40 protein-coding genes (1 of these 40 running past the window's edge) are annotated in these 47638 nt (G+C 74.0%); 22 read left to right on the top strand and 18 right to left on the bottom strand.

The window, feature by feature from the left end; all coding sequences use genetic code 11:
• Positions 1 to 294 precede the first annotated feature (294 nt).
• The gene (locus ACO1BR_RS23265; RefSeq protein ID WP_426797014.1) at positions 295 to 1857 is read left to right on the top strand and encodes an AMP-binding protein; all 1563 of its coding nucleotides are present in this window, start codon (positions 295 to 297) and stop codon (positions 1855 to 1857) included.
• Positions 1858 to 1882: 25 nt separating this feature from the next.
• Here ACO1BR_RS23265 and ACO1BR_RS23260 read toward each other — a convergent pair whose 3' ends face one another.
• Positions 1883 to 2725 carry a nitroreductase/quinone reductase family protein gene (locus tag ACO1BR_RS23260; RefSeq protein ID WP_426797013.1) on the bottom strand — a complete coding sequence of 281 codons (843 nt, stop codon included), beginning with the start codon at positions 2723 to 2725 and terminating at the stop codon, positions 1883 to 1885.
• Between the two features lie 402 nt (positions 2726 to 3127).
• Here ACO1BR_RS23260 and ACO1BR_RS23255 point away from each other — a divergent pair, with 402 nt between their 5' ends.
• Together ACO1BR_RS23255 and ACO1BR_RS23250 are read left to right on the top strand one after the other, a co-directional pair.
• Positions 3128 to 4270, top strand: a complete 1143-nt coding sequence (locus ACO1BR_RS23255; protein ID WP_426797012.1) for a glycoside hydrolase family 88 protein — start codon at positions 3128 to 3130, stop codon at positions 4268 to 4270.
• A 352-nt stretch (positions 4271 to 4622) separates the two neighbouring features.
• Positions 4623 to 6761, top strand: coding sequence for a restriction endonuclease (locus tag ACO1BR_RS23250; protein WP_426797011.1), 2139 nt, complete (start codon positions 4623 to 4625; stop codon positions 6759 to 6761).
• 109 nt (positions 6762 to 6870) lie between these two features.
• Here ACO1BR_RS23250 and ACO1BR_RS23245 read toward each other — a convergent pair whose 3' ends face one another.
• A complete protein-coding gene (locus ACO1BR_RS23245) occupies positions 6871 to 7827 on the bottom strand; it encodes an aminoglycoside phosphotransferase family protein (protein WP_426797010.1) in 957 nt (318 codons plus the stop codon).
• Between the two features lie 157 nt (positions 7828 to 7984).
• Between ACO1BR_RS23245 and ACO1BR_RS23240 the strand changes: the two genes are divergently transcribed.
• From ACO1BR_RS23240 to ACO1BR_RS23210, 7 genes are all read left to right on the top strand, one after another.
• Positions 7985 to 9274, top strand: coding sequence for a CapA family protein (locus ACO1BR_RS23240; protein ID WP_426797009.1), 1290 nt, complete (start codon positions 7985 to 7987; stop codon positions 9272 to 9274).
• Positions 9275 to 9524: 250 nt separating this feature from the next.
• Entirely contained in the window at positions 9525 to 10145 is a 621-nt protein-coding gene (locus ACO1BR_RS23235; protein ID WP_426797008.1) for a TetR/AcrR family transcriptional regulator, read from the top strand.
• A 240-nt stretch (positions 10146 to 10385) separates the two neighbouring features.
• The gene (locus tag ACO1BR_RS23230; protein WP_426797020.1) at positions 10386 to 11615 is read left to right on the top strand and encodes a cytochrome P450; all 1230 of its coding nucleotides are present in this window, start codon (positions 10386 to 10388) and stop codon (positions 11613 to 11615) included.
• 65 nt (positions 11616 to 11680) lie between these two features.
• Entirely contained in the window at positions 11681 to 11875 is a 195-nt protein-coding gene (locus tag ACO1BR_RS23225; protein WP_426797007.1) for a ferredoxin, read from the top strand.
• Entirely contained in the window at positions 11872 to 13179 is a 1308-nt protein-coding gene (locus ACO1BR_RS23220) for an NAD(P)/FAD-dependent oxidoreductase (protein ID WP_426797006.1), read from the top strand. Before ACO1BR_RS23225 ends, ACO1BR_RS23220 begins: the two co-directional genes overlap by 4 nt.
• Positions 13180 to 13255: 76 nt before the next feature.
• Positions 13256 to 15715 carry an excinuclease ABC subunit UvrA gene (gene uvrA / locus ACO1BR_RS23215; protein WP_426797005.1) on the top strand — a complete coding sequence of 820 codons (2460 nt, stop codon included), beginning with the start codon at positions 13256 to 13258 and terminating at the stop codon, positions 15713 to 15715.
• Between the two features lie 80 nt (positions 15716 to 15795).
• Positions 15796 to 16008, top strand: a complete 213-nt coding sequence (locus ACO1BR_RS23210) for an EF-hand domain-containing protein (protein WP_426797004.1) — start codon at positions 15796 to 15798, stop codon at positions 16006 to 16008.
• 48 nt (positions 16009 to 16056) lie between these two features.
• Here the strand turns inward: ACO1BR_RS23210 and ACO1BR_RS23205 are convergent, their stop codons facing one another.
• From ACO1BR_RS23205 to ACO1BR_RS23185, 5 genes are all read right to left on the bottom strand, one after another.
• On the bottom strand, positions 16057 to 18435 hold the full coding sequence (locus tag ACO1BR_RS23205) for a GH92 family glycosyl hydrolase (protein ID WP_426797003.1): 2379 nt from the start codon (positions 18433 to 18435) through the stop codon (positions 16057 to 16059).
• 160 nt (positions 18436 to 18595) lie between these two features.
• The gene (locus tag ACO1BR_RS23200) at positions 18596 to 20035 is read right to left on the bottom strand and encodes an amino acid permease (protein WP_426797002.1); all 1440 of its coding nucleotides are present in this window, start codon (positions 20033 to 20035) and stop codon (positions 18596 to 18598) included.
• Between the two features lie 119 nt (positions 20036 to 20154).
• Complete coding sequence (locus tag ACO1BR_RS23195; RefSeq protein WP_426797001.1) at positions 20155 to 20370, bottom strand: dodecin; 216 nt, start codon at positions 20368 to 20370, stop codon at positions 20155 to 20157.
• A gap of 94 nt (positions 20371 to 20464) precedes the next feature.
• A complete protein-coding gene (locus ACO1BR_RS23190) occupies positions 20465 to 20926 on the bottom strand; it encodes a universal stress protein (RefSeq protein WP_426797000.1) in 462 nt (153 codons plus the stop codon).
• 73 nt (positions 20927 to 20999) lie between these two features.
• The gene (locus tag ACO1BR_RS23185; RefSeq protein WP_426796999.1) at positions 21000 to 21794 is read right to left on the bottom strand and encodes a PAS domain-containing protein; all 795 of its coding nucleotides are present in this window, start codon (positions 21792 to 21794) and stop codon (positions 21000 to 21002) included.
• A 147-nt stretch (positions 21795 to 21941) separates the two neighbouring features.
• Between ACO1BR_RS23185 and ACO1BR_RS23180 the strand changes: the two genes are divergently transcribed.
• Positions 21942 to 25127, top strand: a complete 3186-nt coding sequence (locus tag ACO1BR_RS23180) for a cytochrome P450 (RefSeq protein ID WP_426796998.1) — start codon at positions 21942 to 21944, stop codon at positions 25125 to 25127.
• Positions 25128 to 25207: 80 nt separating this feature from the next.
• Here the strand turns inward: ACO1BR_RS23180 and ACO1BR_RS23175 are convergent, their stop codons facing one another.
• The gene (locus ACO1BR_RS23175) at positions 25208 to 25759 is read right to left on the bottom strand and encodes a DUF2165 domain-containing protein (RefSeq protein WP_426796997.1); all 552 of its coding nucleotides are present in this window, start codon (positions 25757 to 25759) and stop codon (positions 25208 to 25210) included.
• A gap of 318 nt (positions 25760 to 26077) precedes the next feature.
• Between ACO1BR_RS23175 and ACO1BR_RS23170 the strand changes: the two genes are divergently transcribed.
• Positions 26078 to 27157, top strand: a complete 1080-nt coding sequence (locus ACO1BR_RS23170) for a phosphatidylinositol-specific phospholipase C domain-containing protein (protein WP_426796996.1) — start codon at positions 26078 to 26080, stop codon at positions 27155 to 27157.
• Here the strand turns inward: ACO1BR_RS23170 and ACO1BR_RS23165 are convergent.
• The 7 genes from ACO1BR_RS23165 to ACO1BR_RS23135 form a co-directional block, all read right to left on the bottom strand.
• Positions 27154 to 28206, bottom strand: a complete 1053-nt coding sequence (locus ACO1BR_RS23165) for a trypsin-like serine peptidase (protein ID WP_426796995.1) — start codon at positions 28204 to 28206, stop codon at positions 27154 to 27156. The two genes, ACO1BR_RS23170 and ACO1BR_RS23165, sit on opposite strands and share 4 nt — an antisense overlap.
• 229 nt (positions 28207 to 28435) lie before the next feature.
• Positions 28436 to 29368 carry a phosphatidylinositol-specific phospholipase C gene (locus ACO1BR_RS23160; protein ID WP_426796994.1) on the bottom strand — a complete coding sequence of 311 codons (933 nt, stop codon included), beginning with the start codon at positions 29366 to 29368 and terminating at the stop codon, positions 28436 to 28438.
• Between the two features lie 110 nt (positions 29369 to 29478).
• On the bottom strand, positions 29479 to 30441 hold the full coding sequence (gene egtD / locus ACO1BR_RS23155; RefSeq protein WP_426796993.1) for an L-histidine N(alpha)-methyltransferase: 963 nt from the start codon (positions 30439 to 30441) through the stop codon (positions 29479 to 29481).
• Positions 30438 to 31193, bottom strand: coding sequence for an ergothioneine biosynthesis protein EgtC (gene egtC / locus ACO1BR_RS23150; protein ID WP_426796992.1), 756 nt, complete (start codon positions 31191 to 31193; stop codon positions 30438 to 30440). The genes egtD and egtC overlap by 4 nt, the downstream gene beginning before the upstream one ends.
• The gene (gene egtB / locus ACO1BR_RS23145; RefSeq protein WP_426796991.1) at positions 31193 to 32518 is read right to left on the bottom strand and encodes an ergothioneine biosynthesis protein EgtB; all 1326 of its coding nucleotides are present in this window, start codon (positions 32516 to 32518) and stop codon (positions 31193 to 31195) included. The genes egtC and egtB overlap by 1 nt, the downstream gene beginning before the upstream one ends.
• Positions 32515 to 33855: an ergothioneine biosynthesis glutamate--cysteine ligase EgtA gene (egtA, locus tag ACO1BR_RS23140; protein ID WP_426796990.1), complete on the bottom strand. Its 1341-nt coding sequence runs from the start codon at positions 33853 to 33855 to the stop codon at positions 32515 to 32517. The genes egtB and egtA overlap by 4 nt, the downstream gene beginning before the upstream one ends.
• A 211-nt stretch (positions 33856 to 34066) precedes the next feature.
• On the bottom strand, positions 34067 to 35278 hold the full coding sequence (locus tag ACO1BR_RS23135; protein WP_426796989.1) for a pyridoxal phosphate-dependent aminotransferase: 1212 nt from the start codon (positions 35276 to 35278) through the stop codon (positions 34067 to 34069).
• A gap of 112 nt (positions 35279 to 35390) precedes the next feature.
• On the opposite strand from ACO1BR_RS23135, the gene ACO1BR_RS23130 reads away from it, so the two are divergent.
• The 3 genes from ACO1BR_RS23130 (at position 35391) to ACO1BR_RS23120 (ending at position 37025) form a co-directional block, all read left to right on the top strand.
• Positions 35391 to 36053: a winged helix-turn-helix transcriptional regulator gene (locus tag ACO1BR_RS23130; RefSeq protein ID WP_426796988.1), complete on the top strand. Its 663-nt coding sequence runs from the start codon at positions 35391 to 35393 to the stop codon at positions 36051 to 36053.
• Positions 36054 to 36090: 37 nt separating this feature from the next.
• Positions 36091 to 36573: an LNS2 domain-containing protein gene (locus tag ACO1BR_RS23125; RefSeq protein WP_426796987.1), complete on the top strand. Its 483-nt coding sequence runs from the start codon at positions 36091 to 36093 to the stop codon at positions 36571 to 36573.
• 119 nt (positions 36574 to 36692) lie between these two features.
• Entirely contained in the window at positions 36693 to 37025 is a 333-nt protein-coding gene (locus ACO1BR_RS23120; RefSeq protein WP_426796986.1) for a hypothetical protein, read from the top strand.
• Here ACO1BR_RS23120 and ACO1BR_RS23115 read toward each other — a convergent pair.
• Positions 36963 to 37856, bottom strand: a complete 894-nt coding sequence (locus tag ACO1BR_RS23115; protein ID WP_426796985.1) for a helix-turn-helix transcriptional regulator — start codon at positions 37854 to 37856, stop codon at positions 36963 to 36965. The two genes, ACO1BR_RS23120 and ACO1BR_RS23115, sit on opposite strands and share 63 nt — an antisense overlap.
• 199 nt (positions 37857 to 38055) lie before the next feature.
• Between ACO1BR_RS23115 and ACO1BR_RS23110 the strand changes: the two genes are divergently transcribed.
• Genes ACO1BR_RS23110 through ACO1BR_RS23100 form a run of 3 tightly spaced genes read left to right on the top strand, consistent with a single transcriptional unit; the run spans position 38056 to position 41440 of the window.
• On the top strand, positions 38056 to 39051 hold the full coding sequence (locus ACO1BR_RS23110) for an NADPH:quinone oxidoreductase family protein (RefSeq protein WP_426796984.1): 996 nt from the start codon (positions 38056 to 38058) through the stop codon (positions 39049 to 39051).
• Positions 39051 to 40298, top strand: a complete 1248-nt coding sequence (locus tag ACO1BR_RS23105; protein ID WP_426796983.1) for an acyl-CoA dehydrogenase family protein — start codon at positions 39051 to 39053, stop codon at positions 40296 to 40298. Before ACO1BR_RS23110 ends, ACO1BR_RS23105 begins: the two co-directional genes overlap by 1 nt.
• A complete protein-coding gene (locus ACO1BR_RS23100; protein WP_426796982.1) occupies positions 40295 to 41440 on the top strand; it encodes an acyl-CoA dehydrogenase family protein in 1146 nt (381 codons plus the stop codon). The genes ACO1BR_RS23105 and ACO1BR_RS23100 overlap by 4 nt, the downstream gene beginning before the upstream one ends.
• A gap of 115 nt (positions 41441 to 41555) precedes the next feature.
• On the opposite strand, the gene ACO1BR_RS23095 is transcribed toward ACO1BR_RS23100, so the two are convergent.
• Positions 41556 to 42116 carry a hypothetical protein gene (locus tag ACO1BR_RS23095; protein WP_426796981.1) on the bottom strand — a complete coding sequence of 187 codons (561 nt, stop codon included), beginning with the start codon at positions 42114 to 42116 and terminating at the stop codon, positions 41556 to 41558.
• Positions 42117 to 42333: 217 nt separating this feature from the next.
• On the opposite strand from ACO1BR_RS23095, the gene ACO1BR_RS23090 reads away from it, so the two are divergent.
• The gene (locus ACO1BR_RS23090) at positions 42334 to 43683 is read left to right on the top strand and encodes a hypothetical protein (protein WP_426796980.1); all 1350 of its coding nucleotides are present in this window, start codon (positions 42334 to 42336) and stop codon (positions 43681 to 43683) included.
• A 69-nt stretch (positions 43684 to 43752) separates the two neighbouring features.
• Here the strand turns inward: ACO1BR_RS23090 and ACO1BR_RS23085 are convergent, their stop codons facing one another.
• Positions 43753 to 44274: a cell wall hydrolase gene (locus ACO1BR_RS23085; RefSeq protein WP_426796979.1), complete on the bottom strand. Its 522-nt coding sequence runs from the start codon at positions 44272 to 44274 to the stop codon at positions 43753 to 43755.
• A 112-nt stretch (positions 44275 to 44386) separates the two neighbouring features.
• Between ACO1BR_RS23085 and ACO1BR_RS23080 the strand changes: the two genes are divergently transcribed.
• The 3 genes from ACO1BR_RS23080 to ACO1BR_RS23070 all read left to right on the top strand — a co-directional run.
• On the top strand, positions 44387 to 45613 hold the full coding sequence (locus ACO1BR_RS23080) for a S1 family peptidase (protein WP_426796978.1): 1227 nt from the start codon (positions 44387 to 44389) through the stop codon (positions 45611 to 45613).
• 131 nt (positions 45614 to 45744) lie between these two features.
• Complete coding sequence (locus ACO1BR_RS23075; RefSeq protein WP_426796977.1) at positions 45745 to 47331, top strand: ABC transporter substrate-binding protein; 1587 nt, start codon at positions 45745 to 45747, stop codon at positions 47329 to 47331.
• A gap of 29 nt (positions 47332 to 47360) precedes the next feature.
• Positions 47361 to 47638, top strand: the 5' portion of a protein-coding gene (locus ACO1BR_RS23070) for an ABC transporter permease (RefSeq protein ID WP_426797019.1). It continues 688 nt past the right edge of the window; only the first 278 of its 966 coding nucleotides appear in the window; it begins with the start codon at positions 47361 to 47363; its stop codon lies beyond the right edge, outside the window.

Genomic DNA, 47638 nt, shown 5'->3' with positions numbered 1-47638 from the left:
GACGTAAAGCGCAGCAGTCCACGACACCACCCCGGAGGCCCCGCACCCGGCACCCACCACCCACCCGGGGCCCACCCCGAACACCCCTCCGCCGAAGGCGGAAACGGGACCACCGTCCTGCTCCGCTCCCGCCGAAGGCGGGGAAAACCGCACCCGCTCCCCCGCGGCGGGACAGTCGGCTACGTGGGGGGCACAACGGATGGCGCAGCGCGCTCTGGTGGGCGGCCGGGGTTGGCTGTTCAATGGGCCGGACCGGTGAGTGCGCCGGTCCTGGCCGCACTCGATGGAGGCACCATGGAAGCCGCCGCCCACTCCGCCGCCGGCGCACCCGCCATCCGTTCCGCGGGACATGAACGCGGCTATCCGGAATTCCTCGACCGTGCCGGGCGGATGGCAACCGGTCTGCGCGCGTGGGGAGTTGCCCCCGGTGACCGGATCGCCGTCGTGCTGCGCAACGAGCCCGCGCATCTGGAGATCACGGCCGCCGCCGCCCAGCTCGGCGCCTCCGCGGTCCCCGTCAACTGGCACTTCAAGCAGGACGACCTGCGGCATGTGCTCACCGACAGCGGGAGCAAGGTGGTCTTCGTCCACACCGATCTGCTGCCGGCGGTGACCGCCGTGCTCCCCGACGGCGTACGGATCATCGAGGCCGCCGTGCCGCCCGGTGTCGCGACCGCCTGCGGTGTCGCCGCCCCGCCCGCGACCGGCCGGTACCCTCTCCTGGACGACTGGCTGATGGAGTATCAGCCGCTGGCGCGGCCCGCCGACGAGCGGCCGCCCACCGTCATCTACAGCTCGGGAACGACCGGCCGCCCCAAGGGAGTTCTCCGCGAACCGGTCGGCCCGGAACGGCTGGCCGAAGGGGTGGAGTCCTTCCTGGAGTACTTCGCCGTCGCGCCCGGCGGCCGTACGCTGATCCCCGCCCCGCTCTACCACGCGTCCCCCAGCCAGCACGCGGTGCTCGCGCTCGCCGCGGGGCTGGACATCACGCTGATGCCGCGCTTCGACGCCGAGGAGTTCCTGCGGCTGGTCGAACGGCACCGCATCCAGCAGGTGCAGATGGTGCCCACCATGTTCGTACGGCTGCTGCGGCTGCCCAAGGATGTCCGCGAGCGCTACGACGTGTCCTCGCTCACCTCCGTCGTGCACGCCGCCGCGCCCTGCCCGCCGCATGTCAAACACGCCATGATCGACTGGCTCGGGCCGGTGCTGCGGGAGTACTACGGCGGCAGCGAGACCGGCGCGGTGACCTGGTGCGACAGCGCCGAATGGCTCGCCCACCCGGGCACCGTGGGCCGCGCGGAGGGCACCTGCGGGGTGGTCGTCCTCGATCCCGCCGGGAAGCCGCTGCCGAACGGCTCCACCGGCGAGATCTACCTCAAACCCGCTGACAACTGGCCCCGGTTCACCTATCTCGGCGATCCGGACAAGCGCGCCACGATGGAGGCACCGGGGCTCCCCGGATACGTCACCATCGGAGACATCGGGCATCTCGACGAGGACGGCTACCTCTATCTCAGCGACCGGCGCAACGACATGGTGATCTCCGGCGGGGTCAACATCTATCCGGCGGAGATCGAGGGATGTCTGCTGTCGCTGGAGGGGGTGCGGGACGTGGCGGTGTTCGGCATACCCGACGAGGAGTTCGGCGAGGTGCTGGCCGCCCACCTCCAGACCGAGCCCGGCGTGCGGCTCAGCGCCGCGGCGGTACGCGCCCACGTCGCGGAGCGGCTCGCCGGGTACAAGGTGCCCAGGGCCGTGGTGTTCGAGGAGCTGCTGCCGCGCGACGAGTCCGGGAAACTCTTCAAGCGGCAGCTGCGGGAGCCCTATTGGGCCGGGCACGGCGGTCTGATCTGAGCGCGCGGTGCCCGTCGCCCGCCGTTCAGGGAGCCATGGCGTCCAGCACCGGTATCAACTGCTCCTCCTCGTACGCCAGATGCGCCTCCAACGCCTCGGTCAGCCGGTCGACCTCGGCGAGCAGCTGTCCCGGCTCGGCGCCGTCGCCGGATATCACCTGCCGGAGTTCGTCGAGGAGCGCCGCGATCTTCCGGTGCTCCTCGTCCAGTCGGTCGAGGACCGGGGCGAGTTCGGGCCACCGGTCGCGGAGGAACGGGAACATCGCGCGGTCCTCCCCGGCGTGGTGGTTGTGCAGTCCCTGGCAGATCGTCAGGCAGTTGACGCGCAGCTGGGCGGCCAGCACCGGGCCCGCGTCGGTCACCTCCTTGCGGATCAGGGCGAGTTCCCGGCGGAAGGCGTCGTGCAGGATCGTGATGGCCTCGCCGGGTGTCGCCCCGGCGAAGTTCGGCGGGCCCGCCTCGACCGAGGTCAGGGCCACCACGGGGAGGACGCGGGTGGTGTTGTCCTGGTACGCGGCCCACCCGGGGTTGGCCTCGGCGGCGCGGGCGAAGACCCGGTCGCGTTCCTCGCCTTCCAGGACGACGGCCTCGGCCTCGTAGGTCAGGACACCGTCCTCGACCGTGACACGGGGGTGGGCGACCAGGTTGCGGAACCAGTCGGGGTGGTGCGGTGCGCCGCCGGCCGAGGCGATGACGAGGATGCGCTCACCGCCGTCGGGGAGGTAGGCCACCGGGGTGGTGTGCCGGGCGCCGGAGCGGGCCCCGGTGGTGGTCAGCAGGATCAGTCGGCCGCCCTCGAAGGGGCCGCCGACCCGGCCGCGGTTGGCGCGGAACTCGTCGATGACCTGCTGGTTGAAGGGGTTGGGCATACGAGTGCTCGTCTCCAGGGGGAAATGTCTTTTGGGCAGGGTGGATTGCAGGGGGAATTGACCACGCGGCAGCGCGCTGCGAACGGCAGCGCAGGGCTGAGCCCGTGGTGGAGGAAGAAAGCCGCGCGCGATCCGCGCGGAATGCGGAGGCGAGGGGAAGGGGGGCGGGTCTCTCACCCGCCGCGCGGTCACGAAGTGACCGGGTGCCCCACTCGCTCGTGGCCCATGGCCGACCCGGTAGTCACGGCGACAAAGGTAATGGGCGCATTCGGTAAAGGCAACGGCGGGCCCGGATTCCCCCTTCCGCCGACGGGAGTTGGCTGCCACCATGTCCTCGCCGTTCATCATGTGGCAGAACGCTGTTCGTGGACATGAATCCAGGAGTCCCGGAGGGGTGTCTTCATGGAACGTCGGCAATTCCTCACCACCGGCGCGGCGCTCGCGGCCGGCACCGCGCTGCCCGCGCGACCGGCCGCCGCCGCGACCGGCCGGGTGCCCGACCACCGGCCGCCGGCCCGCGCCGCGACCGTCGCCGTACTGCGCCGGGTCGCCGACCACTGGATCGGCGCGCACCCCGACCCCGGCGACAACCAGTGGGCCCGCGCCACGTTCTTCGGCGGGCTGATGGCACTGCACGCCCTCACCCGCGAGCCCCGCTACCTCGCCTATGCGCGCGGTTGGGCCGAGAAGCACGGGTACGGCCTGCACAACGGCGTCGCCACCCGGCACGCCGACGACCACTGCGCGGGCCAGGTCTACCTCGACCTGTACGCCCTGGACCCCGCTCCCGACCAGACGAAGATCGCCGCCATCGAGGAGTCGGTGCGGCGGATGGTCGAGACCGCGGCGCAGCGGCACGACGACTGGTGGTGGGACGACGCGCTGCACATGGCGATGCCGCCGTTCGCCCGGCTCGGCGTGCTGCGCGACGACCGCTCCTACTGGGACGCGATGCACGCCCTGTACACCCACACCAAGAGCGCCGAGGGCGGGCCCGGCCTCTACGACCGCGCCACCGGCCTCTGGTACCGCGACAAGCGGTTCCTGCCGGGCGGGATCGCGTCCCCGAACGGCAAGCCGGTGCTGTGGTCGCGTGGGAACGGCTGGGTGGCGGGCGCGCACGCCAAGGTGCTCGCGGTGCTGCCGGACACCTTCGCGCCGGTGGCCGGGTACCGCCGTACGTTCGCCGGCCAGTTGGCCGCGCTGCGGACCGCGCAGAGACCGGACGGGTTCTGGAATGTGAACCTGGCCGACCCCGGGCAGCTGCCGGGACCGGAGACCAGCGGTACCGCCTTCTTCACGTTCGGGATGGCGTACGCGGTCCGCACCGGCGTCGTCCCCGCCGGCCTTTACCGGTCCGTGGCGGCCCGCGCGTGGAATGCGATGGTGTCCACCGCGGTCCATCCCGACGGCTTTCTGGGATATGTCCAAAACGCCGGTGACCGGCCGGAGTCGGGCCAGCCGGTCACCTATGACTCCACCGCCGATTTCGGCGTCGGGGGTTTTCTGCTGGCGGGCACGGAAATGGCCGCACTGGGCGGCTGACCCACCGGACCGACCCCCGGCCGGATGCTCCCGGGCCCCGGACGTCAGGGCGGTTTCGGCGTCGCCGAGCGGACAGCGATGGGTGACGAGCCGGTCTGGGTCGACCGCGCCGGAGGCGACTGGTGCCCGGCGTACCCGAGGGCCACGACCCCGCCGAGACCGCCGCCCCGATGCGCGCCGCGATGGCCGGCTGACGCCCCCCGCCGCCGCCCGCCGTGCCCGCCCCCTGACGGGCGCGCCGCGCCCCCCGATAAAGTCGGACCGACCACCAAAGACACGGCAAACGCGGCAGACGCGACCGCTGCCGCAGAGTTCCGGGGGCGGGCGCCCCGGGGGGAGGACGTACCGCGAGATGAGCCGCCGTTCCCAAGGCCTGGTCGGCATCTGGGCCGAGGCGCAGCGCCAGCAGCAGCGCCGGCAGGAGGCCGAGCACCGCGCGCAGGTACAGCGGCAGCGGGAACAGGAGCGGCAGGCGCGGGCCGCGGAGCGCGCCATGGCGCGGATGCACCGGGAGCGGCAGGCCGCCTACCGTCGGCAGCGCGAGGCCGACGCCCGGCGGCGTACCGAGGAACTGGACGCCCGGGTCGCCGTACTGACCGGCCTGCTAGCGGACGGCTGCCGGGCGCCCGCCTTCACGGCCGCGGCCCTGCGGCGGCCGGAGCGGGTCGAGCCGTTCGCGCCCGGTGCGCTGGCCGAGCCGGTGGCGATGCCCGACCCGGCCCGCTATCAGACGCCGGCCGGCGGGCGGCAGTTCGGGATCCGCCGCGACCGCGCCCAGGAGGAGGCGCGCGCCCGCTTCGAGCGGGACTGGTATGCGGCGCAGGCCGCCGAATCCCGGCGCCAGGCCCAACTGGCCGCGTACCGGCGGCAGTACGACCAGTGGGCGGCCGGCGCACTGGAGGGCATCCGGCGGCACAACGCGGGCATCGAGGAGCTGACCGCCGGTCTGCGAAGCGGGGACCCGGACGCGGTGGTCGAGTACTTCTGCGCCGCGCTGTACTCCGGCGCCGCCTGGCCGGAGGGCTTCCCGCGGCAGGTCGGCGCCGCGTACGACAGTGCGGCCCGGCAACTCGTCCTGGACTGGGAACTGCCGGGCTTCGCCATCGTCCCCGAGGCCAGGGCAGTCCGCTACCTGCCCACCGCGGACGAGGAGCGGGAGACCGCCCGCCCGGCCGCCCAGCGCCGGGCGCTCTACCGCGATGTGCTCGCCCAGAGCGTCCTGCTGGTCCTGCGCGACCTCTTCGCCGCCGACACCCACGGGGCGCTGGACTCGGTGGCGCTCAACGGCTTCGTCGACGACGTGGACCCGGTCACCGGCCGCCCCGCGAAGATCTTCCTCGCCACCGTCATGGCGCCCCGCGACGCCTTCGCCGCCTACCACCTGGCGCAGGTCAGCGCCGTGGACTGCCTGACCGACGGACTCCGCGGCCGGCTCTCGGCCCGCCCCGACCAGCGCACCGCGGTACGCCCCGGACGGCAGCCGGGCGACGTCGGCGGCGGTGGCGCGGTCGTCCGGCACGGCGACGAGGGGGAGCCGGACCTCCACGAGATGGACCCGATCGCGTTCGAGAACCTGATCGCCGAGCTGTTCCGGGCCATGGGGATGCAGGCGGTGACCACCCAGCGGTCCGGTGACGGCGGCGTCGACGTGGACGCGCTGGACCCCGACCCGATCCGCGGCGGCAAGATCGTCGTGCAGGTCAAGCGCTACCGGCACACCGTCCCGCCCACCGCCGTACGCGACCTCTACGGCACCGTGCAGTCCGAAGGCGCCAACAAGGGCGTGCTGGTGACGACGTCCCGGTTCGGTCCCGGCGCGCACACCTTCGCCAACGGCAAGCCGCTCACCCTCATCGCCGGCCCCGAACTCGTCGACCTCCTGGGGCGGTTCGGGCTGCGCGGGCGCCTCGGCCCCGGCACCAGCCCGGCCGGCCCCACCGCCGGTGACGACCGGGCCGCCCCCGAGGCCGCCGACCGGGCCGCCGGCGATTCCGCCGACGGCACCGCGGAGCACAACGTCCTCGGCATGAACTGGTCCGGCGACGTCGCCCTCGACGTCTGTGCGCTGGTCTGCAAGGGGACCACCGTGCTCGGCGACGACCACTTCGTCTTCTTCAACAACCCGCGCACCCCGGACGGCGCGGTGCGGATGCTGCCCGGCTTCGCCCCGGACCGGGCCGCGATGCAGGTACGGTTCGAGGACCTGCCGGCGGACGCCGACCGGCTCGTCCTGGTCGCGGCGATCGACCCGGAGGCCGACCCGGACGCGGATCTCGCCGGATTCACCGACGCCCGGATCCGACTGCTGGACGCCGCCGGGACGGAACTGGGGCGGCTGGAGGTCTCGGACGGGCGGCGCGGCGAGCGGGCGCTGGTCCTCGGCTCGTTCCGCCAACGGTCAGACGGCGACTGGGACTTCGTCCTCGGCGGCAAGGGCTACGAGGGCGGTCTGGAGGCGCTGGTCCAGGACTTCGGCATCGAGGCGGCGTGAGCGCCGCGCCCGCTCCCGGTGCGGCGGCTCGGCTCCGCCGCGGCCGGGCCTGCTCTCGCACCTCAGGGGCGGACGGTCCCCGATGGCGGGCCGCCGTGCCCCGGGAAGGTCACATTCCGGCCAGCTCCGCCAGCACCCGCACCTCGGCCAACTCCTCCTCCCCGCCCGGCACATCGTCATGGTCCGCGCTCCACAGCGCGCTCTCCACGCCGCGCGCCACCGACCAGGCGAGCAGCCGCGCCGGATCCTCGCCCAGCACCTCGCCGGCCAGCGCGTACCGCTCGCGCAGCACCGGCCGCGGGTCGGGGTGCTCGAAGGGGTCGTCGATCTGGAGGAGGAGCGGCGTGGGATCGTACGCCGGGTCGCCGACCATCGGCTTGGGGTCGATGGCCAGCCAGGGCAGGCGGGTTGCGGCCAGCACGTTGCCCGGGTTGGCGTCGCCGTGCACCACGACCTCGCGGGCGGCGGTGGCCGGCAGGGTGCGCAGCAGCTCGGCGCCGAGCGCGACCAGCCCCGGGTCGTAGCCCGGCCGCAGCCGCCGCATCCGCTCCTGGAGCAGGTCCGCCCACTCGGCGCAGACCGCGTCCATCCGCTCCAGCGTCCCCCACCGGGCTTCTTCCGGCACGTGTGGGGACCATATGTCGCGCAGGACGCGTGCGCCCGCGGCGAGTTGCTCGTCCGGCGGCAGTGGGGCGTCGCCGAGCAGGGTGCCCGGGGTGCAACGCTCGATCAGCAGCGCGCCCCGCTCGCGGTCCCAGCGGTGCAGCCGCACCGCGCCCCGGCCGCCCCACGCGTGCAGCGCCGGCGCCTCGCCCGCGGCCTCGCGGTGCGGCCAGGTCACCTTGAGGACCGCCGGTACGCCGTCGGGCCCCTCCGCGGGCGCCACCCACGAGCAACTGCCGCCGTGCACCGGCGCGCCGAGCCGCAGCTCCCAGCGCTCCTCGACGTCCCGGACGATCCCCGGCAGCCGGTCGAGCCAGGCTCGCCCCGACGCGGTGCGCCCCATCTCGGTCAGCACCGGCAGCCCAGCGGGAAAGCGGTCGTGGGCCTGCGAGGTGTGTGCCATCGGGGCAGCCTAACGGGACGGGCGGCGGCACCCGGACCGCGCGTCGACCGCACGGCGGGCCGCGGCCGCGGCCGGGTTCCACGGCCGTACGAGGGATAGCGCCGGACACCACGGCTCACGGTGAAATCCCGGCCACAGCGGCTGGTATCTGTCGGACATGAGCGCGTTCACACGGTGTGCGGCGGCCGTCCTGCTCGCCGCTCTGGCCGCCGGGTGCGGCAGTCGGGCCGAAGCCCCGCCGGACACCCCGCGGCGCGGCCCGGCGTACCGCGCCGCCCGGCCGTCCGCCGCCGGGGCGCGGCACGGGCGCGCGGGTGCCCGGCCCGCCGCGCCCGGTCCCGCCCGGCCGTTCACGCTGGTCGCCGCCGGGGACGTCATCCCCGCCCACCCCGCGGCGCTCGTGACCGCGCAGGACGACGCCCCGGTGGACGGCGGCTACGACTTCCGGCCGATGCTCCGGGGCGTGCGGCCGGTCATCCACGGCGCCGGTCTGGCGCTCTGCCATCTGGCGGCGCCGCTCGGCCCGCTGGACGGCCCGTTCACCGGCTTCCCGACGCTCCAGGCCCCGCCGCAGGTCGCCACCGCGCTGAAGGCGACCGGCTTCGACGCCTGCGCCACCGCCTCCCACCACGTCCTGGACCAGGGCGTGGCAGGGGTGCGGCACACCCTCGACGTCCTCGACACGGTCGGGCTGCGGCACACCGGCTCGGCCCGTGGCGCCGCCGAGGCCGCCCGCCCGGTGCTGCTCGGGGCCCCGGGCGGCGCGCGGGTGGCGCAGCTCTCGTACACCGAGGGCACCGAGGGCACCGAGGGCACCGACGGCGCCAAGGGCCCGGCCGGTGTGCCCTGGGCCGCCAACCTGCTCGACCCGCGGAAGGTCGTCGCGGATGCCCGGGCGGCCCGTCGGGCGGGCGCCGACATCGTCGTCGTCAGCGCCCACTGGGGCACCGAATACCGGGCCGCGCCCGACGCGCGGCAGCTCCGGCTCGCCCGCGCCCTCACCGCGGCCCGCACCGACGGCCGCCCCGACATCGACCTGATCGTCGGCAGCCACGCGCACACCCCGCAGCCGTACGAGAAGGTCGACGGGAGCGGGGCCGGCCGTCCACAGGACGGCCGGGCAGCGGCCGATGACGTGCACGCCAGCGGTACGTGGGTCGCCTACGGGCTGGGCGACCTCATCGGGGGCAGTACGCATGACGAGCGCGGCAACATGAGCACCGCCGCCCGGTTCACCTTCACACCCCCGGCCACGCAGGGCGGCCGCTGGGAGATCACCAAGGCCGAGTTCGTCCCGCTGTGGTGGGACGCGAGGGCGGGCCGCGTGATCGACGTGAACCAGGCGATCAAGGCCGGACGGCGGGACCTTGAGCCCCTGCGCCACCGCATCCGGGGCATCGTGCTGAGCAGGGGCGCACACCAGGCCGGACTGGTCATGGGCAGGTGACGGCACAGCACACCACCACGCCGGGCGAGGCGGCGGGCGGCACCGTCTCCGCAGGCCACGGCGTGGCCCCGCGCGCGTTCGCCGGCTTCGCCGGTGCGGCGGTGCCGGGAGGGGCAGGTGAGGCGGAGCCCCTGCTTCCGGGCGGGCCGGTCCTCGGGTACGGTCCGCGGCACCGGTGTGAAACCCTGGTGAAGGAGTACGGACCCCGTCGAAGGTCCACGTCGGCACGACCAGGAAGGACCGGAGGGCAGTGAGCGAGAGTGCGGCCGTCCGGCCCCGGAACCCGCGCGGACAGGGCGAGCGCCTGCGGGAGGAGCTGCTGCGGGCGACCGAGCGCCTTCTGGAGCAGGTCGGCAGCGAGGACGCGCTGTCGCTGCGCGCGGTCGCCCGGGAGGCCGGCGTCGCCGCGCCCAGCATCTACCGGCACTTCGCCGACAAGACCGAGCTGGTCTGGGCGACGCTGGAGGTCAATTACGAGCGGCTGGCGCGCGCCATGTCCGAGGCAGCCGCGAAGGCGGACCCGGACGACCCGGTGGACCGGCTGCGCGCCCAACTGCGTGCGTACTGCCGCTACGCCATCGCGCACCCCGCGAACTACCGGCTGCTCTACGAGACCCGGCAGACCCCGGTCGGCCCGGAACGGCTCGCCGGCCACCCGGCGGGGCTGCTGGTGCGCAGCTGGCACAACGCGCTGACCGCCTGTGAGGAGGCGGGCTGGCGGGTGCGTGGGTCGCGTGGCGAGGCGCCGTATCTGCTGTGGTCCGCGGTGCACGGCCGGGTGATGATCTGGCAGGTCATGCCGAGCCGCAAGGACACCGGCCGGCTGGACCGGTTCGTGGACGAGATCCTCCAGCTGCTGCTGGAGCGCTGACCCCCGGGTTCCCCTTCCCCTTCCCCTTCCCCCCTTCTCCCCCTCTCCTCCTCTTCGCCCCCGGCCCCTCGACGGCCGGGGTGTTCGCGTATGCCCGCCTCCTCCGGGTCCCCGTGCCCGTTCGCCACCCCCGGCGCGTTTACGTGGTCACTACACATGTAAGTTTACGCTTGTTAGGCGAACGTTTGACTCATGGCGCACGTCCCTCCCGGTGTGCGCGCGAGGAGCGAGATGACCGAGATGACCGACACCATCGACACCGCACGTCCCCCCGCCCCGGCACCGCTGCCCGTCGAGCCGCCCAGCGGCTGCCCGTTCCAACCCCCGGCCGAGTTCGCCGCCCTGCGCGCCGAGGAGCCGATCTCCAGGATCTCGCTCCCCGACGGCAGTTGGGCCTGGCTCGCCACCCGCTACGCCGACATCCGGGCGATCCTCGGCGACACCCGCTTCAGCTCCGACACCACGCTGCACGGCTATCCGCTCAGCGGGATGACCGGCGGCGCCAGCACCCAGAACCGCGGCTTCATCCGCATGGACCCGCCCGAGCACACCCGGCTGCGCCGGATGGTCACCCGCGAATTCATGGTCAAGCGCGTCGAGGCGCTGCGCCCGGAGATCCAGCGGATCACCGACGAGCTGTGCGACGCGCTGGAGCGGACCGAGGGGCGCACCGCCGACCTCGTCGAGACGCTGGCGCTGCCGGTGCCGTCGCTGGTCATCAGCCTGCTGCTGGGCGTCCCGTACGACGACCACGAGATCTTCCAGCGGCTCACCGGCACCCTGCTGTCGCGGACCGTCGCCGACGCCGAGCGCGAGGCCGCGCGGGTCGAACTCCGCGACTACCTCCACCAGTTGGTCACCGCGAAGGAAGCGGACCCGGGCGACGACATCCTCGGCCGGCTGATCACCGAACAGCGGCAGACCGGCGAGATCAGCCACGACGAGGTCGCCGCCTTCGCCGCCCTGCTGCTGGTCGCCGGGCACGAGACCACCGCCAACATGATCGGGCTCAGCGCGCTGACCCTGATGCGGGACCCGGCGACCGCCGAGCAGCTGCGCCAAGACCCCGCGCTGATCCGCGGCGCCGTCGAAGAGCTGCTGCGCTTCCACAGCATCATCCGCAACGGCCCGCGCCGGGTCGCCACCGTCGACGTCGAGATCGGCGGGCAGCTCATCCGGGCCGGCGAGGGCGTCGTGGCGGCGGTGCCGTCCGGAAACCGCGACGAGAGCGTCTTCGCCGACGCCGACCGCCTCGACGTCCGCCGGCCCAACGCCCAGCACCACGTCGCCTTCGGCTACGGCATCCACCAGTGCCTCGGCCAGGCGCTGGCCCGCGTCGAACTCCAGGTCGTCATCGCCACGCTGCTGCGCCGCTTCCCGGCGATGCGGCCCGCGGTGCCGGTCGAGGAGATCCCGTTCCGCACCGACATGGCGATCTACGGATGCCACGCCCTGCCCGTGACCTGGTGAAACGCCACCAGGCACCGTTCCCCCGACCCCTGACGACCCCTGACGATCCCCACGGAGACCCTGCCATGAAGATCACCCTTGATGCCGACAAGTGCTGTGCCGCCGGCCAGTGCGTGCTGATCGCCCCCGAGGTCTTCGACCAGCGTGACGAGGACGGCGTGGTCGTGCTCCTCGACGCCGAACCGGCCGCCGACCAGCACGCCGCGGTCCGCGAGGCCGCCGCCATCTGCCCCGCCGCGGTCATCGAGGTGCACGCGTGAGCGCCCGGCCGATCGCCGTCGTCGGCGCCTCGGCGGCCGGGCTCGCGGCCGCGGAGGCGCTGCGCCGCTCCGGCTGGCACGGCCCGCTGACCCTCATCGGCGAAGAGGACCAACTGCCCTACGACCGGCCGCCGCTGTCCAAGCAGTTGCTGCACGGCACCTGGGAGCCGGACCGGCTGCTGCTGCGCACCCGGGACCAGCTCGACCCGCTCGGCCTGGACCTGCGGCTCGGCACCCGGGCCACCGGGCTCGACGCGGCCACCCGCACCCTCACCCTCGACGGCGGTGCGGGGGTCCCCCCGCTTGCGCAAGACCGAGAGCGGGGGAGGCTCGAATGCGCCGGCGTGATCGTCGCGACCGGTGTCACCGCCCGCACCCTCCCCGGGGCCGACGGCCTCGCCGGCGTGCACACCCTGCGCACCCTGGACGACGCGCTGGCGCTGCGCGCCGGCCTGGCGGACCCGGCGCGCCGGCTCGTCATCGTCGGCAACGGCGTCCTGGGCTGCGAAGCCGCCGCGGTGGCACGGGAATTGGGCCATGACGTCACCCTGGTCGGCCGGGACCCGGTCCCCATGGCCGCCGCCGTCGGCACCGAGGTCGGCGAACTGCTCGCCGAGGAGCACCGCGCCCGGGGCGTACGGCTGGTGACCGGCGCGGTCGCCGGGTTCACCGCGGCCGAGGACGGCGCCCCGGCCCGGGTCGGCGGCGTACGGCTGGCCGACGGCAGCCTGCTGCCGGCCGATGTCGTCCTGCTCGCCATCGGCTCCGCGCCCGCCGTCGACTGGCTCGACGACCCGGCCCTGGACACCTCCGACGGGCTGCGCTGCGACGCGTACTGCGCCGCGGCGCCTGGGATCTACGCCGCGGGCGACGTGGCCCGCTGGGACCACCCGCTCCACGGCCGGCCGCTGCGCTTCGAGCACCGGATGAACGCCACCGAGCAGGGCATGGCGGCCGCCCGCAACCTGCTCGCCGAACTGGCCGCCGAAGGCGCCCACGACCCCGGCGACACCCCGCCGGAGCGCCGCCCCTTCGCGCCGGTGCCGTACTTCTGGTCCGACCAGTACGCCCTCAAGATCCAGGCGTACGGGCTGACCGCCGGCGCCGACCGGGTCGAGACCACCGTCCTGGACCGCGACGAACGCCGCACCGTCGCGCTCTACGGACGCGGCGACAGCGCCGTCGGCGTGCTCGCGGCCGGTGTCCCGCCGCGCCAGATCCGGGCGCTGCGCGCGGTGGTCGCCACCCCCGTCCCCTGGGACGAGGCCCGCGAGCGGGTCGCGGCGGCCACCGCCGCGAGCTGACCGCGCCGCCCGCCGCAGGCGGCCGGTCACGGGGGACGGTGCCCGGCTCCGGCGCACCGTGCCCGATCATGGAGGCATGTCCGACTCCTACGTACGGGTGCGCGGCGCCCGTGAGCACAACCTCCGCGGTATCGATGTGGACATCCCGAGGGACGCGCTGGTCGCGTTCACCGGGGTGTCCGGATCGGGCAAGTCCTCGCTGGCCTTCGGCACGCTCTACGCGGAGGCGCAGCGCCGTTACTTCGAGTCGGTCGCCCCGTACGCCCGGCGGCTGATCCACCAGGTCGGCGCGCCGAAGGTCGAGGACATCACCGGACTGCCGCCCGCCGTCGCCCTGGAGCAGCGGCGCTCCGCGCCCACCTCCCGCTCCTCGGTCGGCACCGTCACCACCCTCTCCAACACCCTGCGGATGCTGTTCTCCCGCGCGGGCGACTACCCGCACGGTGTGACCGGGCGGCTGGACTCCGACGCCTTCTCGCCCAACACGGCGGCCGGGGCCTGCCCGGAGTGCCACGGCCTGGGCACCGTCCACCGCGTCACCGAGGACTCCCTCGTACCCGACCCGGACCGCTCGATCCGCGACGGCGCCGTCGCCGCCTGGCCCGGCGCCTGGCAGGGCAAGAACCTCCGCGACATCCTCGCCGCCCTCGGCCACGACATCGACCGGCCGTGGCGCGACCTGCCGGCCGCCGACCGCGAGTGGATCCTGTTCACCGACGAGCAGCCGGTCGTCACCGTCCACCCGGTCCGCGAGGCCGGCCGGATCCAACGCCCCTACAAGGGCCAGTACATGAGCGCCCGGCGCTATGTCCTGCACACCTTCGCCGACTCGAAGAGCGACACGCTGCGCAGGCGCGTCCAGGGGTTCATGGTCGCCGAGCCCTGCCCGGTGTGCCGCGGGCGGCGGCTGCGCCCCGAGGCGCTGGCCGTCACCTTCGCGGGCCGGGACATCGCCGCGCTCGCGGCCCTGCCGCTCGGCGCGCTGGCCGCACTGCTGCGCCCCACCGCGGACCGCCCCGACGAGGGGGTGGCCCCGACGCTCGCCCGCGACCTGGTCGCCCGCATCGAGGTGCTCGCCGAACTCGGCCTGGGCTACCTCAGCATGGACCGCCCCGCGCCGACCCTCTCCGCCGGGGAGCTGCAGCGGCTCCGCCTCGCCACCCAGCTGCGGTCCGGCCTCTTCGGCGTCGTCTACGTCCTGGACGAGCCGTCCGCCGGCCTGCACCCCGCCGACACCGAGGCCCTGCTCACCGTGCTCGGCCGCCTCAAGGCCGCCGGCAACTCGCTCTTCGTCGTCGAGCACGACATGGACGTGGTGCGGCGCGCCGACTGGATCGTGGACATCGGCCCGCGGGCCGGGGAGCACGGCGGACAGGTGCTGCACAGCGGCCCGGTGGCCGCGCTCGCGGACGCCGCCGACTCCGCCACCCGCCGCTTCCTCTTCGCCCCCGCACCACCCCCCGGCCGCACCCCGCGCACCCCCGCCGGCACCCTGACCCTGCACGGCGTCACCCTGCACAACCTGCGCGACCTGGACGCCGCCTTCCCGCTCGGCGTCTTCACCGCCGTCACCGGCGTCTCCGGATCGGGCAAGTCGACGCTGGTCACCCGGGTCCTGGCGGAGGCCGTACGGGACCACCTCGGCGCGGACCGGGCCGACGCCGAGGCCGACGCCCCGGACACCGGACCGGAGGCCCGTCTGCAACTGGCCGCCGCCAAGGGCCTGGAGGCCGTCGACCGGCTGGTCCGCGTCGACCAGAAGCCCATCGGCCGCACCCCGCGCTCCAACCTCGCCACCTACACGGGGCTGTTCGACGCGGTGCGCAAGGTCTTCGCGGCCACCGACGAAGCCCGCGCCCGCGGCTACACGGCCGGCCGGTTCTCCTTCAACGTCGCCGCCGGCCGCTGCGAGACGTGCCAGGGCGAGGGCTTCGTGGCCGTCGAACTCCTCTTCCTGCCCGGCAGTTACGCGCCCTGCGCCGACTGCCACGGCGCCCGCTACAACCCCGAAACCCTCCGCGTCACCTACCGGGACCGCACCATCGCCGATGTCCTCGCGCTGACCGTCGACGACGCCGCGGCGTTCCTCGCCGACGTCCCCGCCGCCGCCCGCAGCCTGCGCACCCTCCAGGACGTCGGCCTCGGCTATCTGCGGCTCGGCCAGCCCGCCACCGAGCTGTCCGGCGGCGAGGCCCAGCGCATCAAGCTCGCCGCCGAACTCCAGCGGGCCCGCCGCGGCCACACCCTCTACCTCCTCGACGAGCCCACCACCGGCCTGCACCCCGCCGACACCGAGGTGCTGCTGCGGCAGCTGCACGGCCTGGTCGACGCGGGCAACACCGTGGTCGTCGTCGAGCACGACATGGGGGTGGTGGCGGGCGCCGACCACGTCATCGACCTGGGTCCCGGCGGCGGCGCGGAGGGTGGCCGGATCGTCGCCGCCGGCACCCCGGCCGAGGTCGCCGCGGCCCCCGGCAGCCGCACCGCGCCCTACCTCGCCCGGCACTGCGGACGGGGGCGGATGGCCGAATCCTGACGGTCCGCTAATGTACGCGGGTCAGATCACCAGCACAGACAGCGCGCAGCGACCTGCGGCACGACGAAGGGGCACCTCCCGTGGCAGACATAGAGAAGGCCAGGGCGACGTTCGCACGGTTCGACGCGGACGGCGACGGACAGGTCACGCCGGACGAGTTCAAGCGCGCCATGGCCGAGATGGGGGACCCGTACGTCACCGGTCCGATGGCCGAGGCGGTCATCCACGCCAAGGACAGCGACGGCGACGGCCGGATGTCGTTCAACGAGTTCTGGAACTCCCTCCAGGACTGAGCCGCGGGAGACCGGGCCCGGGGCCCGGTCTCGGCGCTCGCCCCGGCCCTACCGCCGCGCGGTCGTGGCGGGTGCTCCCGGCGTCCCCACCGGCGGCGGGGCGGCACGGTCGCCGGTGCCCCACCGGGACGGCTGCGCGCCCACGGAGAAGGCCAGTTCGCGGCCGGCGCGCAGATCCGCGGTGGTGAGGTACGTACGGTCGTGCGGGGTGCCGTCGAGCCGTACGGACCGGATGTACCGGTCGGTGGCCGACGTGCCGGGCGCCGTGACGGTGAAGTGCCCGGCCGGGAAGTACCGCCGGTCCAGCGTCAGATCCACCCGGTCGAAGACCGGAGTGCTCAGGCCCCAGGTGTCGGTGCCCGGCTGCACCGGGAACACCCCGATCGAGCTGAGCACCATCCACGCCGACATCGTCCCCAGGTCGTCGTTGCCGGTCATACCGGAGGGGGCGTCGGTGAACAGCGTCAGCGCGGCATGCACCACGTCGGTGGTCTTCCACGGGCGGCCGGTCGACAAGTAGGCGTACGGCGCGGTGAGATCGGGCTCGTTCTCCGGGTTGTACTTGTCCGCGTTGTCGTAGTCGTAGGGTCCGTGCACCCAGACCTTGCGCGCCGTCCGCGCCGGGTCCCGCAGCAGCCGCGGGTAGGCGAAGAAGGAGTCCAGCCGGGCGTCGGCCCGGTCCCGGCCGCCGATCAGCCGCATCATCCCCGGCATGTCCTGCGGCACCAGCCACTGGTACTGCCACGCCGTGCCCTCGTGGAACCCCTCGCTCCTGGCCGGGTCGGCGGGTCCGGTGAACGCGCCCCGGGCGTCCCTGGCCCGGAAGAAACCGGTGGAACGGTCGAAGATCGTGCGGTAGTTGAGCGCCCTGGCGGCATAGCGCCCGGCGTCAGCCCGGTGGCCCAGGTCGCCTGCCATCTGCGCCAGCATCGCGTCCGACAGCGCGTACTCCAGCGTCGCCGAGGCGCCGTGGTCGAAGTCGGAGTCCCCGGGCTTGGTGTGCGGGCGCCCCTTGATGTAGGGGACGTAACCGTTCTTCACATACGGGACGTTGGCCTCCCGCCCGACGGCCGGAGAGGCGGCCGGCGGCACCCGGTCGGCGTTCTTCCGCAGCGCCGCGAACGCCTCCTCCTCATGGCCCGTCAGCAGACCCTGCCGATAGGCGTTGGTGAGGAACGGGGTGACCGGGTCGCCGGTCATGATGTTGGTCTCGACCGTGCCGTAGCCCCACTTGGGCAGCCAGCCGCCCTCCTTGTCGATCCGCAGCACGGACAGCGCCATGTCGCGCGCCTCGCGCGGCGCGAGCAGCGACAGCAGCTGCGTCTGGGTGCGGTAGGTGTCCCACAGCGACCAGTTCTGGTAGTAGGTGAACCCCGTTGCCTGGTGCGGGCGTTGGTCCCATCCGGTGTAGCGGCCGTCCACGTCGCCGCCGATGTTCGGCGCGAGGAAGGAGCGGTAGAGGGAGGAGTAGAAGGTGCGCCGCAGTGCCCGGTCGCTGCCCTGGGTGCGTACCACGGCCAGCCGGCGCTCCCAGGCCGCGTCCGCCGCGGCCTTCGTGCGCTCGAAGGAACTCCCGCCCTCGGCACGGAGGTTGCGCGCCGCACCGGCCGCGTCCACATAGCTGAGGGCGGTGGTCGCCTCGACGGTGCGGTCCTTGCGGGTGTCGAAGCGGACGTAGGCGCCGTTGTGCCCGGTGGCGGTGGAGTCCCTGGAGCCGGGCGCCACCTTGCCGCCGCGCCAGGTGCCGTACGCCGTGAACGGCCGGCTGAAGCGGGTGAGGGTGTGGACCGTGTACGGCGCGGTGTCCCGGCAGAAGCCGCGGCCGGTGATGGCGGTGCGGACGGTCCGCGAGTCGAGCACCTCGACGCGGGTGGAGACCGTCTTGTGCAGCGACTGCCCCGAGTTGAGCAGCACATTGGCCTTGTCGGTGGCCGGGAAGGTGAAGCGCTGCCGGCCGGTGCGGGCGGTGGCGGTCAGCTCCGCGGTGATACCGCCGTACGAGGTCAGGCCGACGCGATAGTAGCCGGGCCGTGCCGACTCGCCGTGATGGGTGTACGCGGCGGCGTACTTGGCGTTGTCGGTGGCGGTGATGTCGCCGGTGGTGGGCAGCACCGGGAGATCGCCGCCGATGCCGCAGCCGACGCCCGAGAGGTGCACCGCGCCGAACCCGCGGATACGGCTGTCGTCGTAGCCGTAGCCGGTGGAGTGGCCGGTGTCGGGGGAGAGCTGCACCATGCCGAACGGCACGGCGGCCCCCGGGTAGGTGTTGCCGTCGTTCCGGGTGCCGATGAACGGGTTGACCAGGTCGGTGAGATGGCCGCCGGGCGGCGCGGCCTGCGCGGCGGGCGCGGTGAGCGTCCCGCCGAGGAGCGCCGCCGCCAGCACCGCGCCCGCGGTGCGCAGCCGATTGCCTCCGAGCCAGGGCATGGACAGAACCTCCAGGAGGGCCGACAACGTTGTCGGAGCGCGGTCATTCTTCGGGTCGGGCGGGGACGAGTCAAGAGCCACGGCCAGCCGCCGGCCACCCCGTCGAGCCACCCTGAACAGACTGCGTGTCAGGCATGTTTGATGGTCCATCAGCAGCGCGTCAGATGTCCGCGTCCGCGCCCTGCGCCGTGGCCAGCCCCGAGTGGCGGTGGGAGTAGGAGAAGTAGATGACCAGCCCGAGCAGGAACCACACCACGAACCGGACCCAGGTCTGCCACTCCAGGAAGGTGATCAGCCAGAGCGAGAAGCACACCCCGATCGCGGGCACCACCGGCATCCCCGGGGTGCGGAAGGTGCGCGGCAGTTCGGGGCGCTTGTAGCGGAGCACGATCACCGAGATGCAGACCACCACGAACGCCAGCAGGATGCCGATGTTCGTCAGCTCGGCGGCGTCGCCGATCGGCAGGAAGCCCGCGATGAGCGCGGAGGCGACGCCGACGATCCAGGTGACCCGGACCGGCACGTGGTGGGTGGCACTGGTCTTGGCGAACCACTTCGGCAGCAGCCCGTCCCGGCTCATCGAGAACCACACCCGGGTCACCCCGAGCATGAAGGTGAACATCACCGTCAGGATGCCGATGATCGCGCCGACCGCGATGACGTCCGCCAGCGCGTCCAGGCCAACCGACTTGAACGCGGTGGAGAACCCGCTCTTCGGGTCGATGTGCCGGTAGTTCTGCATCCCCGTCAGCACCAGGCAGGCGAGGACGTAGAGGACCATCGAGACCGCCAGCGAGTACATGATCGCCTTCGGCATGTGGCGCTGGGCGTCCTTGGACTCCTCCGCCGCGGTGCTCATCGCGTCGTAGCCGAAGACCGCGAAGAAGACGGTGGCCGCGCCGGTGAACGCGCCGCCGACGCCGAACGGGAAGAAGGGATGGTAGTTGGCGGTGTTGATGTGGGCGAAGCCGACCCCGATGACGACCAGGACGACCAGCACTTTCAGGCCGACCACGAGTGTCTCGAAACGAGCGGCGTTCTTGATGCCGAGGGTCAGCAGATACGCGATGAGCAGGCAGAGCACCGCGGCGAAGAGGTCCATCCGGTGGCCGGGCCCGGTGCCGGGGGCGCCGAGCATCCAGACCGGCGGCTTGAGCCCCATCTCGCCGAGCAGGAAGGAGAAGTAGCCGGAGATGCCGATCGCGACCACTGCCACGATCGCGGTGTACTCCAGCAGCAGATCCCAGCCGATGAACCAGCCGGCCAGCTCGCCCAGCACCGCGTAGCCGTAGGTGTAGGCCGAGCCCGCCTTCGGGATCAGCCCGGCGAACTCCGCGTACGAGAAGGCCGCCGCGGCGCTGGCCACGCCGGCGATGAGGAAGGAGACCAGGACCGCCGGACCGGCCGTGCCGTTGGCGACGGTGCCGGCCAGGGTGAAGATGCCCGCGCCGATGATGCCGCCGACACCGATGGCGGTCAGCTGCCACAGCCCCAGCTCGCGGGTCAGTTGCTGGCCCGCGGTGCCTTCCGGCTCCTCGATGTGCTCGATCGGTTTACGGCGCCATACGCCCGCTCCCTCGCGCAGTTCCCTGCGTGCCATGCGTGATCCCTCCGTACGCTCCGTACGGACCGAGCTGGTCCGACGGCGGATCATCATGGCTGCTGGGCAGGCCCGGAGAAAGGCGACTCGGCGTCAGGGCGCCGATCGGCCCCGGGGCTTCAGTCGGCCTCCTCCAGCCGGAATCCGACCTTCAGTCCGACCTGGTAGTGGTCGATCCGCCCGTCGACGATATGGCCGCGGACCTGGCAGATCTCGAACCAGTCGAGGTTGCGCAGGGTTGTCGAGGCGCGCTTGATGCCGTTCTGGATCGCGGCGTCCACGCTGTGCTGGGACGTCCCCACGATCTCGGTGACGCGATAGGTGCGGTCCGTCACGGTGGTCTCCCTCGGCCGGGGCGGCGCTCCGCCCGTCCATCTCCCACCGTGCCTCAGCCCGGCCCACCCCACCAGCGGAGCTTGCCGCCGCGGGCTACGGGACGACCGTGACCGGCCACCGCCCGGCCTTGACCAGGCGCACCGCGACCGATCCCATGATGCGGTGCCCGGCGGACTCCGAGGCGCCGACCACCACCGCGTCCGCCTTCAGCTCGTCGGCCATCTGCACCATGCCGCTGTACGGGTCCCCGCGCAGGGTGTGGAACTCCCAGCGCAGGTGGTAGATCCCGTCCAGCCGGTCGGTCGCCTTGCGGATCTCGGTCATCAGCTCCTCGGCGACCTCGGTGGTGGTGTCCACGACCGGGGCGCCCATCGCCGCTCCGGCCGGCAGCACCGGCTGCACGTAGACCATCACCAGCTTCGAGCCCTGGCGCCGGGCCAGCCCGGCGGCGTAGGCGGCGGCGCGCCACGACGAGTCGGAGCCGTCGACGCCGACGACGATGACCTTCGGGCCGTCCGTTCCGCGCTCGAACGGCGCTGCTGCGTTCTCCTCCACACCACGGAGGTTATCCGTACGCGGGCGGCGGTGGGCTCCCGGGCTCGGCGGGGCGGGCGGCTTCGGCCACCGGTCACGCGGGGGCGGGCGGCCAGCTGTCCGGGGACAGTACGCCCAGCACGTAGGCCCTGGCGACGAGTGCGGTGCGGCCCTGCACCCGCCAGCGGCGGGCCAGCCGGGTGAGGTGGTAGTTGACGCCGTCGACCGTCAGCCCCAGTGCGGTGCCGATCGCCGCGGTGGTGGCGCCGCCGGCCGCCAGCGCCAGGATCCGGGCCTCCACGGGGCTGGCCGCGGCGCGCGGCGCGGGCGCCGGCGCGGTCTCGTTCACCCGCAGCAGCGTCAGCAGCGCGGGCGGCTGGACGGACGGATCGCCGACCGGGTCCACGGACAACTCGCCTTCCCGCTCGGGCCCTTCGGCGCCGACCCGCCAGCGCACCTCCACCGGGTAGCGCGACCGGTGGCCCAGTCGCAGAGCCTCGGTGAGCCGGGTGATCTGCGCCTTGTCGCGGGGCCGGAACTGGTCCAGCAGATTGCGGCCGCGCAGCTGCCCGGGGGAGGCGCCCCACTGGGCGGCCATCGCCGGGTTGGCGACCAGCACCTCGCCGTCGGCCAGGCACACCGCGATCGGGGTGGGGACCCGGTCCAGCAGCATCCCGAAGTAGTGGCGGTAGGGAGTGACCGCGCAGCGGCCGGCCAGATCGAGCCGGGGCGGGCCGTGCGCACCCGCCGCGTGGCCGGGCGCAGGGTCCGCGCCGGGCGGGCCCGCCGTGCCGTCCGGTGCGGTCGCACCGCCTCGCGCGCCCGTGCCGGACGCGTCCTCGCCGCCGTCCGGCACACCGTCGCCGGTCCGGTCCGTCCGTGTGCCCATCGCCCCGATTCCCGCCCTTTCTCCCGCCCCGGCCCTCGCCGCTGCCCCATCGCGGGCCCGCACACAAGAGTGTTCAGCGATAAACCACTGCACAATCATGCAGTTGCCCGGCCCTGCCCCGCACACCGGGCGGGTCACGCTGGAGACATGACCGACACCATCGCGCCCCAGACGGGCGAACGAGCCGCCGAGGTGAGCCTCCCGGTCGCCGACCTCACGGCGCCCGGGATCGCCACGACGCCCATCCAGCAGGCCATGGACCTCGCCCGGATCCACGGCCCGGCGTTCCTGCGCAAGTTCGGCGAGCGCGAGACGCTGTTCCTGTCCTCGCTCGACCTGGTCACCGAGGTCGCCGACGAGACCCGCTTCGCCAAGGGCGTGTCGGTCGTCCTGGAGGACGTCAGAGAGTTCGCCGGTGACGGTCTGTTCACCGCCTACAACGACGAGCCGAACTGGGCCAGGGCGCACGAGGTCCTGATGCCGGCCTTCGCGCTCGGCTCGATGCGGACCTACCACCCGGCGATGCTGAGGGTCGCCCGCCGGGTCATGGCGAGCTGGGACCGGAAGCTGGCCGACGGCACGCCCGTCGAGGTCGCGGACGACATGACCCGGATGACGCTGGACACCATCGGGCTCGCCGGCTTCGGCTTCGACTTCGAGTCGTTCTCCCGGGACACCCCGCACCCGTTCGTCGAGTCCATGGTGCGCTGCCTGGAATGGAGCATGACCAAGTTCGCCCGCAAGCCGGGCACCGACCACTCCGCGGCGGACGCGGCGTTCCGCGCCGACGCCGACTACCTCGCGTCCGTCGTCGACGAGGTGATCGACGCCCGTACGGCGGGCGGTGACCGCGGCGAGGACGATCTGCTCGGCCTGATGCTCGCCGCCACCGGCGAGGGCGACGGGCGCCAGGGGCCGGTGCTGGACCTCGCCAACATCCGCAACCAGGTCATCACCTTCCTGATCGCCGGCCATGAGACCACCTCCGGCGCGCTCTCCTTCGCCCTGTACCACCTCCTCAAGGACCCCCTCGCACTGCGGATGGTGCAGCGCGAGGCGGACGCGCTGTGGGGCGACGAGGCCGATCCCGACCCGTCCTTCGAGGACATCGGGAAGCTGGCGTTCACCCGGCAGGTGCTCAACGAGGCGCTGCGGCTGTGGCCCACCGCCGCCGTCTTCAGCCGGCAGGCCCGTACCGACACGCTGCTCGGCGGACGCTACCCGGTCCGGGCCGGCGAACTGGTCACCGTCCTCACGCCGATGCTGCACCGCGACCCGGTCTGGGGCGACAACCCGGACCTGTTCGATCCGTTCCGCTTCAGCCCGGAGGCCGAGGCGGCCCGCTCGCCGCACGCCTACAAGCCGTTCGGCACCGGTGAACGCGCCTGCATCGGACGGCAGTTCGCGCTCCACGAGGCGACCATGCTGCTGGCCCTCCTCGTCCACCGCTACCGGCTGATCGACCACGCCGGCTACCGGCTGCGCATCAAGGAGACGCTCACCCTCAAGCCCGACGGCTTCACCCTCACCCTCGCCGCCCGCACGCCCGCCGACCGGGCCGCGGTCCGCGCCGCGCTGGCCGTCCTGCCCGGTGCCGCGGCCGACGGCGGGACGGCCGACGCCGCGGCCGACGACCAACTGCCCACCCGCGTCCCGCAGGACACCGGGCTGCTCCTGCTGCACGGCAGCAACTACGGCACCTGCCGGGAGTTCGCCGAGCGGCTCGCCGACGAGGCCGCCGTGCTGGGCTTCGCGTCCGAGGTCGCCCCGCTCGACGCCTACGCCGGCGCGCTGCCCGCCGACCGCCCCGCCGTCATCGTCGCCGCGTCCTACAACGGGCAGCCGACGGACGACGCGATGGCGTTCGTGGACTGGCTCCGGACCGCCCCGGACGGTGCCGCGTCCGAGGTCCCGTACGCCGTCCTGGGCGTCGGCGACCGCAACTGGGCGGCCACCTACCAGCAGGTGCCCACCCTCATCGACGACCGGCTGGCCGCACTCGGCGGCCGTCGGCTGCTGCCCCGTGGCGAGGCCGACGCCTCCGGCCAACTGACCGCGTCCGTCAAGGAGTTCGGCGCCGCACTGCGCACCGAGCTGCTGACCCGCTACGGCGACCCGGCGAGTATCGGCGCGGGCGCCCCGGCTACCGACGGCGCCGGCTACACCGTCGCGGAGGTCACCGGCGGCCCGCTCGACGCGCTCGCCGCCCGGCACGAGCTCACCGCGATGACCGTCACCGAGGCGTACGACCTCACCGCTCCGGACTGGCCCCGCCCCAAGCGGTTCCTGCGCATCGCCCTCCCGGACGGCACCGCCTACCGCACCGCCGACCACCTCGCCGTGCTGCCCGCCAACACCCCGGAGGCGGTGGCCCGAGCCGCCGCAGCGCTCGGCGCCGACCCGGACACCGTGCTGTCCCTGGGCGCCCCCGCCGGCCGCCCGGCACGCGACACCCTCCCCGCCGACCGGCCGTTGACCGTAGACCAACTCCTCACAAGCCACCTGGAGTTGGGCGCGCGTCCGACGGCCGAACAGGTCGCTCTGCTGGCCGCCCACAACCCCTGCCCGCCCGAGCGCCTGGCGCTGGAAGCCCTCCCCGAGGACGATCCGCGCACCGTCGTCGAGCTGATCGAGGCCCACCCCGCGCTGCGCGGCGCGCTGCCCTGGCCGGTGGTCCTGGAGCTGCTGCCGCCGCTCCGCACCCGGCACTACTCCCTGTCCTCCTCGCCCGCCGGCGACCCGCGCCACGCCGATCTGATGGTCTCGCTGCTGCCCGGCGGCACCGGCTCCACCTATCTGCACACCCTGCGGCCCGGCGACACGGTGCTGGCCCGCGTCCAGCCGTGCCGCGAGGCGTTCCGCCTCGACCCCGCAGAGGACACCCCGGTCATCATGGTCGCGGCCGGCACCGGGCTGGCGCCGTTCCGCGGCGCCGTCGCCGACCGCGTCGCGGCCGGCCAGACCGCCCCCGCCCGGCTCTACTTCGGCTGCGACGATCCGGACGGCGACTACCTGCACGCCGCCGAGTTCGCCGCCGCCCAGGAGGCCGGCGCGGTCGTGGTGTGCCCCGTCTTCAGCGCCCGCCCGCAGCACGGCCACCGCTTCGTCCAGCACCGGATCGCCGCCGAGGGCGCCGAGGTGTGGGCGCTCCTCCAGGCCGGGGCCCGGGTCCATGTCTGCGGCGACGGCAGCCGGATGGCCCCCGGCGTACGGGCCGCCTTCCGCGAGCTGCACGGTGCGCAGACCGGCGCGTCGGCGCAGGAGTCGGAGGCGTGGCTGCGCGAACTGACCGCCTCGGGGCGGTACATCGAGGACGTGTACGCGGCGGGCTGAGCCACCGCCGGCAGGCCCCGGTGCGTCAGCGGACTGGACGCCGCGAACGCACCGGGGCCGTGGTGGCAGGCCGCCGCCGGTCAGGCGGACGGTTCCTGCGCGGACTGCCGCGGTCGTCCCGACGCCCCCGGCAGGTGGATCACCAGCAGCACGATCCCCGCCACGGTGAAGTTGCGCACCGCGGCCTCGACCCCGTTCCACTGCTTCGACTGCCACATCGAGAACCACTCCCCGCCGATCGCCAGGAACCCCGCCCCGAACAGCACCAGCACCATCAGCAGCCCCGTGGTCGCCACCCGCCGGGCGCGGTCCAGGTCGCCGCGGCGCGCCCCCACCACCCACAGCACCGTGGCGGCCAGCAGCGCCAGCGCCGCCACCGACTCCCAGGCGATGATGGCCACATACGCCGCGTCCTGCAGCGTGTGCGAGGTGATGGCCCGCCACATCAGATGCGGGTCATGGAAAGTGGTGTCCATCGCCAGGACATGCCGCACGTACTGCTGGTTGGTACCGAAGTCCGTGATGTTCCCGAAGGCGACCAGCGCGACATAGAGCGCGACCGTCCCCGTCAGCACGGCCGCCGCCGACGTCAGGCCCGTGCCCGCCGCCGGTATTCCCCCGCGTTCCCTCACCCGCACAACTCCTCCAGAGCGTCACTCGCGCGGCCACCCGGCCGCACGCGGACCATTGTCCGCAATCGCGCCACCGCCGCGCCCGGCACCTCCCGTACGCTGCTCCCCGATCGGCTCGGGGCCCGACCCACCGGACAGGCCGCGGGGCATGACNTCCAGAGCGTCACTCGCGCGGCCACCCGGCCGCACGCGGACCATTGTCCGCAATCGCGCCACCGCCGCGCCCGGCACCTCCCGTACGCTGCTCCCCGATCGGCTCGGGGCCCGACCCACCGGACAGGCCGCGGGGCATGACGGGACATCGGGAGGGCGGGGCTCATGGACGACAACAGGCGTGCGGGGACGGTGGCCGCCGCGGCGGCGGCGATCGCGGCGGCCGGCCCGGCGGACGCCGGTCCCGCCGCCCCGACGGGCTACGGCACCAGTACGGCGGTGGGCGTGCACAACGCCTACGAGAAGGCCAAGTACCCCTACTTCGCGGACGCGCTGGACTCCGGAGCCTCGCTCGTCGAGGTCGACGTCTGGACCAACGGCCTCGGCACGTCCTGGCGGGTCTCGCACAGCAACCCCCTGGGCAGCAACAGCAACTGCGTCGGTGCCGCCGGCGCCGCCGAGCTGCGCACCGACCACCGCGACCAGGACTTCGCCGGCTGCCTCGCCGACCTGCGGGCCTGGCACGACGCGCACCCCGGCCACCGCCCGATCCTCGTCAAGATCGAGATGAAGGACGGCTTCCACGCCAAGGGCGGCCGGGGACCGGCCGAATTCGACGCGCTCGTACGGCAGAAGCTGGGCGACGCGGTCTACGGACCCGGCGACCTGACCGCGGGCCACGCCACGCCCGACGAGGCGGTCCGGGCCTGCGGCTGGCCGGCGCGCGCCGACCTCGCCGGCAGGTTCCTCTTCGAGCTGATACCGGGCACCGTCGAGGAGCACAACCCGCTCGACCGACTGTGGACCGACGTCGCATACGCCACCCACCTCAAGGACCTGGCCGCCCGGGGTGAGTTGCACCGGTCCACGGCGTTCCCCGCCGTCCACGGAGCGGCCCCCGGCGACCCCCGCGACCGCTACGCCGACCCGGCCCTGCGCCCCTGGTTCGTGGTCTTCGACGGCGATGCCGCGACCTACCTGGACGGCACCATCGACACCGCCTGGTACGACACCCGGCACTACCTCCTCATCATGACCGACGCCCACAAGGTCCCGCCGGCCCTCGACCCCACTCATCCCGCCGAGGCCGACGCGCTGGCCCGGGTGCGCGAACTCGCCGCCGCCCACGCCAGTTTCGCCACCGCCGACTGGTACCCGCTCCCGTCGGTCCTGTCGGCGGTGCTGCCGCGCGGGACCGCACAGCCGGGCGGGCGGCCCGGCCCCGACGCGCCGGACGGACCCTAGGACGCGGCCCGGTGGTAGAGCGCCGCCACGGCGTCCCCGAACCGGCTGCTGTACGACGTCGCGTCGTCGCCGCCCTCGTCCAGGCCGCCGATCACCCCGATCAGGGAGCCGGTGCCGGTCTCCGGATCGAGGTCGGTGAGCATCGGGCCGCCGCTCGTACCGGTCGGGAATCCGGGGCAGGGGAAGCGGAGCTGGCCGGGGCCCTGAGCGTCGGCGGTGTGCCGGCAGGTGAGTGGGGTGTCGTTGTCGCCGGGGTAGCCGGTGAGCTGGGTCGGGCGGCCGGGCGGGGCGCCGAACCGGATCCGCTCGGCCCCGGTGACGTCCTCGATCCGCGCGTCCGACCGCCCGTGCCGGCGCACCTGTACGAACGCCACATCGCGGTCCGGGTCCCGGTCGCTGATCCAGCGGGGGTCGACGTCGACGCGGGTGGCCACCCACAGGCCGTACGGCGCGATCCCGTCGTGCAGACCCGGCGCGAAGACCAGCCGGGTGCGGAAGCCGCCGTCGTACACGCAGTGCGCGGCGGTGACGACGAGGTTCCCGGCGGGGGCGTCCACCACGCTCGCGGTGCAGTAGTGGGCGGGGGAGCCGTCGTCACCGGGCGAGAACAGCGCGCCGATCGGCGGCGCGGGGGCCGCCGGGGTCGCCATCAGGGGCCGGGAGGCGGGCAGCGGCGCCGGGCTGCCGGCGGCGCTGCGCACACTGGTCACCGGCGGGCCGGGGCGCTCCTTGTACGGCCCGGCCAGGACCGCCGCGGCGGCCTGGTCGCCGGTGGAACGGGAAGCGGTGTACGTCCCCGTGGCGGGGTTGCCGGGCGCCACGAACGGATCGCCCTGGGTGGCTCCCAGCGCCAGCGCCGCGCCGCCCACGACGACCGTCAGCAGTCCGAGCGCCAGGGTGGCCCGCAGCGGCACGCCGGCGCGGGACCGCCCCGTGCGGATGCGCCGGGCCGGGCGCGGGCACTCGGACGGGGCGGGTCTGCCCGACGGGTCGGCCGCCCGGACCGCGTCCTGCGCCGTCGTCGTGAGCCCGCGATCGCTCGTGTCCACCTGGTGTCGCCTCGTTGCATCAGCCGGGGGCACCGTGTCATGAGGGGGAGGGCGCCGCCGGATCCAGACATTTCAACCAGTCTGATGCACGGCGGCCCGCGGTGGTTCGGTCCCGGCGGCGGATCATGCGGATCGTCACGTTCCGCGGTGACGGAACCGGCTTCGGGGACGCCCGTTTTCCGGCGGTTCCGGGGAGCGCGGGGCGGACGGTCGCACCGCCGGCCTCGGCCTAGCCCACGAGGGTGATGCCCCGGCCCGCCAGGTTGTGCCCGATCAGCGTCCGGGCCAGCCCGAACTCGTTCGGGAAGTCCATCGGGACGATGCCCAGCCCCCGCCAGCCGCTGCCCTCCGCGCTCTCCAGCAGGTTCTTGACCTGTGGGTTGAGCCGGTCCGCGTTGGAGCGGGGCGGCAGCAGGGCGGCGGTGCTGACGTAGTTGACGAACAGCTTCCCGGGCTGGGCGACGGCCTTGCGGAACTGTGCCTCGACCTTGGGCCACTTCCCGAACGGCTCGGTCATGTAGTCGTCCTGGATGTCGAAGAGCCGCGGGTCGGCGTACCGGACGCCGCCCAGCCCGTCGGAGTCGGCCAGCAGGACGACCCGGCCCCGGGCCCGGCCCAGCGTCGGCAGGTCGGGCTCCAGCCGGAACAGCGGGCGGTAGCCCTTCGCGTCCAGGTAGATGCCGAAGATCCGGCGGAACTCCGCGGCCGAGACGTCCGAGTACTCCTGCTTGACGCGCATCAGCACCGTCTCGGAGGGGTGCGCCCGGAGGAACGCCCGGCAGGCGTCGAGCACGTCGCCGAACATCAGCTCCTGGTAGAAGGCGCCGTGGTGGATCGCGAAGACGTCGTCGATGGCCCGGCATCGGACGTCCAGGAACCGTATGCCGCTGGCCAGTTGGTCGGCTACGGGGGTGTTCTGGCAGGCGACCCACGGGCCGCCGTGGCGGGCGCCGGAGTCATGGGTGCCGGGGAGGGACAGCCGCTGGACGGGGGTGGCGTCGCCGAGCGCCGACATCCAGTCCTGTACGGAGAGCGTGCGGCGCCGGCTGCGCTGTCGGGACGCCGCCGCTGCCGTGGAATGCCCGCCGCCGGTGCCCGCCAGTAACCCGGCGGCGGACAACCCCGCCGCGCTCCTGAGGAATCCCCGCCGATCCAGCCCCATGCCCCTGCCCCTCCGTCGAGTCCGTGCGCGACCGGCCGCGCGCCCTGGAGCGCGCGAACACACGATCGGGGCATCGCATCACATCGACGGGGGGCGGGGCTACCCGGCTGTCAGTTCCGGGTGGCGAGGGACAGCGCGAACCGGCCCGCCTCGTCCGTCCACCACTCCGTCAACTCCAGCCCGGCGGCCTGGAGTTCGTCTCGCACCCGGTCCTTGCGGAACTTCGCGGAGACCTCGGTCCGCAGCTCCTCGCCGGCCGCGAACGGCACCGCCAGATCGATGCCCGGTATCTTCACGGTCAGCTCCTCGCGGGCCCGGAGCCGCATCTCGATCCATTCGCGCTCCGCGTTCCAGAGCGCGACGTGGTCGAAGTCCGCCGGGTCGAAGTCGCCGCCCAGTTCCCGGTTGACGACCTCCAGGACGTTCTTGTTGAAGGCGGCGGTCACCCCGCGCGCGTCGTCGTACGCGGCGACGAGCGTGGCCTCGTCCTTGACCAGGTCGGTGCCCAGCAGCAGGGCGTCGCCGGGGGAGAGCAGGTCGTGGACGGAGCGCAGGAAGTCGGCGCGCTCGTCCGGGAGCAGGTTGCCGATGGTGCCGCCCAGGAAGGCGAGCAGCCGGGGGCCGGGCGCAGGCGGCAGCGCGAGGCCCTGCTGGAAGTCGGCGACCAGCGCGTGCACGGTGAGGCCCGGGTGCTCGGCGAGCAGCGCCTCGCCGGCCTCCCGCAGCGCCGACTCGCTGACGTCGATGGGGAGATAGGTGTCCAGGTCGGTCAGCGCCCGCAGCAGATGGCGGGTCTTGTCGGACGAGCCGGAGCCCAGCTCGATGAGGGTGCGGGCACGGGTGGCCGCGGCGATCCGGTCCGCGACGGCGAGCAGGATCTCGCGTTCGGCGCGGGTGGGGTAGTACTCGGGGAGCGTGGTGATCTCGTCGAACAGCTTGCTGCCGCGGGCGTCGTAGAACCACTTGGGCGGCAGCTGCTTCGGCGTGGCGGTCAGGCCCTGGGAGACGTCGGCGCGGAGCGCGGCCGCGGTGGCGTCGGCGGGGAGGGTGCGGGTGATGCTGAGGGGGCTCACGTTGCGGGCTCCTTGAGCGGGGTGAGGTGGACGTCGCTGCGGGTGGCACGCAGCAGTGTGCGGTCGGGGACCTCGGTCCAGTGGGGGGAGTCGTCATAGGGCTCGGAGGCGACGACCCGGCCGCCGCCGGGCACGGCCAGGTGGCACAGGGTGTCGCCCCACGAGGTGGCGGCGATGGCGGTGCCGTCGGTCAGCAGCAGGTTGAGCCGGGAGCCGGGCGCGGCCCGTGCCACCGCCCGGACGGTGCCGGCCAGCGCCTCGTCCACGTCGTCGCCGAGGGTCAGCCGGTGCTGGACCAGCGCCCAGAGGAACGCGGTGTCGCAGCGCGCCTGGAGGCGGAGCAGTTCCACGGCCGGCAGCTCGGCCGCCAGCGGGGCGAGCGTGTCCGGCCAGCCGGCCACCGCGCCGTTGTGGCTGAAGAGGTACCGGCCCGCGGCGAACGGCGCGGCTGCCGCCTCGGCGTCCGCGCCGGCCACGGTCGCGTCCCGTACGGCGGCGAGCACCGCGCCGGTGCGGACCACCCGGGCCAGGTCCGGCAGCTGCTCGTCGGCCCAGATCGGGCCGGCCCGGCGGTAGCGGGCGGGAACCGGGTCGCCGGGCGCGTACCAGCCGACCCCGAAGCCGTCCGCGTTGACCGTGCCGTGCCGCTGGCGGCGTGGTGCCCAGGACTGCCGGTACAGCCCGTTCGGCGGCGCCAGCACGATCTGCCCGAACGGTATCTCCGGTCCCAGATACGCGATATGACGGCACATCAGAGAGATCCCGGAGCGTCCGGGCCGACGTCCCGGGCGGTGCGGAACCCGGCGAAGATCTGCCGCCGGATCGGCAGGTCCCAGTTGCGGAAGGTGCCGCGGCAGGCCACCGGGTCCACCGCGAAGGAGCCGCCGCGCAGCACCTTGTACGCGCTGCCGAAGAACACCTCCGAGTACTCCCGGTAGGGGAAGGCCGCGAAGCCGGGGTAGGGGAGGAAGTCGCTCGCCGTCCACTCCCAGACATCGCCGATCAACTGGTACACGCCGAGCGGGGACTGTCCTTCCGGGTAGCTGCCGACGGGGGCCGGGCGCAGATGCCGCTGGCCGAGGTTGGCGTGCGCCGGGGTCGGATCCTCGTCGCCCCACGGGTAGCGCATCGCCCGACCGGCCGCCGGGTCGTGCCGGGCCGCCTTCTCCCACTCGGCCTCGGTGGGCAGCCGCCGGCCGGCCCAGCGCGCATAGGCGTCCGCCTCGTACCAGCTCACGTGCAGCACCGGCTCGTCCGGCGGCACCGGCTCGGTCACCCCGAACCGGCGGCGCAGCCACTGGTTTCCCTCGCGCCGCCAGAACAGCGGTGCGTGCAGGCGGTGTTCGCGCACCTGCGCCCAGCCTTCCGGCGCCCACCAGCGCGGCTCGCCGTAGCCGCCGTCCTCGATGAAGCGCTGGTACGCGGCGTTGCTGACCGGGGTGGTGTCGAGCAGGAACGCGGGCACCTCCCGGCGGTGCGCGGGCCGCTCGTTGTCCAGTGCCCAGGGCTCCGTGGAGGTGCCCATGGTGAACGGCCCGCCGGGGATGAGGACTTCGGACGGCAGGCGGACGCCTGGGGCGGCCGGGGGCTCGGGCGCGGTGAGCACGGCGGGCCCCTGACGTAGCTGATGGGTGATCAGCATCGTTTCGTCGTGCTGCTGTTCGTGCTGCGCGATCATTCCGAAGGCGAAGCCGGAGTCCAGCAGCGGTCCGCCGTGCAGCGGGGTGCGCTCCAGGACGTCCAGCACCCGGCCGCGGACCTCGGCGACATAGCCGTGTGCCTCGTCGGGGCCCAGCAGCGGCAGGGTGGGGCGTTCGGCGCGCGGATGCTCGAAGGCGTCGTAGACGGAGTCGATGTCCGGGCGGAGCGCCTCCCGGCCGCCGACGGTGCGCAGCAGCCACTGCTCTTCCTGGTTGCCGATGTGCGCCAGGTCCCACACCAGCGGCGACATCAACGGCGAGTGCTGGGCGACGAGATCGGGGTTCTCGACGCAGGTGGTCAGCAGGCGGGTACGGTCGCGGGCGGCGAGCAGTGCCGCCGCCGCGCGCTCCCGGAGCGACTCGGAATCGGTGGTCACTGGCTGTCCTTCCCAAGGGTGAGACGGTTGCGGGCCGCGGTGTCGGGGGCGCCTTCGCCGGCCCGGCCGTGGTCGGGAGTGCGGCCGGTGCCGTCCGCCGCGTGCAGCGCGTCGAGGCGGTCGTCCGCGGGGCACCGGCCGCGTGCCACATAGCGCTCGGCGAACTCCGCGACCGCCGCGCGGACGCCGGCCGGGGCGCCCAGCCGGGGCAGCGCCTCCTGCGCCGCCGCGAAACAGGCCACCGCGGCGGAGCGCAGCTCGGGGTCGGTCAGCGCGCCGCGGGCCGCCCGCCGCCACAGCGGATTCCGTGGTGCGGGATGGGAACCGGCCGTCTCCGCCAGGGGTTTGACGATCCGGTAGGCATGCTCGGACGCCTCCGGATCGTCGAACAGCGCCGCCGTGACGGCCAGCGGAACGATCCACCCGGCGTCGCCGGGCTGCGCGTCGATCATGCGCAGCTCCAGATGGCCGCGCGGTCGTACGGGCGGGAAGAGGGTGGTCACGTGGTAGTCGAGGTCCTCCCGGGTCGGGGGTCGGGGTACGCCGGTACGGATCCACTCGCGGAAGGTGAGGCCGGGCGGCGCGTCCCAGGGGCCGTCCGTGCTGCGGATGCACATCACCGGGGCGTCCAGCACATAGCGGGACCACGCGGCGCGCGGGTCGGGGCCCAGCGGCGGGGCGAGCGTCCGGCCCGGGTCGAGCTGCGACCAGACGGCCTGGCGGGTGGTGCGGAAGCCGGTCGGGCTCCCCTCGCTGACCGGCGAGTTGGCGAACGCGGCGGACAGCACCGCGCCGAGCAGGTGCGCGAGCACCCACCGCCTGCCGAGTCCCAGCGTCCCCGGCTCCTCGTACCCGGCGTCCACGCAGACCTGTACGGACGCGGTGGCGCACATCATGGAGCGCCCGGCCGGGCCCCACCGGTCGAGATACGCCTCCATGGCGTCATAGCGCGGCTCGTTGAGGATCCGCCGGGGGGAGTGCCACGGATTGTGGCCGTGGCCCGCGATGCCGAGGCCCAGGTCCCGCATCGCGGGCCGGACCCGTGCCAGATCGTCCGTGACGGACGCGACGCAGGCGCCGAGCGAGGTGGCGGGCAGCGAGCTGAGCTCCAGCTGGCCGCCGGGTTCGAAGCTGAGGGAGGAATGGAGGGGCAGGGCACGCAGTGCGGCTGCCGCGGCGCGCATCCGGGACGGTTCGACCGGACATCGAGGGTTGCGCGCGTCGTGCACCAGGAACTCGATCTCGACGCCTATGCGGCGAGGCGGTCCCGTCTTGAAACAGATCCCGTGCAAGTGGGCCTCAAGTTCCGCTTCCGACACTGCCGGCCGTACGCGCATCGCTTCCCTCTCCCCTCCGGGGCGGCGGCTGGATTGCCGTCCTCCACCTAAGCCCCTGGGGGCGTTGCGCTCAAGAGCGCCTGTCCGCCGCGGGCGGTCCCGGGCCGGTGACCGGCCTGGTGAAGAGGGGGTTGGGCACGGAGAAACCCGTACGTCCGTTCGGGTGTCCTGCGACCGCCGCCGGGGGAGGGCGACGGCCGCCCGCCCGCCGCTACTGCCGGTACCCCGCCAGGAAGCGCCCGATCCGGCTGATCGCCGCGTCGAGATCGTCCGCGTGCGGGAGGGTGAGGATCCGGAAGTGGTCCGGGCGCGGCCAGCTGAAGCCGGTGCCCTGGACGACCTGGATCTTCTCCCGCAGCAGCAGGTCGAGCACGAACTTCTCGTCGTCGTGGATCTTGTGCACGGCGGGGTCCAGGCGCGGGAACGCGTAGAGCGCGCCCCTGGGCTTCACGCAGGAGACGCCCGGGATCTCGTTCAGCCGCTCCCAGGCCCGGTCGCGCTGCTCGCGCAGCCGGCCGCCGGGCAGCACCAGGTCCCGGATGCTCTGCCGGCCGCCGAGCGCCGCCTGGATCGCGTACTGCGCCGGGGCGTTGGGGCACAGCCGCATCGACGCGAGGGTGCCCAGCCCCTCCAGGTAGTCCGCGGCGTGCTCCTTGGGTCCGGAGACGACCAGCCAGCCGGAGCGGAACCCGGCCACCCGGTACGACTTGGACAGCCCGCTGAAGGTCAGGCACACCAGGTCGGGGGCGAGCACCGCGGCGTGGTGGTGGACCTCGTCGTCGTACAGGATCCGGTCGTAGATCTCGTCCGCGAAGACCATCAGGTGGTGGCGGCGGGCCAGGTCGAGCATGCCCTTCAGCAGCTCCCGCGGATAGACGGCGCCCGTCGGGTTGTTGGGGTTGATGATGACCATCGCCCGGGTCCGGTCGGTGATCTTCGAGGCGAGGTCGTCGAGGTCCGGCAGCCAGTCGGCGGACTCGTCGCAGAGGTAGTGCACCGCCTTGCCGCCGGCCAGGGTGGTGACCGCCGTCCAGAGGGGGAAGTCCGGCGCCGGGATCAGCACCTCGTCGCCGTCGTCGAGCAGCGCCTGGACGGCCATCGAGACCAGCTCCGAGACGCCGTTGCCGAGATAGACGTCGTCGACGCCGACGTCCGGCAGCCCGGCCTCCTGATAGCGCTGGGCGACCGCCCGCCGAGCCGGGAGGATGCCGCGGGAGTCCGTGTAGCCGTGTGCGCGGGAGAGGTTGCGCATCATGTCCTGGAGGATCTCTTCGGGGCATTCGAAGCCGAACAGCGCCGGGTTGCCGGTGTTCAGTCGCAGCACGCTGTGGCCCGCCTCCTCCAGCGCGTTGGCGTGCTCGATCACCGGCCCGCGGATCTCGTAGCAGACGTCGGCCATCTTGCTGGACTGCTTGAACTGCATGCGGCGGCCTCCCGGTCTCTCGCCCGCCGCGTGGTGCGGCAGTGGTGGACACCGTACTTGGTTTTCCCAACTTCCAACTTGGAAAATCCAACCACATGTCTATCCTGGTGTCATGCCGCGCCGAAGCTATGACCAGTACTGCGCCATCGCCCGAGCCCTGGACGCCGTCGGCGACCGCTGGACGCTGCTGATCGTCCGGGAGCTCCTGGGCGGCTCCCGGCGCTACACGGACCTGCACGCCGACCTGCCCGGCGTCAGCACCGACATGCTCGCCTCCCGCCTCAAGGACATGGAGCGCGACGGCCTGCTCACCCGCCGCCGCCTCCCGCCGCCCGGTGCCGCCTACGTCTACGAACTCACCCCGCGCGGGCGCGCCCTCCTCCCGGCCCTGACCGCCCTCGCCGACTGGGGCGCCCCCGCCCTCGGCGAGCAGCGCCCCACCGACGCGGTCCGCGCCCACTGGTTCGCGGTACCGCTCATGGCGCGGCTGGCCCGGCACTTCACGGACGGCGCGGTACGCGTCATCGACATCGCCCTCGACGAGGGCGCCTTCCACATCACCCTCGGCCCCGGCGACGCGGACGGAGAAGGGGGGACCGCCACCCCCGCCTACGCCGACGGCCCCGCCGAACTCCCCGACGTCCGCCTCGCCTTGGACGCCGCGACCTGCGCCGCCCTCGCGTACGATCGGCTCTCGCTCGCCCAGGCCATCGACTCCGGCCGCATCACGCTCACCCACCCCGAAGGCTGCCCGGAGCCCGTGCCCCTCGCCTGAGCCCTCGCCCCTGCCCCCTCCGGAGGACAACCCCTTCATGACGACGCGCCCCCTGGCGGTCTTCGACCTCGACGGCACCCTCGCCGACAGCGGCCACCGGCAGCACCTGCTGCGCCGCAGGCCGCGCGACTGGACCGCCTTCTTCGCCGCCGCCACCGAGGACCCGCCCCTCCCCGAAGGCGTCGCCCTGGCCCTGCGCAACGCCGAGGACTGTGAGGTCGTCTACCTCACCGGACGCCCCGAACGCTGCCGCCGTGACACCCTCGGCTGGCTCGCCCGGCACGGCCTGCCCGACGGCACGCTGTGGATGCGCCCCGACCAGGACCGCCGCCCGGCCCGGCAGACCAAGCTGGACATCCTGCACCGCATCGCCCGCCACCGCGAGATACGCCATGTCGTCGACGACGACGAACTGGTCTGCGACGCCTGCGAGAAGGCCGGCTTCCGGGTCGTCCGGGCCCGCTGGGCACCCCAGTCCACGACGCTCCGGGACGCCCAGCAGCGGTCCGGCCGTACCTGACCCGAGGGCCGGGCTGCCGGGGGCTTGCCCCGGCCCGGCGCTCCTGTGGGACGGCCACCGCGTGCGGGTGGTCGACTTCGAGGAGTCCGGCCGCAGTCCTGCGCGGCGCCACGGCCACCATGCCCCGGTACCGGATCGAGCTGGCCTTCCCCGGCTACGGGTGGGACTGGGTGTCGGGCAGCGGCCGGCGGGCCGGGCATGTGACGTGGCACGAGGCCGAGGCGCTGCGCAGGCGGGTGGGAGCCGCGTACTGCTTCGACGCGGTGTCGGGCACCCCGCACTTCCGCTACGTGCGGGGCGGCGAGGAGCACCGGGTCTGGTACCAGAACGCGCGGGGCGTATGCGACCAGCTGCCGCTGCTGGCGAAGTACGGGGTGCGCGGGATCGGGCTATGGGCGCTCGGGTTCGAGGACCCGGGCGTCTGGGCGGCGTTCCGCGGCGAGCAGGCGTAGCGCGGCCTCGGACGGGGAACCCTCCGCGGCGGTGTACATCAGCAAGCCCTGGCCGGAGCCGTCCGGGGTGTGCATCATCTCGAAGTCCAGTGTCAGTGCGCCGACCAGCGGATGGTGGAAGTGCTTGGTGCCGAAGGTGCAGTTGCTGACGGCATGGCGCGACCACAGTGCGCTGAACTCGGTGCTCTTCATGGACAACTCGCCGATGAGCTCCGTCAGTTGCGGGTCGTCGGGGAATCGTCCTGCGGCCACCCGCAGGGACGCGACGGCGCGGCGGGCCTCCTGCTCGCGTTCCGGGTAGAGCTCGCGGGTGTGCGGGTCGAGGAAGAACAGCCGCTGGGTGTTGGGGCGGTCCAGGGGGCGGGTGGGGCTGTCGAAGCAGAGGTGGCCGGCGAGCAGCGCGTGGCCGAGGCGGTTCCAGGTCAGTACCTCGAAGCGGGGGCCGAGGGCCACGGCGGGGACGCCGTCGAGGGCGGAGAGCAGCTGCCGGACACCGGGCCGGGCCTTGTCGTGGCGGACCGCGGGGCGGCGGCGGGTCCGCGCCGGGCGGGACAGCTGGTGCAGATGGGCGCGCTCGTCGGGGCTCAGCCGGAGCGCGCGGGCCAGCGCGTCGAGCACCCCCTCGGAGGCGTGGTGGCTCTGGCCCTGTTCGAGGCGGGTGTAGTAGGCCACGCTGACGCCGGCCAGCTGGGCGAGTTCCTCGCGCCGCAGGCCGGGGACCCGGCGGCGCGCCCCGTAGGAGACCAGGCCGACGTCCTCGGGCTGGAGCCGGGCGCGGCGGGTGCGGAGAAAGTCCCCCAGTTCGGTGGGGCCGGTGGCGGGTGCGTCCATACCGGCCAGTCTCCGCCACCGGCCGGCGGGCAGCCTGTCCCTGTCAGTGCCAGGCTCGCGGGGCGGGCGGTCGGCGGAACCCGCGCGGCGGGTCGGCCGGGACTGTTCCGTCAGGGATACCGACCGCTTAGTATGCCCATGGCGAGGGTCCGCTGCGGCCCCGCACCAGCCGAGTGACCGAGGTCTGTGGAGGCATCAGGTGAAGGCATGGCGCGTACACGCGAACGGCGAGCCGCGGGAGGTGATGCGGCTCTCGGAGGTGCCGGATCCGCGACCGGGACCGGGGCAGCTGCTGCTACGGGTCCGGGCCGCCAATGTGAACTTCCCGGACGCGCTGCTGTGCCGCGGCCACTACCAGGTCCGGCCGCCGCTGCCGTTCACCCCGGGCGTGGAGATCTGCGGCGAGGTGCTGGCCGCGGGCGAGGGGGCGGCCGGCGAGGTCGGCGCGCGGGTGCTGGCCCAGCCGCCGCTGCCCGACGGCGGCTTCGCCGAGTTCGTGGTGGTCGAGGCGGCTACGGTGCGCCCTGCCCCCGAAGCACTGGACGACGCCGAGGCCGCCGCACTGCACATCGGCTACCAGACCGGCTGGTTCGGACTGCACCGCCGGGCCCGGATCCGGGCGGGCGAGACGCTGCTGGTGCACGCCGCGGCCGGCGGGGTCGGCAGCGCCGCCGTGCAGCTGGGCAGGGCCGCCGGCGCGCGCGTCATCGGCGTCGTCGGCGGCGCCGAAAAGGCGCGTACCGCCCGGGAGTTGGGCTGCGATGTGGTGCTCGACCGGCGCCGTGACGACATCATCGCGGCGGTGAAGGAGGCCACCGGCGGGCGGGGCGCCGACGTGGTCTACGACCCGGTCGGCGGCGACGCGTACGCGCAGTCCGTCAAGTGCATCGCCTTCGAGGGCCGCATCGTCGTCGTCGGCTTCGCCAGCGGCACCATCCCCACCCCCGCCCTCAACCACGCCCTGGTCAAGAACTACTCCGTCCTGGGCCTGCACTGGGGCCTCTACAACACCAAGGACCCGGCCGCCGTCGACACCTGCCACGACGAACTCACCAAGCTCGCCGCCCAGGGGGCGGTCACACCGCTGATCGGCGGCCGGGTGCCGCTGTCGGGCGCAGCCGAGGCCGTCCAGCGGGTCGCCGGCGGCGACTCCATCGGACGCCTCGTCGTGGTTCCCGGAACGGAGGAGACGTGATGACCGACGCCGCCGAACTGCGTCGGCGCACCGCCGAGTTGCTGGCCGCCAACCCTCCGGGGGGCACGGACCGGCTGGACTTCCTGCGGGCCCGTTTCGACGCCGGGCTGGCCTGGGTCCACTTCCCCGAAGGGCTCGGCGGACTGGACGCGCCGCGCGCCCTCCAGGCCGTCGTCGACGCGGAGCTCGACGCCGTCGGCGCCCCCGGGAACGACCCCGGCCGGATCGGCATCGGCCTCGGCATGGCCGCGCCCACCATCCTGCGCTACGGCACCGACGAGCAGCGGCGGCGGTTCCTGCGCCCGCTGTGGACCGGCGAGGAGGTGTGGTGCCAGCTCTTCAGCGAGCCCGGCGCCGGCTCCGACCTGGCAGCGCTCGCGACCCGGGCGGTACGCGACGACGGCGGGGACTGGATCGTCGACGGGCAGAAGGTGTGGACCTCCAGCGCGCATCTGGCGCGCTGGGCGATCCTGATCGCGCGCACCGACCCCGACGTGCCCAAGCACCGCGGCATCAGCTACTTCGTCTGCGACATGACTGACCCGGGCGTCGAGGTGCGCCCGCTGCGGCAGATCACCGGCGAGGCCGAGTTCAACGAGGTGTTCCTGACCGGCGTGCGCATCCCGGACGCGCACCGGCTCGGCGAGGTCGGCGAGGGCTGGCGGGTCGCCCAGACCACGCTGATGAACGAGCGGGTCGCCATCGGCGGCGTCCGCACCCCCCGCGAGGGTGGGGGCACCCCCGCCGAAGGCAGGGGGAGCATGATCGGCGTCGCCGCCGCCGACTGGCGGGCCCGCCCCGAACTGCGCACCCACGACCTGCACCGGCGGCTGCTGACGCTCTGGGTGGAGGCCGAGGTCGCCCGGCTGACCGGCGAGCGGCTGCGCCAGCAACTCTCCCCCACTCTCAACTCCGTTCGAGCGGGAGGTGCCCCCACGGGGCAGCCGGGCCCCGAGGGCAGCGGGATGAAACTGGCCTTCGCCCGGCTCGCCCAGCAGATCAGCGGCTGGGAGGTGGAGTTCCTGGCCGAGGACGGGCTGGCCTACGACGACTGGACGCTGCGCCGCCCCGAAGGCGTCGACTTCACCGGCCGCGAGGCCGGTTACCGCTATCTGCGCGCCAAGGGGAACTCCATCGAAGGGGGCACCTCCGAAGTGCTGCTCAACATCGTCGCCGAGCGCGTGCTGGGCCTGCCGCCCGAGCCGCGTACCGACAAGGACGTCGCGTGGAAGGACCTCCCCCGATGACCACCGCCACCGACATGCCGGATCCCGACCTCCTCTACAGCGACGAGGAGGAGGCGCTGCGCGCCGCGGTCCGCGCGCTGCTCGCCGACCGCTGCGATCCGGCCACCGTGCTCGCCGGCGTGGAGTCCGGCCGGCCGTACGACGCGGAGCTGTGGCGGGCGCTCGCCGTGGACATCGGCACCGCCGGGCTGCTGGTCCCGGAGAAGCTCGGCGGGCAGGGCGCGAGCGCCCGCGAGGCCGCCGTCGTCCTGGAGGAGCTGGGCCGCGCGGTCGCACCGGTGCCGTATCTGACCAGTGCGGTGGTCGCGGTCAGCGCGCTGTTGGGCTGCGACCCGTCCCAGGAGGCGGTCGCCGGGCCGCTGGCCGCGCTGGCCGAGGGCAGCGGCACCGGCGCGCTGGCCGTCCCGCTGCCGGCCGCGCCCGGCGGGAGTGCCCCGCCGACCGTACGGGCCGACGCCGCCGGCGCGCTCACCGGCCGGGTCGGCTCGGTCGCGGACGCGGCGGGCGCCGGGCTGCTGCTCGTGCCGGCCGAGGGGCCCGACGGCCCGGCCCTCTACGCGGTCGACGCCGCTGCGCCGGGCGTACGGGCCGAGGCCGTCACCCCGCTCGACCTCACCCGCCCCCTCGCGCACCTCACCTTCGACCGGGCCCCCGGACGCCTGCTGGCCACCGGCGACCGGGCCCGGGCCGCGGTGGACCGCGCGCTGCTCACCGGGGCCGGCCTGCTCGCCTCGGAGCAGCTGGGGATCGCCGAGTGGTGCCTGACCGAGACGGTGCGGCACACCGCCGAGCGCACCCAGTTCGGCCGCCCGGTCGGCTCGTTCCAGGCGCTCAAGCACCGGATGGCCGCGCTGTGGCTGGAGGTCGGCTCGGCCCGCGCCGCCGCCCGCAACGCCGCCGGCGCGCTGGCGAGCGGCAGTTCCGACGCCCCGGTGGCGGTCGCGGTGGCCCAGGCGTACTGCGCGCCGGTGGCGGTGCACGCCGCCGAGGAGTGCATCCAGCTGCACGGCGGCATCGGCATGACCTGGGAGCACCCGGCGCATCTCTTCCTCAAGCGTGCCAAGAGCGATGAACTCGCCCTCGGCACGCCGGGGCGGCACCGGGACGCGCTGGCCGCACTGGTCGACCTGGCCGCTCCGTAGCCGGCGTCCGGGTTCCGGGATCCGCCGCGTCGCCACCGGTCCGGCCGGCGCCGCGGTGGATCCAACGGGCCCGCGGCGCACGCCGGTTGGCGGCCCGGCCCGGCCGGCCGCGCACTCAGTCGGTGACGGAGAACGGCTTGCTGTAGGCATGGACCGCTCCGTCGCCGGCGACCACCTCCACGGAGTACGCGGGGCCGGGCCGCACCCGCGGCAGGGTGACGATCGCCTCGCCGGCCGCCGCGGACCCGGCCCGTGGGGAGACCCGCGCCACCCGCTGGGCGCGACCGCGGCCCGCCGCCGCGTTCAGCCAGACGTCCACGTCGGCACCGGTGGTGTTCGTCCAGGCCACCGGGAAGCTGCCGTGCGCCCGCAGGCTGATCGGGCCGGTGGGGGTGGTGACCTGGATCCGCCCGGCCGGCTGCGGTCCGGTCCGGGGCCGCCCGGGGGCGCGGGCGATGGCACCCAGCGCGGTGGTCGAGGCACGGGCGGCCGAGCCGCCCCGGACGGCGCCGGTGTCGTCGACGAGGGCGGCGTTGGCGGGGTCGGGCGTCGGGAGCGGGGTCTTCTGGAAGCCGGGGTGGTGCGAGGGGGCGAGATCGAGAACCAGTATGCAGCCGACAGCGGTGGCGGCGACGGTGATGGCGAGGGAGTTGGCCATCTCGGCGGCCCTGCCCATCGTGTCCTCCTTATCCTCGGGGGAGGGACGAGCCGGAACATCCCCGGTGACCTTGATCATCAAAAACGGCACGCGGAGCGACCACCCGGCCGGGCAGCTCCCGCGCGACAGGGCCGGAAAGAGCGTGCATACTGCGCCGCCGGCGGGCCCTTCCCGGTGTGCCGCCGGTCACCGTCGGAGGGTGTCTTGAAAGTGCGGTTCGGGTAGCGTCGAAGCCATGAAGACCGCAACCCGGCGTGTGCTGATCGGACCGGTTCTCCTGCTGCTGGCCGCTCTGCTGGCGGTGGCCGCGGTGGCCGCACCGGGCGCGTATGCCGCAGGTGGGCTGGACGAGGCGGCGGCCGCGCTGCGCAAGGGGCCCGTCTACGTGGACCCCCGCGCCTCGGGTCAGTTTTCGGCCAGCCAGGCGGACGCCCTCGCCAAGAAGATCAAGGACTCCGGCAAGCCGGTCTTCGTCGCCGTCCTGCCCCGCACCTCCGACTACCAGCCCCGGACGCTGCTCCGGGACCTGCGCACCAAGGTCGGCATCAGCGGCGTCTACGCGGTCGAACTCGGCAACGCCTTCAACGCCGGCGCCGACCCCCGCGTCATGCCGCGCAGCGCCGTCCAGAACCTGGTCGGCGCGGTGAACCGCTCCGCGTACCCGACCGTCGCCGAGCGCCTCGACAGCTTCGTCGGCACGGCGGTCGGCGAGGCGCGCGGCCACGCCCCGTCCTCATGGGGCGGCACCGGCGGCACCGGCTTCGACACCGGTACCGCGATCGGCATCGGCGTGCTGATCGTCATCGGCGGCGGCGGTGCCTACGCCATCGCCCGCCGCAACCGCCGCCGGCGCGCCGAGGCGGAGCGCGCCGCCCTCGAAGACCTGCGGGTGGTGGTCGACGAGGACATCACCGCCTTCGGCGAGGAGCTGGACCGGCTCGACTTCGACCCCGGCGAGCCCGGCGCCGACGACGCGATGCGCGCCGACTACACCCACGCCCTGGACGCCTACGAGGACGCCAAGTCGGCGATGGCCGCGGCCGAGCACCCCGGTGACGTGCAGGCCGTCACCAAGGCGCTGGAGGACGGCCGCTTCTCGCTCGCCACGCTGGCCGCCCGCCGCGAGGGCAGGCCGCTGCCCGAGCGCCGGCCGCCGTGCTTCTTCGACCCGCGGCACGGCCCGTCCGCCGTCGACGTGGCCTGGGCCCCGTCCGGCGGCGCCGAGCGCACCGTCCCGGTCTGCGCCGCGGACAAGACCCGCCTGGACGAGGGCCGCGAGCCGCTGGCCCGCACGGTCCGCACCCCACAGGGCGACCGCCCCTACTGGGACGCGGGCCCCGCCTACGGCCCCTGGGCCGGCGGCTACTTCGGCGGCGGGCTGCTCCCCGGCCTCCTGGCCGGCACCGTGCTCGGCCACATGATGGCGTCCACGTCCGCCTACGGCGCCGACTTCGGCGGCTATCAAGGCGCGGACGGCGGCGAGGTCACCGGCGCCGACTTCAACCCCGACGACTTCAGCGGCGGGTTCGGTGGTGACGGCGGCTTCGGAGGCGGCGGCGACGGAGGCTTCGGCGGCGACTTCTGACCCGGTACCGCCCCGGGCCCGGCTCCTCTCCAGGGGCCGGGCTCCTCGTATGCCCCGGCAGGGCCCCCGCTAACAGCCCTCCTCCGTAACGGAGTTGGCCAGCACCGCCCGCTTTGCTCCCAGGAAGCGCGCATAGCGCGGCCGGGCCGCGAAGTCGCCGTAGTGCCACACGGCCGGCCGGCCCACCTCCCGGCACAGGTGCAGCACTTGGTCGGGTCCCAGGTGGACGCCCACGTGCGCGCCGTAGCCCGCCGGCCGGTCCGGTACCGGGCCGGCGTCGAAGAGCACCAGGTCCAGCGGGCACGGCGGGTCGGCCGGCCGGGTCGCGTCCCGGTCCGCCCAGAGTTCGGCCGAGCGCAACGGGGGGACCAGCAGGCCGAAGTGGCGCAGGACGGCGTAGGCGTAGCGCTGGCAGTTGGCGCCGCCGGTGAGGGCGGAGGTCCCGTCCGCCGCGTATGACGGGCATTCAGGTGGCGCCGCTCCCGGATGGCGGACGCCCGAGTAGGCGACGTTGCGCAGCGCCCCGGGCAGCGTGTCGAAGGCGACCGGGCCGCGCACGGAGGGGACTTGGGGACGGGCGTCGGAGGGCACCGCCCCATCATGCAGGTGCTCTCTCCCGTGCCGCCTGTCGCGGGGTCGAGGAGTCTGGGGGCCTGAGCCCGGCCGGATCCGACGTGTACTCGACACCGCGAGGAGATCCCCGATGGAACGCCGCTTTCGCAAGGCCGCTCTGTGGAGTGCGGCCGTGGTCGCCATGCTGGCGGCCGTCGCACCGCACAGTCCGGCACACGCCCTGCCCCAGTCCGACCCCAGTCCCCAGCCCTCGCAGCGCGGCATGCTGGATGCGATGCGCCGAGACCTGGGGCTGACGCCGGCTCAGGCGCGTACCCGGCTCGCGCAGGAGGCCGAGGCGCAGCACACGTCCCTCGCCGTGCGCCGGGCGCTGGCCGTGCCGCCCGCCGGGATGTGGTTCGACAAGCAGACCGGCAAGCTCGTCGTCGCGGTGACCAACGCCGCCGACGTCCGCCGCGTCCGGGCCGCGGGCGCGGTGCCCAAGGTCGTCCGGCACAGCCGGGCCACGCTCAACGGGGTGGTGCGGCAGATCGCGGAACGGGCCGGCCGCGGCGTACCGGGCGTCACCGGCTGGGGCGTGGACGAGCGCGCCAACGGGGTCGTGGTCCGGGTCGACCGCGCGGCGCGGACCAAGCGGACCGCCGGTTTCGAAAGCGCGGTACGGCAGGTCGCCGTCCGTTCGCGGGTCCCGGTCACCGTCGAGCGCAGCGACCAGGCGCCGCGCCAGCAGAGCGGCACGGTCGTCGGCGGCCAGCGCTGGATGCCGGGCACCGAGGGCATCTGCTCCATCGGCTTCTCGGTGACCGGTCCGGGCAGCTACCGCGGCTTTCTGACGGCGGGTCACTGCACCCTCAAGCCCGACCTGCCGGCGTACGGCAAGGACGGCAGCCTGATGGGGATCTCGAACGAGGGCGGGGTGCACAGCGTCAACGGGCGCGACGGCGACTTCGGGCTGGTCACGGTCAACCAGCCGGACTGGCGGCTGAGTTCGGCGGTGGCGGGCCAGGGCGGCAGCCCCGTCGCCGTGACCGGCTCCCAGGAGGGCATCGTCGGGACGTCGGTCTGCCACTCGGGCCAGACCAGCGGGTGGCGCTGCGGCGAGGTCACCCGGACCGGGCAGACGGTGGACTACGGCACCGCCGTCGTCAACGGGCTGTCCTTCACCAACGCCTGCTCGGCGGCCGGGGATTCGGGCGGATCGTACGTCTCCCAGCCCGGCGCCCCGAAGGCCGTAGGGGTGCACTCCGGCGGCGGTGCCGCGACCTGCAAGACCGGCGGGGACACCGTCACCATCTTCCAGCCGATCCAGGAAGCGCTGGAGAAGTGGGATCTGCGGCTGGTGACCGGCACCCCGTGAAACCCGGCCCGGGGCATCCCCGGGCAGTCGCCCCGGACCGATTCATGACCATGCCTTTACGTACTGTTTAATGGCAGCTGCTCAATTGCGAGCAATGCGCAATAACAGTCGATCTTCAAAGGGGTGTGGGCATGACGGCCCGGTCCATACGGGGAGCGGTCGCCGCGGCCACCATGGCGCTTGCGGCGACGGCCTGCGCGGCACCGGACGACGGCCACGGCGCCGGCAGGGCCGCGGACTCCGCCGTCGTCGGGATCGCCCACGAACCGGAGACGCTCAGCCCGCTGCTGGGCTACGGCAAGGACGGCAACTCCAAGATCTTCGACGGACTGCTCACCCACGACGCCGGGATGGCGCTCAAGCCGGCCCTCGCCGCCGCCCTCCCCAAGGTCACCGACGGCGGCACGACCTACACCTACCCGCTCCGCCGGGGCGTCACGTTCAGCGACGGAAAGCCCTTCACCGCCGACGACGTGGTCTTCACCTACCGCACCATCCTCGACGCGAAGACCAACAACGCCTCCAAGGCCGAACTGGACGCCATCGAGAAGGTCGAGAAGAAGGACGACCGGACCGTCGTCTTCCATCTCAAGTACCCCTACGCGCCGTTCGCCGAGCGCACCGTGCTACCCATCGCCCCCCGGCACGTCGCGGGCGAACAGGACGTCAACACCGGCTCCTTCACCACCAGGCCGATCGGCACCGGGCCGTACGTCCTCACCGACTGGTCCAAGGGCGAGAAGCTCACCTTCACCGCCAACCCCCACTACTGGGGCGGGGTGCCCAAGGTGAAGCGCCTCACCCTGGCGGTCATCAAGGACGACGACATCCGCGCCACCCGGCTGCGCTCCGGCGACCTCGACGGCGCCGTCCTGCCGCCCGACCTCGCCGCCACCTTCACGGCCGACAAGGGTCGCACCACCCTCGCCGCCAGGACCTTCGACTACCGCAACGTCACCCTCCCCGGCGCCAACCCGGTCACCGGCGACCGCGCCGTACGCCGGGCACTGGACCTCGCGGTGGACCGCCGGGCCATGGTCAAGGGCATCCTGAGCGGCGCCGGCAAGCCCGCTTACGGGCCGGTGCCCACCGACAGCCCGTGGTTCGCCAAGGGGACCGAGCGCCCGTACGACCTCGCCGAGGCGCGGCGCATCCTGGACGAGGCGGGCTGGACGAAGGGCCCCGACGGCATCCGGGAGAAGGACGGCCGCCGCGCCTCCTTCACCCTCTGGTACCTCTCCGGCGACAAGCTCCGCCAGGAGCACGCGCTGGCCTTCGCCTCGGACATCAGGAAGGCCGGCATCGAGGCCAGGGTCGAGTCCGGCACCTGGGAGGCCATCGCACCGCACATGAAGCAGGACGCGGTGCTCGCCGGCGGCGGCAGCCCCGCCGACCCCGACTTCGACCAGTACCTGCTGCTGCACTCCTCGCTCGCCGGCGACGGCTTCAACAACATGTCGCGGTACGCCGACGCCACCGTCGACGAGCAGCTGGTCGCGGCCCGCCGCACCGACGACCCGGCCGCCCGCAAGGCCGCCTACGACACCATCCAGCGGCGGCTGGCCGACAACCCCGCCTATGTCTTCCTCACCCACGTCGACCACCTCTACGTCATCGCCGACCGCTGGCAGGGCCTGACCACCCAGGTCGAGCCGCACGACCACGGACTGGCCTCCGGCCCCTGGTGGAACGCAGAGGACTGGCAGCCCGCGAAGTGACCGCCCTGTCCTCGCTGCCCTGGGGGCCGATGGCGCGGATGACCGCACGGCGGGCGCTGCTCGCCGTGCCGGTCCTGCTCGCCGTCACCCTCGGGGTGTTCGGGATCGCCGCGGCCTCGCCCTTCGACCCGGTGCAGGCGTACGCCGGCACCGCCGGGCTGACCGCCTCGCAGCAGAACCTCGACCAGCTCCGGCACAACCTCGGCGCCGACCGCCCGCTGCTCGCCCGCTGGTGGGAGTGGCTGACCGGCGCCCTCACCGGCGACCTCGGCGACTCGGCCTCGCTGCGCGCCCCGGTCTCCCAGGT

Source organism: Streptomyces sp. YGL11-2 (assembly GCF_050054615.1).
Classification (GTDB): Bacteria; Actinomycetota; Actinomycetes; order Streptomycetales; family Streptomycetaceae; genus Streptomyces.
This window is presented reverse-complemented; position numbering and strand designations above follow the sequence as displayed.

Excerpts from the sequence above, each read along its gene's own strand:
- ACO1BR_RS23200 (WP_426797002.1), bottom strand. The coding sequence starts at position 20,035 with ATGGCACGCAGGGAACTGCGCGAGGGAGCGGGCGTATGGCGCCGTAAA.
- ACO1BR_RS23245 (WP_426797010.1), bottom strand. The coding sequence starts at position 7,827 with ATGGCACACACCTCGCAGGCCCACGACCGCTTTCCCGCTGGGCTGCCG.
- ACO1BR_RS23135 (WP_426796989.1), bottom strand. The coding sequence starts at position 35,278 with ATGCAGTTCAAGCAGTCCAGCAAGATGGCCGACGTCTGCTACGAGATC.
- ACO1BR_RS23075 (WP_426796977.1), top strand. The coding sequence starts at position 45,745 with ATGACGGCCCGGTCCATACGGGGAGCGGTCGCCGCGGCCACCATGGCG.
- ACO1BR_RS23240 (WP_426797009.1), top strand. The coding sequence starts at position 7,985 with ATGAGCGCGTTCACACGGTGTGCGGCGGCCGTCCTGCTCGCCGCTCTG.
- ACO1BR_RS23105 (WP_426796983.1), top strand. The coding sequence starts at position 39,051 with ATGACCGACGCCGCCGAACTGCGTCGGCGCACCGCCGAGTTGCTGGCC.
- uvrA (WP_426797005.1), top strand. The coding sequence starts at position 13,256 with ATGTCCGACTCCTACGTACGGGTGCGCGGCGCCCGTGAGCACAACCTC.
- ACO1BR_RS23225 (WP_426797007.1), top strand. The coding sequence starts at position 11,681 with ATGAAGATCACCCTTGATGCCGACAAGTGCTGTGCCGCCGGCCAGTGC.
- ACO1BR_RS23095 (WP_426796981.1), bottom strand. The coding sequence starts at position 42,116 with ATGGGCAGGGCCGCCGAGATGGCCAACTCCCTCGCCATCACCGTCGCC.
- ACO1BR_RS23205 (WP_426797003.1), bottom strand. The coding sequence starts at position 18,435 with ATGCCCTGGCTCGGAGGCAATCGGCTGCGCACCGCGGGCGCGGTGCTG.
- ACO1BR_RS23090 (WP_426796980.1), top strand. The coding sequence starts at position 42,334 with ATGAAGACCGCAACCCGGCGTGTGCTGATCGGACCGGTTCTCCTGCTG.
- ACO1BR_RS23170 (WP_426796996.1), top strand. The coding sequence starts at position 26,078 with ATGGACGACAACAGGCGTGCGGGGACGGTGGCCGCCGCGGCGGCGGCG.
- ACO1BR_RS23260 (WP_426797013.1), bottom strand. The coding sequence starts at position 2,725 with ATGCCCAACCCCTTCAACCAGCAGGTCATCGACGAGTTCCGCGCCAAC.
- egtC (WP_426796992.1), bottom strand. The coding sequence starts at position 31,193 with ATGTGCCGTCATATCGCGTATCTGGGACCGGAGATACCGTTCGGGCAG.
- ACO1BR_RS23100 (WP_426796982.1), top strand. The coding sequence starts at position 40,295 with ATGACCACCGCCACCGACATGCCGGATCCCGACCTCCTCTACAGCGAC.
- ACO1BR_RS23125 (WP_426796987.1), top strand. The coding sequence starts at position 36,091 with ATGACGACGCGCCCCCTGGCGGTCTTCGACCTCGACGGCACCCTCGCC.
- ACO1BR_RS23185 (WP_426796999.1), bottom strand. The coding sequence starts at position 21,794 with ATGGGCACACGGACGGACCGGACCGGCGACGGTGTGCCGGACGGCGGC.
- ACO1BR_RS23080 (WP_426796978.1), top strand. The coding sequence starts at position 44,387 with ATGGAACGCCGCTTTCGCAAGGCCGCTCTGTGGAGTGCGGCCGTGGTC.
- ACO1BR_RS23250 (WP_426797011.1), top strand. The coding sequence starts at position 4,623 with ATGAGCCGCCGTTCCCAAGGCCTGGTCGGCATCTGGGCCGAGGCGCAG.
- egtA (WP_426796990.1), bottom strand. The coding sequence starts at position 33,855 with ATGCGCGTACGGCCGGCAGTGTCGGAAGCGGAACTTGAGGCCCACTTG.
- ACO1BR_RS23130 (WP_426796988.1), top strand. The coding sequence starts at position 35,391 with ATGCCGCGCCGAAGCTATGACCAGTACTGCGCCATCGCCCGAGCCCTG.
- ACO1BR_RS23230 (WP_426797020.1), top strand. The coding sequence starts at position 10,386 with ATGACCGACACCATCGACACCGCACGTCCCCCCGCCCCGGCACCGCTG.
- ACO1BR_RS23160 (WP_426796994.1), bottom strand. The coding sequence starts at position 29,368 with ATGGGGCTGGATCGGCGGGGATTCCTCAGGAGCGCGGCGGGGTTGTCC.
- ACO1BR_RS23265 (WP_426797014.1), top strand. The coding sequence starts at position 295 with ATGGAAGCCGCCGCCCACTCCGCCGCCGGCGCACCCGCCATCCGTTCC.
- ACO1BR_RS23120 (WP_426796986.1), top strand. The coding sequence starts at position 36,693 with ATGCCCCGGTACCGGATCGAGCTGGCCTTCCCCGGCTACGGGTGGGAC.
- ACO1BR_RS23180 (WP_426796998.1), top strand. The coding sequence starts at position 21,942 with ATGACCGACACCATCGCGCCCCAGACGGGCGAACGAGCCGCCGAGGTG.
- ACO1BR_RS23255 (WP_426797012.1), top strand. The coding sequence starts at position 3,128 with ATGGAACGTCGGCAATTCCTCACCACCGGCGCGGCGCTCGCGGCCGGC.
- ACO1BR_RS23115 (WP_426796985.1), bottom strand. The coding sequence starts at position 37,856 with ATGGACGCACCCGCCACCGGCCCCACCGAACTGGGGGACTTTCTCCGC.